Annotated in this window: 52 protein-coding genes and 11 pseudogenes (1 of these 63 cut by a window edge); 25 read left to right on the plus strand and 38 right to left on the minus strand. The window is 63.8% G+C overall.

The annotated features are described in order from the left end of the window. From K309_RS0122765 to K309_RS0122775, 4 genes are all read right to left on the minus strand, one after another. Positions 1-269 (minus strand): transposase (locus K309_RS0122765; protein ID WP_198030843.1); only part of this gene is annotated, 269 nt, incomplete at its 3' end. Positions 270-299: 30 nt separating this feature from the next. Next, positions 300-698, minus strand: coding sequence for a YunG family protein (locus K309_RS44315; RefSeq protein WP_084402499.1), 399 nt, complete (start codon positions 696-698; stop codon positions 300-302). 402 nt (positions 699-1,100) lie between these two features. After that, a complete protein-coding gene (locus tag K309_RS0122770; RefSeq protein WP_232232456.1) occupies positions 1,101-1,940 on the minus strand; it encodes a bestrophin-like domain in 840 nt (279 codons plus the stop codon). Between the two features lie 390 nt (positions 1,941-2,330). Continuing rightward, positions 2,331-2,672, minus strand: coding sequence for a winged helix-turn-helix transcriptional regulator (locus tag K309_RS0122775; protein ID WP_018312229.1), 342 nt, complete (start codon positions 2,670-2,672; stop codon positions 2,331-2,333). A 94-nt stretch (positions 2,673-2,766) separates the two neighbouring features. On the opposite strand from K309_RS0122775, the gene K309_RS0122780 reads away from it, so the two are divergent. Together K309_RS0122780 and K309_RS0122785 are read left to right on the plus strand one after the other, a co-directional pair. After that, entirely contained in the window at positions 2,767-3,093 is a 327-nt protein-coding gene (locus K309_RS0122780) for a nuclear transport factor 2 family protein (protein WP_029048574.1), read from the plus strand. Next, positions 3,093-3,872, plus strand: coding sequence for an SDR family oxidoreductase (locus tag K309_RS0122785; protein WP_029048575.1), 780 nt, complete (start codon positions 3,093-3,095; stop codon positions 3,870-3,872). Before K309_RS0122780 ends, K309_RS0122785 begins: the two co-directional genes overlap by 1 nt. A 1,077-nt stretch (positions 3,873-4,949) precedes the next feature. Here the strand turns inward: K309_RS0122785 and K309_RS41845 are convergent. From K309_RS41845 to K309_RS44035, 3 genes are all read right to left on the minus strand, one after another. Beyond that, the gene (locus K309_RS41845; protein WP_156914425.1) at positions 4,950-5,090 is read right to left on the minus strand and encodes a hypothetical protein; all 141 of its coding nucleotides are present in this window, start codon (positions 5,088-5,090) and stop codon (positions 4,950-4,952) included. 138 nt (positions 5,091-5,228) lie between these two features. Then, positions 5,229-5,642: a type II toxin-antitoxin system VapC family toxin gene (locus K309_RS0122790; protein WP_232232457.1), complete on the minus strand. Its 414-nt coding sequence runs from the start codon at positions 5,640-5,642 to the stop codon at positions 5,229-5,231. 5 nt (positions 5,643-5,647) lie between these two features. Next, entirely contained in the window at positions 5,648-5,920 is a 273-nt protein-coding gene (locus K309_RS44035; RefSeq protein ID WP_084402500.1) for a type II toxin-antitoxin system Phd/YefM family antitoxin, read from the minus strand. 366 nt (positions 5,921-6,286) lie between these two features. Here K309_RS44035 and K309_RS0122795 point away from each other — a divergent pair, with 366 nt between their 5' ends. Then, the gene (locus tag K309_RS0122795) at positions 6,287-6,589 is read left to right on the plus strand and encodes a type II toxin-antitoxin system HigB family toxin (RefSeq protein ID WP_029048577.1); all 303 of its coding nucleotides are present in this window, start codon (positions 6,287-6,289) and stop codon (positions 6,587-6,589) included. Next, positions 6,589-6,939: a helix-turn-helix domain-containing protein gene (locus K309_RS0122800; RefSeq protein ID WP_029048578.1), complete on the plus strand. Its 351-nt coding sequence runs from the start codon at positions 6,589-6,591 to the stop codon at positions 6,937-6,939. The genes K309_RS0122795 and K309_RS0122800 overlap by 1 nt, the downstream gene beginning before the upstream one ends. Before the next feature lie 438 nt (positions 6,940-7,377). On the opposite strand, the gene K309_RS0122810 is transcribed toward K309_RS0122800, so the two are convergent. Together K309_RS0122810 and K309_RS43045 are read right to left on the minus strand one after the other, a co-directional pair. Then, a complete protein-coding gene (locus K309_RS0122810; RefSeq protein ID WP_029048579.1) occupies positions 7,378-7,758 on the minus strand; it encodes a nucleotidyltransferase family protein in 381 nt (126 codons plus the stop codon). Positions 7,759-7,787: 29 nt separating this feature from the next. Next, positions 7,788-8,035, minus strand: a pseudogene (locus K309_RS43045) (sterol desaturase family protein); the annotation flags it as partial. Between the two features lie 3 nt (positions 8,036-8,038). On the opposite strand from K309_RS43045, the pseudogene K309_RS0122815 reads away from it, so the two are divergent. From K309_RS0122815 to K309_RS0122825, 3 genes and pseudogenes are all read left to right on the plus strand, one after another. Next, positions 8,039-8,355: pseudogene (locus tag K309_RS0122815) on the plus strand (sterol desaturase family protein); the annotation flags it as partial. 64 nt (positions 8,356-8,419) lie between these two features. Beyond that, positions 8,420-8,656 (plus strand): hypothetical protein, encoded by a 237-nt coding sequence (locus K309_RS0122820; protein WP_029048581.1) that lies wholly within the window; start codon positions 8,420-8,422, stop codon positions 8,654-8,656. Then, positions 8,653-9,474: an EthD domain-containing protein gene (locus K309_RS0122825; protein ID WP_029048582.1), complete on the plus strand. Its 822-nt coding sequence runs from the start codon at positions 8,653-8,655 to the stop codon at positions 9,472-9,474. The genes K309_RS0122820 and K309_RS0122825 overlap by 4 nt, the downstream gene beginning before the upstream one ends. Here K309_RS0122825 and K309_RS0122830 read toward each other — a convergent pair. From K309_RS0122830 to K309_RS0122845, 4 genes are all read right to left on the minus strand, one after another. Continuing rightward, complete coding sequence (locus K309_RS0122830; protein WP_029048583.1) at positions 9,357-10,364, minus strand: FAD:protein FMN transferase; 1,008 nt, start codon at positions 10,362-10,364, stop codon at positions 9,357-9,359. The genes K309_RS0122825 and K309_RS0122830 overlap by 118 nt on opposite strands. Continuing rightward, complete coding sequence (locus tag K309_RS0122835; protein WP_029048584.1) at positions 10,345-12,552, minus strand: PepSY domain-containing protein; 2,208 nt, start codon at positions 12,550-12,552, stop codon at positions 10,345-10,347. Before K309_RS0122835 ends, K309_RS0122830 begins: the two co-directional genes overlap by 20 nt. Positions 12,553-12,577: 25 nt before the next feature. Continuing rightward, positions 12,578-13,045 carry a DUF2271 domain-containing protein gene (locus K309_RS0122840; RefSeq protein ID WP_029048585.1) on the minus strand — a complete coding sequence of 156 codons (468 nt, stop codon included), beginning with the start codon at positions 13,043-13,045 and terminating at the stop codon, positions 12,578-12,580. A 112-nt stretch (positions 13,046-13,157) separates the two neighbouring features. Next, positions 13,158-13,583: a PepSY domain-containing protein gene (locus tag K309_RS0122845; RefSeq protein ID WP_156914429.1), complete on the minus strand. Its 426-nt coding sequence runs from the start codon at positions 13,581-13,583 to the stop codon at positions 13,158-13,160. Positions 13,584-13,717: 134 nt separating this feature from the next. On the opposite strand from K309_RS0122845, the gene K309_RS0122850 reads away from it, so the two are divergent. After that, positions 13,718-14,377, plus strand: a complete 660-nt coding sequence (locus tag K309_RS0122850; RefSeq protein ID WP_029048587.1) for a response regulator — start codon at positions 13,718-13,720, stop codon at positions 14,375-14,377. Between the two features lie 2 nt (positions 14,378-14,379). Then, positions 14,380-15,750: a sensor histidine kinase gene (locus tag K309_RS0122855; RefSeq protein WP_029048588.1), complete on the plus strand. Its 1,371-nt coding sequence runs from the start codon at positions 14,380-14,382 to the stop codon at positions 15,748-15,750. 132 nt (positions 15,751-15,882) lie between these two features. On the opposite strand, the pseudogene K309_RS40160 reads toward K309_RS0122855, so the two are convergent. Together K309_RS40160 and K309_RS44320 are read right to left on the minus strand one after the other, a co-directional pair. Beyond that, positions 15,883-16,083: pseudogene (locus K309_RS40160) on the minus strand (cation transporter dimerization domain-containing protein); the annotation flags it as partial. 24 nt (positions 16,084-16,107) lie between these two features. Continuing rightward, a pseudogene (locus K309_RS44320) lies at positions 16,108-17,159 on the minus strand (DUF4158 domain-containing protein); the annotation flags it as partial. A gap of 162 nt (positions 17,160-17,321) precedes the next feature. Here K309_RS44320 and K309_RS43815 point away from each other — a divergent pair. After that, positions 17,322-17,450 (plus strand): hypothetical protein, encoded by a 129-nt coding sequence (locus K309_RS43815; protein WP_255360122.1) that lies wholly within the window; start codon positions 17,322-17,324, stop codon positions 17,448-17,450. Between the two features lie 8 nt (positions 17,451-17,458). Further along, a pseudogene (locus K309_RS40170) lies at positions 17,459-18,064 on the plus strand (IS91 family transposase); the annotation flags it as partial. Between the two features lie 457 nt (positions 18,065-18,521). Here the strand turns inward: K309_RS40170 and K309_RS0122885 are convergent. Further along, on the minus strand, positions 18,522-19,391 hold the full coding sequence (locus tag K309_RS0122885) for a LysR family transcriptional regulator (protein WP_029048592.1): 870 nt from the start codon (positions 19,389-19,391) through the stop codon (positions 18,522-18,524). A gap of 127 nt (positions 19,392-19,518) precedes the next feature. On the opposite strand from K309_RS0122885, the gene K309_RS0122890 reads away from it, so the two are divergent. Beyond that, the gene (locus tag K309_RS0122890) at positions 19,519-20,505 is read left to right on the plus strand and encodes a zinc-dependent alcohol dehydrogenase family protein (RefSeq protein WP_029048593.1); all 987 of its coding nucleotides are present in this window, start codon (positions 19,519-19,521) and stop codon (positions 20,503-20,505) included. 87 nt (positions 20,506-20,592) lie between these two features. Here K309_RS0122890 and K309_RS44040 read toward each other — a convergent pair. Next, a pseudogene (locus K309_RS44040) lies at positions 20,593-20,856 on the minus strand (LysR family transcriptional regulator); the annotation flags it as partial. A gap of 149 nt (positions 20,857-21,005) precedes the next feature. Further along, entirely contained in the window at positions 21,006-21,986 is a 981-nt protein-coding gene (locus K309_RS0122900) for a LysR family transcriptional regulator (protein WP_029048594.1), read from the minus strand. A gap of 113 nt (positions 21,987-22,099) precedes the next feature. Between K309_RS0122900 and K309_RS0122905 the strand changes: the two genes are divergently transcribed. From K309_RS0122905 to K309_RS37080, 3 genes and pseudogenes are all read left to right on the plus strand, one after another. Further along, on the plus strand, positions 22,100-22,648 hold the full coding sequence (locus K309_RS0122905; RefSeq protein WP_029048595.1) for a 4-hydroxylaminobenzoate lyase: 549 nt from the start codon (positions 22,100-22,102) through the stop codon (positions 22,646-22,648). Between the two features lie 3 nt (positions 22,649-22,651). Further along, the gene (locus tag K309_RS0122910; protein WP_029048596.1) at positions 22,652-23,362 is read left to right on the plus strand and encodes a nitroreductase; all 711 of its coding nucleotides are present in this window, start codon (positions 22,652-22,654) and stop codon (positions 23,360-23,362) included. Between the two features lie 162 nt (positions 23,363-23,524). Next, positions 23,525-24,443 (plus strand): annotated as a pseudogene (locus K309_RS37080) (oxygenase MpaB family protein). A gap of 14 nt (positions 24,444-24,457) precedes the next feature. Here the strand turns inward: K309_RS37080 and K309_RS0122920 are convergent. From K309_RS0122920 to K309_RS40180, 7 genes are all read right to left on the minus strand, one after another. Continuing rightward, on the minus strand, positions 24,458-25,186 hold the full coding sequence (locus K309_RS0122920; RefSeq protein WP_029048597.1) for a GntR family transcriptional regulator: 729 nt from the start codon (positions 25,184-25,186) through the stop codon (positions 24,458-24,460). Between the two features lie 95 nt (positions 25,187-25,281). After that, positions 25,282-26,526 carry an NAD(P)/FAD-dependent oxidoreductase gene (locus K309_RS37085; protein ID WP_035878164.1) on the minus strand — a complete coding sequence of 415 codons (1,245 nt, stop codon included), beginning with the start codon at positions 26,524-26,526 and terminating at the stop codon, positions 25,282-25,284. Positions 26,527-26,529: 3 nt separating this feature from the next. Beyond that, on the minus strand, positions 26,530-26,853 hold the full coding sequence (locus tag K309_RS0122930) for a 2Fe-2S iron-sulfur cluster-binding protein (protein WP_029048598.1): 324 nt from the start codon (positions 26,851-26,853) through the stop codon (positions 26,530-26,532). A gap of 21 nt (positions 26,854-26,874) precedes the next feature. Beyond that, positions 26,875-28,311, minus strand: a complete 1,437-nt coding sequence (locus K309_RS0122935; protein ID WP_029048599.1) for a glutamine synthetase family protein — start codon at positions 28,309-28,311, stop codon at positions 26,875-26,877. Between the two features lie 79 nt (positions 28,312-28,390). Then, positions 28,391-29,707, minus strand: a complete 1,317-nt coding sequence (locus tag K309_RS0122940; protein WP_029048600.1) for an aromatic ring-hydroxylating dioxygenase subunit alpha — start codon at positions 29,705-29,707, stop codon at positions 28,391-28,393. A gap of 841 nt (positions 29,708-30,548) precedes the next feature. Further along, the gene (locus tag K309_RS0122945) at positions 30,549-31,175 is read right to left on the minus strand and encodes an FMN-dependent NADH-azoreductase (protein WP_029048601.1); all 627 of its coding nucleotides are present in this window, start codon (positions 31,173-31,175) and stop codon (positions 30,549-30,551) included. A 108-nt stretch (positions 31,176-31,283) separates the two neighbouring features. After that, a complete protein-coding gene (locus K309_RS40180; RefSeq protein WP_051320558.1) occupies positions 31,284-32,963 on the minus strand; it encodes a pyridoxamine 5'-phosphate oxidase family protein in 1,680 nt (559 codons plus the stop codon). 302 nt (positions 32,964-33,265) lie between these two features. Here K309_RS40180 and K309_RS0122955 point away from each other — a divergent pair, with 302 nt between their 5' ends. The 4 genes from K309_RS0122955 to pdxR all read left to right on the plus strand — a co-directional run bounded on the left by K309_RS0122955 (position 33,266) and on the right by pdxR (position 37,720). Next, positions 33,266-34,489: a Rieske 2Fe-2S domain-containing protein gene (locus tag K309_RS0122955; protein WP_029048602.1), complete on the plus strand. Its 1,224-nt coding sequence runs from the start codon at positions 33,266-33,268 to the stop codon at positions 34,487-34,489. A gap of 90 nt (positions 34,490-34,579) precedes the next feature. Beyond that, positions 34,580-34,924 carry a non-heme iron oxygenase ferredoxin subunit gene (locus K309_RS0122960; RefSeq protein ID WP_035878166.1) on the plus strand — a complete coding sequence of 115 codons (345 nt, stop codon included), beginning with the start codon at positions 34,580-34,582 and terminating at the stop codon, positions 34,922-34,924. Next, entirely contained in the window at positions 34,921-36,156 is a 1,236-nt protein-coding gene (locus K309_RS0122965; protein ID WP_029048604.1) for an NAD(P)/FAD-dependent oxidoreductase, read from the plus strand. Before K309_RS0122960 ends, K309_RS0122965 begins: the two co-directional genes overlap by 4 nt. Before the next feature lie 31 nt (positions 36,157-36,187). Further along, complete coding sequence (gene pdxR / locus K309_RS37095; protein WP_051320559.1) at positions 36,188-37,720, plus strand: MocR-like pyridoxine biosynthesis transcription factor PdxR; 1,533 nt, start codon at positions 36,188-36,190, stop codon at positions 37,718-37,720. Between the two features lie 3 nt (positions 37,721-37,723). Here pdxR and K309_RS0122975 read toward each other — a convergent pair whose 3' ends face one another. The 7 genes from K309_RS0122975 to K309_RS40185 all read right to left on the minus strand — a co-directional run bounded on the left by K309_RS0122975 (position 37,724) and on the right by K309_RS40185 (position 44,367). Further along, on the minus strand, positions 37,724-38,563 hold the full coding sequence (locus K309_RS0122975) for an SDR family NAD(P)-dependent oxidoreductase (protein WP_029048605.1): 840 nt from the start codon (positions 38,561-38,563) through the stop codon (positions 37,724-37,726). A gap of 78 nt (positions 38,564-38,641) precedes the next feature. Further along, entirely contained in the window at positions 38,642-39,670 is a 1,029-nt protein-coding gene (locus tag K309_RS37100; protein WP_084402504.1) for a branched-chain amino acid ABC transporter permease, read from the minus strand. Between the two features lie 51 nt (positions 39,671-39,721). Then, the gene (locus K309_RS0122985) at positions 39,722-40,588 is read right to left on the minus strand and encodes a branched-chain amino acid ABC transporter permease (RefSeq protein ID WP_029048606.1); all 867 of its coding nucleotides are present in this window, start codon (positions 40,586-40,588) and stop codon (positions 39,722-39,724) included. Then, positions 40,581-41,318 carry an ABC transporter ATP-binding protein gene (locus K309_RS0122990; protein ID WP_029048607.1) on the minus strand — a complete coding sequence of 246 codons (738 nt, stop codon included), beginning with the start codon at positions 41,316-41,318 and terminating at the stop codon, positions 40,581-40,583. The genes K309_RS0122985 and K309_RS0122990 overlap by 8 nt, the downstream gene beginning before the upstream one ends. After that, positions 41,315-42,049 (minus strand): ABC transporter ATP-binding protein, encoded by a 735-nt coding sequence (locus K309_RS0122995; RefSeq protein ID WP_232232460.1) that lies wholly within the window; start codon positions 42,047-42,049, stop codon positions 41,315-41,317. Before K309_RS0122995 ends, K309_RS0122990 begins: the two co-directional genes overlap by 4 nt. 152 nt (positions 42,050-42,201) lie before the next feature. Next, on the minus strand, positions 42,202-43,371 hold the full coding sequence (locus K309_RS0123000) for an ABC transporter substrate-binding protein (RefSeq protein WP_035878170.1): 1,170 nt from the start codon (positions 43,369-43,371) through the stop codon (positions 42,202-42,204). Between the two features lie 150 nt (positions 43,372-43,521). Beyond that, a complete protein-coding gene (locus K309_RS40185) occupies positions 43,522-44,367 on the minus strand; it encodes a MarR family winged helix-turn-helix transcriptional regulator (RefSeq protein ID WP_051320560.1) in 846 nt (281 codons plus the stop codon). A gap of 183 nt (positions 44,368-44,550) precedes the next feature. Between K309_RS40185 and K309_RS0123010 the strand changes: the two genes are divergently transcribed. The 3 genes from K309_RS0123010 (at position 44,551) to K309_RS0123020 (ending at position 48,117) form a co-directional block, all read left to right on the plus strand. Next, positions 44,551-45,618: a porin gene (locus tag K309_RS0123010; protein ID WP_029048611.1), complete on the plus strand. Its 1,068-nt coding sequence runs from the start codon at positions 44,551-44,553 to the stop codon at positions 45,616-45,618. 255 nt (positions 45,619-45,873) lie between these two features. Beyond that, positions 45,874-46,647: a gamma-glutamyl-gamma-aminobutyrate hydrolase family protein gene (locus K309_RS0123015; RefSeq protein ID WP_051320561.1), complete on the plus strand. Its 774-nt coding sequence runs from the start codon at positions 45,874-45,876 to the stop codon at positions 46,645-46,647. Positions 46,648-46,749: 102 nt separating this feature from the next. After that, positions 46,750-48,117, plus strand: coding sequence for an aromatic acid/H+ symport family MFS transporter (locus K309_RS0123020; RefSeq protein ID WP_029048613.1), 1,368 nt, complete (start codon positions 46,750-46,752; stop codon positions 48,115-48,117). Here the strand turns inward: K309_RS0123020 and K309_RS37105 are convergent. Beyond that, a pseudogene (locus K309_RS37105) lies at positions 48,114-49,355 on the minus strand (SulP family inorganic anion transporter); the annotation flags it as partial. The gene K309_RS0123020 and the pseudogene K309_RS37105 sit on opposite strands and share 4 nt — an antisense overlap. 20 nt (positions 49,356-49,375) lie before the next feature. Next, positions 49,376-49,459: pseudogene (locus K309_RS44045) on the minus strand (DUF4118 domain-containing protein); the annotation flags it as partial. Positions 49,460-49,672: 213 nt separating this feature from the next. Here K309_RS44045 and K309_RS37110 point away from each other — a divergent pair. Both K309_RS37110 and K309_RS44325 read left to right on the plus strand, forming a co-directional pair. Beyond that, positions 49,673-50,557 (plus strand): Bug family tripartite tricarboxylate transporter substrate binding protein, encoded by an 885-nt coding sequence (locus tag K309_RS37110; protein WP_051320562.1) that lies wholly within the window; start codon positions 49,673-49,675, stop codon positions 50,555-50,557. Positions 50,558-50,671: 114 nt separating this feature from the next. Then, a complete protein-coding gene (locus K309_RS44325) occupies positions 50,672-50,776 on the plus strand; it encodes a TauD/TfdA family dioxygenase (RefSeq protein WP_156914428.1) in 105 nt (34 codons plus the stop codon). Between the two features lie 148 nt (positions 50,777-50,924). On the opposite strand, the gene K309_RS0123040 is transcribed toward K309_RS44325, so the two are convergent. From K309_RS0123040 to K309_RS43060, 4 genes and pseudogenes are all read right to left on the minus strand, one after another. After that, positions 50,925-51,578 carry an acetyltransferase gene (locus K309_RS0123040; RefSeq protein ID WP_029048615.1) on the minus strand — a complete coding sequence of 218 codons (654 nt, stop codon included), beginning with the start codon at positions 51,576-51,578 and terminating at the stop codon, positions 50,925-50,927. A gap of 689 nt (positions 51,579-52,267) precedes the next feature. Beyond that, a pseudogene (locus K309_RS40190) lies at positions 52,268-53,004 on the minus strand (DNA-binding protein); the annotation flags it as partial. 338 nt (positions 53,005-53,342) lie between these two features. After that, positions 53,343-54,233: an HpcH/HpaI aldolase/citrate lyase family protein gene (locus tag K309_RS0123050; protein ID WP_029048616.1), complete on the minus strand. Its 891-nt coding sequence runs from the start codon at positions 54,231-54,233 to the stop codon at positions 53,343-53,345. A gap of 357 nt (positions 54,234-54,590) precedes the next feature. After that, positions 54,591-54,813 (minus strand): annotated as a pseudogene (locus K309_RS43060) (DNA-binding protein); the annotation flags it as partial. 343 nt (positions 54,814-55,156) lie between these two features. On the opposite strand from K309_RS43060, the gene K309_RS0123060 reads away from it, so the two are divergent. Next, positions 55,157-55,621, plus strand: partial view of an NAD-dependent succinate-semialdehyde dehydrogenase gene (locus K309_RS0123060; protein ID WP_029048618.1) — the 5' portion only. It continues 987 nt past the right edge of the window; 465 of the gene's 1,452 nt are visible here — the first part of the coding sequence; the start codon lies at positions 55,157-55,159; its stop codon lies beyond the right edge, outside the window.

The following is a 55,621-nucleotide window of genomic DNA, read 5'->3' on the forward strand; positions in this document are numbered from 1 at the left end:
CCCTTCCTGCGGCAGTATTCGGACAGCTCCGCTTCACTCAGGGATGCCGTCTCCAGCACCACCCGGAACTTGTCCGCGCTGGACCACTTATCGCTCTGTTTGCCGTTGCCTGGCACAACCCGTCCTTGCTCTCGCGCCTCGTTGCGCCAGGTGCGCAGGCTCACCGTCGTGACACCCGTCTCCCTGGCCAACTCCACAACCGATCGATTGATGGGCGGCATCATCTGCTCAACCACCCACTCCTTGTACTCCGCAGGATAGCGTTTCATTCTCCAATCGCTTCCGCCCTCCATTGTCCTTCATCGAAAGGCGGCGGGGCGACATCTATCCTGACATGGAGGGCCTCTCAGTCGCGACGATAGAAGCTCGTATTTTTTCTGCGAGGTATCCGCCAATGCCTCATCGCGAGTGGATGGAGTGTCGTCATAGGGCACCGGTTCAACGAACTGGCCCACTGTCAGATCCCACTTTTTTCCGTCGATCAGATTGTAGAAGTGCGTGCCACCCGACGTCCGTGTAGTGAGAATTTGACCACCAAAATAATCCTGCACAACGAGCAAGGTGACGCTGCAATGATTCTGAGCTGGATTCGATGGTGACCAGGCGTCCTTGGGACTTGACGTGTCACCAGCCCAGACGCGTGAAATTGCCCTGTACAGGTCGAGGGGTGTTGCAAAGGTTTTTGATACAGAAGTCATCTGAATTAGCTCTCTCTGTGAGCCGACGACTGATGGGACACCCAAACAAAAAGCCCCGTCGTTGCCGGCGGGGCTTCGAAGCGCATGTCGCTGCGAATTTCTAGCGTATGCACGTCCTCAGCAGCAGTCCCGAGTGGGAATGCCAATGATGGTGAGTTGCAGTGGCGAAGGACGTGAAAGCTTGCATAGGTAGAGAGTCTGCCTTCAGTTACTGAACCCGTCAACGAATGTTTTATGCCGCGATTGCTTCCCGCAATGGCCGCTTTCGGGCGCGGCGACTGGCAGGTTAGGGTCAGGTACGGTCCTTCGCCTCCAATGGCCGACAGACCGCTCATTGGCCCCTCCGGCTTCTTGGCACTGCCGGCTTCTTGGCACTGCCGGCTGCATGCTGCACCGGCCGGATCATCGCATTCCATTGCGGACGTCCTGCAACACCTCGTCGAAAGCGTCAACGCGGATTAGGCCCAGCCGCGGAAACTCCAGGTCGACGATGACATAGAGCGTAACCGTCAGCGAGGCCACGAAGAAAAGCGCATGCAACCAGTTTCGCGGACCGCTGCTGGCCATGCCATAGCCCGCGAACAAGGCCCCGATCCAGCAAAGCGCGAAAAGCATGCCGAAGATGACGCTGGGCGGATGTTCCTTCGTTGCGGCGAGCCGGGTCGATGCCGTATCGAACGCGGCATTAAGCGCTGGCAGCAGAAGCATGGTGGCCGCCGTACTGGTGGTTTGCTGGGACTCCGTTACGGATCTTGTCCAGAGGCGTTCACGCAGCCCGTCCGAACGGGCCAGGGCTGCATCGACGCGCTTTCGGTCAGGGACGGCTCGATAGGCGTCAAGCCGGGCATCCAGATACTGCCGGAATATCTCCTGCAGCTCACCACGCGCCGGTTGCGGCAGCAGATCCAGGCGCAGGTAAGCCGTGCCGATGTCGTTGGCTTCCTGGACGATCAGCGTACGCCGCATATCAAAGCGGCTTGCCGCCCCGGAAAAGGTGAAGGCGATCAATAGCCCAAGCAGTGCAAATATCGCGCTTGCAACCGCGCTGACGCCCGTTGTCTCCGGTTCGCGACCGGAGGCAACCTGCCATCGCCACAACAGCCGGCCGAACTCCAGCGCGATCAGGATACTTGTGAATACTCCGATCGCAAACACCAGTCCGCCGCCCCAACCGGCACCATAAAGTAGTGATGCCAAAATCGCCTCCAGTGCTTTGCCTGCGATGCGCGCCTTCCACCTCAAGGACGGTATGAAAAAGCTTCGCCACGGTATGTTCACTTCCGCACAGATGTTCGAAACACTGGCTGCCTTCGAAATGGGCAGACCAGACGGAAGTCTGCCTTGCTGCAGGCCGTTCCCGGCCAATTTCGGTCATTGATCGTGTCGTGTTCCACGACTCTTTTGACTCCATCAACAGACGCTCAAAGCGGTCGAAGGGCCGTTGGCCCGCGCAATAGCTATAGTGCGATAGCTCACGCAGCGCTCTTCCTTAGGCACACGGGTGTAGTTGGGCAGACTCGCATAGTCTGCCGTGTTCGAGAGATGAAGCCATTGTTGCGACCGCGGAGAGTCTGATCCGGCTTGGCTTGCTCGGCCAATCAACGGAGATTACCTAGGGCAATCTACTCGGCATCAGACAGCTTTTAGCAACTCGTTGCGCTGCTCCGCCCATTTGAGAAGAGCGTCCAGAGCGGGACAGAGTGCTTGTCCCCAATCAGTCAACCGGTATTCCACCTTGGGCGGCACCTGGGCATAGAGCTTTCTTGCCACGATCCCGTCCGCCTCCAACTGGCGTAGCTGCTGCGCGAGCATCTTTTGCGAAATACCAGGGATGAGCTTCTCCAGATCAGAGAAACGCTGCACCTTGCCATCGAAAAGGTGGAACAGGATGACCAGCTTCCAGCGCCCTTCCAGCAATTTAAGCACTGCTTCGACACCAACTGCGGCCGTGTCGGGGGTGTATTCCTTTCCCATAGGTAGGTAACTTACTTTTCCGTGCGTTCTTGTTCAATAGTAAGTTTATAGCGAAAATTCCGGTATCGACACTTTGCCATCAGAGGCTCCTTGCATGGACATTTCACTACCCGATGCGGTCTCCACTTTTTTTCAGGTGAGCAATGGTGCCGCGCCTTCATCGCTGCGGCGTGCTTTTTCCGAAAAGGCCGTTGTCCGCGATGAAGGCCAGACGTATCAGGGACACGAAGCAATCGAAACCTGGCTGGCGGAAGCGCAGCGCAAGTATGCCTATAGCGTAGAGCCGTTGACGTTCGTGCAAGACGACGCCCGCGTCACTATCGTGGCTCAATATGCTGGCAACTTCCCCGGAGGTCTCGCCGACCTGAAACATGTATTCCGGCTCACGGACCACAAGATTGAATTTCTAGAGATCCACTGATGACCACGAACCGCGAACTCACGGGCAAGCGTGTGCTGGTCACGGCTGGCACGAAGGGCGTTGGCCGCGCCGTCGTCGAACTGCTCGGCGAACTCGGCGCGCGCATCCTGACGACGGCTCGTGCCAAGCCGGACTTCATTCCCGACGCCATGTTCGTCGAAGCCGACCTCACTGCGCCGGAGGGTTGCGCCACCGTAGCACAGGCCATCGAAAACCGGCTGGGTGGCGTGGACGCCATCATCCATGTCCTGGGCGGATCGTCAGCCCCGGCAGGCGGTTTTGCCGCGCTGGATGAAACCGAATGGCAGAAAGAGCTGAACCTCAATCTGTTTCCGGCCGTACGACTGGATCGGGCGTTGTTGCCGAAGATGATTGAGCAACGTGCAGGCGTCATCATCCACGTCACGTCCATCCAGAATCGTTTGCCCTTGCCGGAATCGACCACGGCTTATGCTGCCGCCAAGGCAGCACTGTCCACGTACAGCAAGAGTCTGTCGAAGGAAATCACGCCTAAGGGCGTGCGCGTCGTGCGCGTGTCGCCGGGCTGGGTGGAAACCGAAGCGGCAGTTGCGCTGGCAGAACGGCTTGCCAGCCAGGCCGGTACGGATTACGAAGGCGGCAAGCAGATCATCATGGATGCGCTGGGTGGCATCCCGCTCGGGCGACCGTGCAAGCCGGCGGAAGTCGCCGACCTGATCGCCTTTTTGATCTCGCCGCGTGCGGCGGCGATCAGCGGGGCAGAGTACGTGATCGACGGTGGAACCATTCCCACCGCGTAAGACTGATCCATCTGGACACCGACACGATTCTGCAGTACTCATCGCCCGGGCACCCTATGCGTCCTGGTGTACCGCCGCTAGGTCGGGGCGTGCGCCCCGCGCCGCGGGAGCCGCTGCCATCCGGCTTTGACCCCTGACGGGCGAGTCGTAAGGCTGTCGGTTTCCATCGCCTTTTAAGGCGGTGATGGCGTCTATAAGAAGCGAATCCGATTGTTGCAAGCGATCGCTGCTGGTTCGTAGTCACGACGGTGCGACGTCGATTGTCTTTGTTCAGCATAGATTAGGCTCGCCTGTTCGGTCTGCCATCCTCAAGTGACCTTGCGAAGGCCATTCAAAAACTTCGGGGCGCATACTCACCGCACAAACCAATGCCGCGGGACGGTCTGTGCCATAGCATCGAGGGTTCACAACGCACTTTCGGGAGAAGGAAGGCTGTCGACAGGCGCCGAAAAATCTCCCTCACGTATCGCTTTCCGTTTTGTAGGCGTTCCAGTTATAGAGTGTCGAGTCAACCGGGATGTTCCAGTGCCTGATATGTGGTCGTCAAGGGACACTGGCAAGCTGGGTGCAATAGGCTGTTTAGGGTCGGCAAGAGACGGACTGCGGCCGAGACGCTTCCCTGCGCTCAGCCCAAAAAACCGAAGCGGCAGAACCACAGAGTCATGGCCTGGCGAGGAGGCGTTGGCGAATCTGCCAGGCCAGCACGTCTACCGACCGAGTCGCTGGGGCAAAACGAAAGCGACCTGGTGCGACCCACTCCCCAAGACGCATCCATCCGTCAGGGAATATGCAGACGTGCAGGTCTTGATTAATGACGACCACACCAGCGAGCCCTGGATGGGTAGTGACCCCGTGGCAAGCAATGCCGAGGCGCTTCAGATGACGTCGCACGGCACTTGCTCGCATGGCGGCTTACCCCGGTTATCTGGCCATTTTGGGGTCGACTCTAGGAACTCGTCAGTTCGCGTGCGCACCGAATGGACGAAGTGCCGGGGTACGAGGCGTCATGAGTTCCTATTGGCTCATTATTCTGCAGATGGCCGGTACCCATGGCTTGCATTTCAAAATACGCCAATCTCATTGCATCCAATTCAATTGCACCGCTCGGTAGTCCATCCCCTCTTTCGCGCGCGGCCGCGTGCTCGCGCCCGGCAAAAAGGCGCTGATCTGGCGTAATGTTAAATCGTTATGCTCTATAACAATGTCGTTGGTTTGCACAATTTTGTTCCTGATACTTCAAGTGGCGGTGCAAACCAGTTTCTGCAAAGCACCATGAAGTAAGCAGGCCGGCCGGTGGCGCTCGATTGCCTGGACGGGTGGAAAAACAAAATTATGCAAACCGACGCGTAGCGGCCCTCAGAGGCCAAACCAGCTCGTCAGCCGCAAACCAGCCAATTCCGCAAAATCCTTGGTATTACGCGTCACCAGGGTCAGCCCGTGCGCGATCGCAACCGATGCAATCTGCCCATCCACGAATGGCAATGTGAATCCAGCCCGCTCGCGCGACTGGCGGAGCTCTGCGTGGATCCGCGCCGCGGCACCGTCATAAGGCAATATGGGCAACGTGCCAACGACATCTTGCACAAAACGACCAACAGCGTCCTTGCGTTGGCCCTCTGGCATGCGCAACCAACCATAGCGGAGCTCATGCCAGACTGGGGCCGGAATGGCTAGCTCACCATCGTAGCGGGCCAAATTCTCCATTACCGCGACCTCAGGTCTCGGCCGCATGGCCTCTGAAATAATGTTGGTGTCCAGCAACCAACTCACGGCGCTCACCATGAGAATTCCCTTCCCCCATCGGGTTGACGTAATTGCTCAAAGGGATCGCCCTCATCTTCCTCTGCCGCATAGCTTTTGCGCCACTCCGCTAAGCGCGCAGAAAAGCCAGATGACGAGCCAACAAGCTGCCGATATTGCGACCAAGACATCAAGACCCCAGCCGCCTGTCCGCGTCTGGAGATCATTAGTGGCTCTTGCGCAACTTCTACGCCCCGGAGCGCATCAGCCAAGTGCGCTCTTGCCTCAGAGAATGGGATCGTTTGCATGGGATGGTGCTCCTTGCCAGAATGTACATTTCAATTGTACATGCAGCGCGAGCAGAAGTCCCTAATCAACGGCCGATCATGCCGGCGTTCCGAAGGGGCGATAGAGCACCGGCGATCCGGCAAGGCATAGAAAACCCAGATCGCATCAGCTTCCGTCTCCCTGACCGCGCTGAGTGCGGCTTCTTTTGCTCAGTTTCGGCAAGCACGCGATAGGGGAGGCGATTGCGTTTGTGTCTCTGCCCCTCCTAGTCATGTCATTTTGTTCCCGCCCTGCGACTCATCCAATCCTTTCAGTAAGCCCATCAGCGGAGATCGCAAACCTCCCAAAATGGGAGTACAATCCTCCCAAAATGGGAGAGCAAAAGGATGCGGATCATTGCGCGGCGGACGCTGCGAGAGTTTTGGGAGAGCGACCCCGCGTATTCAGATGCGATATCGCCCCTCACGGAGTGGTATCGCCACATGGAGAAAGTGACATATGCGACACCTCAGGATGTGAAGGCCGAACTACGGACAGCCAGCATTCTCAAGGGGGGTCGCGTCGTGTTCAATATCGCCGGGAACAAGTATCGCGTGATCCTGGCAATCGACTATGAACGCCAGATCGGGTGGGTCCGTTTTGTTGGCACCCATGCCCAATACGACAAAGTTGACGCGGAGAGCGTGTGATGGATATCAAGCCCATTCGTACCGAACAAGATTACGATTCCGCCATGGAGCGGATCGGCCAGCTATGGGGCGCGCCGTTTGGCTCGCCCGAAGGCGATGAACTGGAAGTCTTGTCGATCCTCGTGGAACGCTACGAGGAAGAGCATTACCCTATTCCGCCGTCCGATCCGGTCGAGGCCATCAAGTTTCGGTTGGATCAGCAGGGCCTCACCGCGCGCGATCTTGAACCGTTCATTGGCTCCAGTGGCCGCGTCTCTGAGGTACTGAACCGCAAGCGCAAACTCAGCCTGAGCATGGTCAAGCGCTTGCATGATGGCCTGCGCATCCCCTACGAAAGCCTGCTGTCGTAGGGGGCGCGAGCGCTAGGCAAACACCAGAGGAAGCTCCCCCCTGGTTGCCGGCTGAAATGAACCAACGCCACTGCCCAGCAGTGTCGTCGGCAATGTAGGCACTGGCGGTCAGCGCCGGCGTGAGGTTGCAGGTGCGCTGCGGCGGTGTACAGACGATCGTTACGCAACCCATTGAGAGCAAGTTTGGTGGGCCGGGTGGGATTCGAACCCACGGTGGGATAGTTCCGGCGGATTATGAGTCCGCTGCCTGCAACCAACACGGCGTCGAAGCGCGAGATCTTACCTTGAAATTCGCACAGTCGCCATTGCCGCTTTTCGATTTGTAGTGATCGATCGGGTCCTCCATCGGGTCTCCTGTCACGTGTGGCCGCAGGCACACCCGCAGATTTCGGCCAGATGAACGATTTTCACTTTCGCATCTGCCAACAACTGCCGAACTCAGAGGCCAAATCCGAGGCCGTCGCCGAGCTTGGCTGCCAGCGTCGACAAGTTCTGGCAGAACTTGCGCTTTTCCTCTGGCACCCCTGGTTGGGCGGCAATCCATCCCTTGAACAAGCAGAACGACTCTGAGGAGATCGTTGTCAGGCGCTCCATGACGCCCGTTTTGGTAATGACGATCGTGCTTACCCGACCGCCACGCAGGAGCTTGGCAATTCCATATGATATGGTTGCCCCGCTGTCATCCGCAATCGTGGTCGACAGCGTCGCTTCCGGCGTATTCCTTTGCACCGCGCCGGTGATATCGACAACGAATCCGACTTCGTTTCGCCCTCGCACGCAGGCCCTCATCTTGGGGGCGAGTATGAAGGTCGGGTCCACTGCCTGATCGCTCCACAGTTTGGCAACTGCTACACGGCAGCTCGACGGTCCAACAAGCGTTGCGCGATACGTCCAAAGGCGTGCCATTGCTGGGCGAGCAGGCCTCGCCCATACTCGCGGCCGGCGCCAACTGATCGCGGATGCCCGTTGGCTCAACGGCGGGATTCCAGGCCACGGTGCGAAACACGACGTCCCACCATGGGAACAGCACGACGAAGTTGCATCCGTCGCGTACGCCTTCATGCCCGTAGCCGACCGCATGGTGGCGGCGATGAAAGGCCTTATAGCCTTCGTCATCTACCTCGTTGTCCTCGACTTCGCGGGCTATTGGTTCCACCGTTGGCAGCATCGATTCGGGGTCTGGTGGGAGCTGCACGCCGTGCACCACAGTCAACAGCAGATGTCGCTCTGGTCCGACGATCGTAACTACTTGCTGGACGATGTGATCAAGGGCGTTTTCTTCGTGGCGTTGTCATCGGTGTGCAGCCGGCACAATTCGTGGTGCTCGTGGCGATCGGCAATTTCCTGCAGAGCCTTCAGCACGTCAATGCCCGGCTAAGGTTTGGTTGGCTGCTCGAGCGGATCATTGTGAGCCCCTGAGGCACTCGAGCAGGAGCTTCGCGGCACCGGCATTGGCGTATCCGTGCTTTGTCCTGGCCCAGTGAAGACCCCCATCGCCCAACGCTCGAGCCATGCCAGCGAATCGTTCAGGGCCACCGTTGCCGCTGGCACGGCGCCGGAGCTGGTGGCCAGCCAGACGCTGGCGGCGATTGAGGCCGGCGAGCTTTACATCTTCACGCCAACGCGCATGCGGCCGCGCCTGGAAGCGCGATTCGCACGGATTCTCGATGCACTGGAACGCGCGCCCGCCATCACAACCGGAGTGCCCCCGACATGATCCATCTTATCTTCCTCAGCGTGCGGCGTCCCGGCGTGGACCGTCAGGCGTACCTGCGCGACTGGCGCGGCGTGCATGCGCCGCTGGTGGCGGGCCTGCCCGGCGTGCGGCGCTACGTCCAGAGCACCGTCCGCGCCATTCCCGGCCAGGTTGGGCGCTTCGATACCGTGGACGAGATCTGGGTCGACGATGCCGCGGCAATGAATGCGCTCCTGCATAGTGCGGACTATGCCCGGTCGGCGCTGGCAGGCGCGGGCAACCTGGTCGACCCCAGGCATTGCGTGCGTCTGCAGACCACGGATCACGTCGTGCATGCCGGCCCATCGATCGCCAGGGACGAATCGCTGCCGAAGCGAATGACCTTCTTCAGGCGCAAGTCGAATCTCAGTCGGGAGGACATGCTGCGCTACTGGCGCGGCACGCATGGGCCGCTGGCCGCGTCGGTGCCGGGACTGCGCCGCTATGTGCAAAGTGCCATGCTGCCGTCCGCCTATGAGCAGGGTGAGCCGCGCTTCGACGGCGCGGCGCAGATCTGGAGCAGTGTGCTCGCCGCTCTTCCGGGAGTCAGTCAAGCCGGACGAAGCAAACTTTATCGATACCGACGCCGCCGTGACGCTGTCGATCGAAGAAGAGCATCGCATAGTGTGGCCGCGGGCGGCGTGAGCAACGCCGTGCTATACGCGCTGCTCCAAGCCCGCTGCTACCAGTTGTTGCCGTGGAACGGGGCGCTGCCCACATTGGCAAAGCAGCCGGTTCCGATCGTGCGCAGCGCATCGCCGTCGCGTACGACGAAGAGTGAGTCGAGGCGACGGCGCTGAGCATAATCTCGCCCCGCCTGCGCGCCGAGAACCAGCAAGGCAGTCGCGTAGGCGTCCGCGTCCACGCATGTCGGTGCAATGACCGTCACCGACGCAACGGAACTGCGCAGTGGTGCGCCGGTTCGGGGATCCATTGTGTGCGAGACACGCGCGCCGTCGATGTCAGCCCAGTGGCGGTAGTCGCCGGACGTCGCGATGGCAGCGTTGCTCAGTTCGATCACGGCCATTGCGGCATGCCGCTCATAATCCGGGGCCTCAAGCGCAATCGCCCACGGCGACCCGTCCGGCTTGCTTCCGCACGCGCGCATCTCCCCGTCGATGCCGACAAGCCATGAACCGATCCCGTGCTCGCTCAACACGCGCGCAAGTTCGTCGACGCCGAATCCCTTTGCAATGCCGCACAGATCCAGCGCAACGGGTCCCCGCCTGCGCACCCGGCACCGTTGCACGTCCACATCAATCAGTTCGCTCACAGACGGGCATGGGCTCGCCTGCGACGTGCCCACGCCTGGACGATGTGCACGCTGCTCGCCCGATGGCCCGAAACCCCACATACCGACAAGGTCGCCAACGCCGATGTTGAAGGCGTTGTGCGTATCGCTGCCAATCTCCAGCGCACGTGCGAGCAAAGCCGCGAGATTCCTGGACACCGGCACCCAGCAGTCCAGCTCGGCACGATTCAGCCGCGACAGGTCGGAGCTCTCCTTCCAGTTCGACATCTGCTCGTCAACCGCGCCAACCGCTGCAGCAAGCCGCGCCGCCAGTTCTTCTTCATCCGTCTTCGGCGACGCATGGAAGGCCGCCGTGTAGCGGGTTCCCATCGTCGCTCCGCTCACGCGCCAAAGCTTGCGTTGCGTGTCCCGCAACGCCTCAATAGACATCTTCGACATAGCGTCCCTGCGCTCTCAGTTGTGCGACGGACAAGCCGGTATCCGTCAAAACGCGTTCCCACGCCTGCGCGACACCCTCCGCCATCCTGCGGCCGCCGCATACCATGATTTGCGCGCCGTGCGTCACCAGGGTGCGCAGGCTCTGTGTATCGGCGACAAGGCGCTCCTGCACATAGCTCCGGCTTCCGGAACGTGAGAAGGCGGTCGTGAGTGCCGTCAGCCGCCGGTCGGCTACCAGGTGCCTGAGTTCGTCGCGGTACAGGAAACCATCGTCAGCATTGCGCGCACCAAAATACAGGTGCATCGGACGGCGGGCCGCGTTGTGCCGGATGAAGCCGATCAGCGGACCAATCCCGGTACCGGCCCCGATCAGGATCACAGGAGCGCTTCCGGCACCCGGCCGAAAGCACGCGTGCTGCCGCATGAATGCCTCAATCGTGTCGTCGGGCTGCAGGCCTGTGAGATACCCGGAGCACACGCCGTTCGGCTGACGCCGCACGCAGATCTCGACCAGGCCGTCCGCCGTCGCGCTCGCGAGCGAGTAGTACCGGGGCGAGGTGGCGCCCGGCGGCACGACGCCGAGCAGATCCCCGGTCTCAAACCGAGGCAGCCGCGGCCGTAGCAGAGTGGCCCAGGATCTTGCCCCCTCGGCAGGCATGAAGCGCAGCACCGAAGTCATGTCTTCTGTATCGGCACCATAGTCGTCACGTGAGACGAGCTTGAGCGGTATCGTGGGCGGCAGCAATGGCGTGTAGCGGATATCGAGCGACACGCCAAGTCTTTCGGCGAGCCCCGAGCACCACTGCCGGAATTCGGGCTCAGATTGCCGGTCAACCGTGGCCGGATCGGCCAGTGCTTCCAGCCCCCTGGCGGCCAGAGCGTCATGAACCGTTCGCGCATAGCCGCAAAAATGAGGAAACTGGCGGTCGCCGAATCCCAGGACCCCGAACGCTACCCCGCCAGGGATCGTCAGGTGCTCGAGCTTCTGCAGGAATCGTACAGCGCTCTCCGGTGCATCGCCGTCGCCGTAGGTCGCAGTCAGGAGCAGCAGATACCGCAGGCTGCGGCCGGCTGCAAGATCGTTCATCGGCGCAACATGCACGCGAAGGCCAGCCCGGGTCAGCGCTGCATGCAGCGCCGAAGCAAAGCCCCACGTGCTATTGCCCTCGGTGCCCACCAGCAACACAGTATCCGCGTCGCGTGCCGGCACGTTGCCGACGAGCTTCGGCATGGCCCGTCGACGACGCAGCCACAGCAGCAGGCCGGTTGCCGCCAGCAACGGGACCGACGCCGACGATGCGCCGAGGATCAGGCCGAGCCACCATAGTCCCTCGCCTGTGTGCAGCATGCCGACAACCCCGTGCACACGTTGCCAGGCGTCGGCCGGCTGAAAGGCAAGCCATCTGCCTGACGATGGATCGACATAGCCGACGCCATCCGTCGTATTCACTTCGATGATGCTGCTCGGGTCGGCCGCGTTGGCAAACGTCAACTGGCGCAGCCTGGAGACATCTATTGCCAGTGCGGGCATCTGGCGCAGTGGCATCGGGGGCGTGGCAATTGCCGAAACGCTGAGGACAGGCTCCTGCGTGCCACCTTCCGGTATCACGCCGAACGTCGTCAACGACATGACGACCCCGGTCATCGCCGACAGTGTGAGGCCGGCAAGCGCGGCTCGTGCAGTTTCGTTATGCAGCCGCTGCAATCCGTCGCCCCGGACCGGGGCCAGGATATGCTTCCACCCGCCCATCCGGCGCGCGAGCAATACAAGCCCGGACAACGCCGCGAACAGCATGGAGGCAGCAGTCGCACCTGTTGCGAGCCGGCCAGCGTCACCGAGAAAGAGCTTGCGGTGCAGGTTCTTCAACCAACGCTCGACAGGCGACGGGCGATAATCGCCAACGGCCTTGCCGGTAGCGGGATCAATGATCGATGCACGCTGTTCGCCGCCGACCTGGTAGTACGCGATGATCGCCGCTGACGGCCGGCGGATGAGTGTTTCGACGTCGGGCACCGCGGCGCTCACCCGGCTGGCGAGCGTTGCGACGCTCAGCGGAGCTTGGCCCGGATGGACGGCACTTGCGTGCTCAAGTGCCGGATTCACCGACAGCGCCGCGCCTGTCAGAGCGACGATCGTCATCAGCAATGCGGCGACGAGACCGGGGATGGAATGGAGCTTGCGTAACATCGGGCACCTCCTCGCCTGCCCCTGGCTACAGTGAATAGCGGAACGACTTCACATAGCCGCTCCCCTTGACCGTCTTGTTCGCGCCCGAGGTAGTCAGCGGCACGACGACTTCGGACGGGTACTCCTTCATGTCCTCGACCGCCGTGTCGATGTGGACCTCATATCCGGCGTCGATCAGCGTGTCGGACAGATCCAGCGTCGCACGCAGCGTCTTGCCGGCGCCGACGCTGGCGCCCGTAATGCCGTCTACTTTTGCGGTGCCGCCCGTTGCGCGATACCAGTCGCGCAGGTGCCGGTAGTACTTGGCTTTGCGCCCTGCGACCCACAGCGTGCCCTGGTACCGTCCGGCGCGATCGGTGACATACATGGCAACGTAAGCGCCATCTCCCCCATAGCTCGACAGTTGCGTTTCGAACGAGACCTGACGCGCGGATGCCAGTGAAGGCGCGGCAAGCGCGCCGGCAAGCACAGCAATCGGGAATGCGTGTTTCATCTGGATTCTCCTGATTTGGGCAAAAGGGGGGCATCGCACCCATCGCATTGGCCTGCCGCTGCTTCAGCAGGGCCAACGCCGATGAGGTACGCGGTGCGTCGGCAATAAGGGGTCAGCGGATCTGGACCTGGGGCTTCGCGCCTGGCTTCAGCAAGCCTTCGGGGGCTGCGTCAGCCGGTGGCTTGCCAGTATTCGCGTCCGGCAGGCGTCCGCGTGCTCCGCCGTGGTCGTCGTCTTCACGCTTCATGCGGACGACGTCAAGGGTAGCGGGATCAAGTTTTGCCTTGAAACGCCGGCCATCGGCATCATGCCCCTTGACCTCGTAGCAACCGTCGTCGATCCTGAGCCTGTCGATCTGCCAGCCCTTTTGCTGCGCCATCGCCCGGACAGCGTCACGCGGCTTCCAGGCGTTCACCGGCGCCTCGCAATCGTCGCTATCGTGCGCCTGTGCGGGATGGTGGATGCCGACAGCACTGACAAGTGCAAACATCGTGAGCACCAGGCTTCTGGCTATTCCCAGGTGTTTCATGACTAACATCTCCCGTTCGCATCCTTGGACTCCACAATGCACCTGAAACCTGAAGCCAAACTTGCGAACACAAAAAATTTTCTTCATGTTCGCGACAGGTTCGCGTGGCAAAGTCACGCGAGACACCTATCAGGAAGATCTTAATGAGAGTCCTTCTCATCGAGGATGAGCCCTGGCTCGGGGAGGCCGTTCGCGACCAGATCGAGAAAGACGGACATCCGACCGACTTCGTGGCCAATCTCGCCGAGGCGCGCCGACACCTTGCGGTCGCCAACTACGACCTGATCCTGCTCGATCTACTCCTTCCCGACGGTCGGGGGCTCGACTTCCTGCGAGAGCTTCGCGCGGGTGGTTCGACCGTGCCCGTCATCATCCTGACAGCGCTCGATCAGGTTTCGAACCGCATCGCCGGCCTGAACGCCGGCGCGGATGACTATCTCGTCAAGCCGTTCGACCTGTCCGAGCTTTCCGCACGGGTGAACGCGGTGTCGCGCCGGTATTCGGGGAATCCGAATCCCCTGGTCAAGCTTGGTGAACTGCGTATCGATACGGCGGGGCGCAGCGTGATGCGCGGTACCGCGCGCATCGACCTGACGGCCAGTGAATGGGCGCTCCTCGAAGCGCTGATCCAGCATCCGGGGATGATCGTATCAAGGAGCCGGCTGGAGGATCGCCTTTATTCCTTCAGCGAAGAAATTGGCAGCAACACCATCGAGGTACATATGAGCCGGCTGCGCAAGAAGCTGGGTGCCGATGTCATCGAGACCTTGCGGGGGCTCGGCTATCGGCTGAAGCAGGACTGATCATGCTGCGCAGCCTGCAAGGTCGACTCGCGGCAGCACTGGTTGCAGGGCTTGCTGTGCTGTCGCTCGCGGCCGTGGCCGCTTCATTCCATGTGCTGCGCCACGAAGTCGATCAGATGTCGGACAGTGCGATGCAGGAGACCGCGCAGCGCCTGTTGCCGCTCGCCATCATGGATATCGTCGGGCGCGATGCGGATGCCGATGACGATGGCAGCCGCCGTATCGCAGCCGTTCGCCCGCACGACGAATTGCTGACCTACGCGGTTCGCGATGACAGGGGCAGACTTCTGCTGCGATCGCACGATGCCGATATGGCCATCTTCCCGCCTGACCTGAAAGCGGGCTTCACTTCGACGGCGTCGCACCGGATTTACGCCGAGCCGGGCTTGCAGGGTACGATCTCCCTGATGATCGCCGAGCCGCTCGCCACGCGCCGGCATGCCGTGACTGAAGCCGCGCTCGCGGTCGCAAGGGTCCTCATCCTGTTTCTGCCGGTGGGCCTGTGTGGCATCTGGCTGATTGTGCGCACCGGGCTACGGCCAATCCGGCGCTTCTGCGGCAGCATCGCTGCACGTGGGCAGAACGACCTGACACCGCTCGAAAAGAAGGAACTGCCGACAGAGGTCGCTCCGATCGCCGATGCGGTCAATGACCTGATGGCTCGCCTGGACCGCGCGCTGGCCGCGGAGCGTAGTTTCACTGCCAATAGCGCGCACGAGTTGCGCACACCGATAGCCGCAGCCCTTGCGCAGACGCAGCGCCTCATGGCCGAAATGCCTTCCGACGCCATGCGGGAACGCGTGCGGAATGTCGAGGGGGCCCTGCACACCCTGTCGCGGGTCAGCGAACGGCTCATGCAACTCGCGAAGGCGGAAAATGGGCGCGTGCTCGGAGACGTGCCGCAGGATCTGCGCCCGGTACTGGAGCTTGTCGTCGAGGATTTTCGGCGCGTTGCCTCCGCGCAGCCGATGCATCTCGACCTGCCCGACCAGCCCGTGCTGTCGTGGATCGATCCCGACGCATTCGCCATAATCGTGCGCAATCTGATCGAAAATGCGCTCAAGCACGGCGCGCCCGGGAAACCGGTGGGAATTGTGCTGTCGGTCACCGGTACGCTCAGTGTGCGGAATCACGGACCGGTGCTGCCGGACGATGAACTCGAGCGCCTGACGAAACCGTTCGAGCGTGGCGCGACCACAGCCAAAGGCAGCGGGCTTGGTCTGGCGATCGTCGAAGCGATTGTCCGCGGCGCGGGTTCGGTCCTTACGCTGCGCTCACCGGTTCCGGGCTGGCTGGACGGCCTGCAGGTGACCATCGATGGTTTGCCACTTGTGTCCGCGAGGCCGATGCGCGAGAAAGCCGGTCCAGCGTAATCAGGTGGGATGGCGTGGCGCGGAACAACCCGGATTCAACTGACCGATACCTGGATCGATGCCGCACGCTGGAAGCTACGCAACGGATTGCTCAGCAAGCACGAGCAGCCAATAATCCGCATTCCAATCACTTCATGCCACATCGACCGGATCGACGTGCGTCATGACGTTGAGAACATCTTTGCGGTTCATTGCACGTCGCCTCGCCTCGAGCGCGATCTCATGCCCCTCCTTGACGCTCGCTGCCGCATTGACGTCAAGATGGACGTCCACCAGGACCATGTCACCCATCTTCCGGGTCCGCGCATCGTGCGCACCTGGGGTCATGCCGGGATAAAGCCGGAAATGACACTTAACGACGAAGCCCTGCGCATCGGGCGCGAGACCGATCCGATCGCAATAGTCCTGGAGCAACGCCTGACATTCCCCCCAAGGCATCAATTGCTGACGAAGGTCGGAGAAATTGCCCGATCCTTCGATGCAGACGTCGCCGCAGCGCAGGTCGCCGGCGAGATGGGAAAACACACATACCTCCAGGTAGCGCCGATTCGTCGGGTTGCCCAAGGTGGGCCGAACGGCGCACCAGCTTTCGCCAGCGCTCGGAGGCGAACGACAGGTCCACCTCGTCGGCGAGCCATTCGGTCTTGCGGTGTTCGTTCTGCAGCACGACGTCCAACGCCTTGAGCAGTCGGCGGTCTTCGGTCACCGCGACAGAGCGCAATTCCTCGCCATCTGGAATATCGCCGCACGCCATGACTTGAAAGGCTTCCACAGCAATGGCAAATGATTCCCGTCGCTCCAGACCCGGATCGCTTCGCAATCGGCCTGCAGCTTGTCCAGATCGCCGTGCGGCGCCAGCAGCTCGCGCACGCGTTTCCCGGTATGGGCGTCGTCCAGGCCTTCGGCCACAATGCCGATGACTAGTTCGAGCGCGGCAACCAGCTCTTCGCTCAATTCGCGCTGGCGCGCCTGGATGAGAGTGAGTTCTTCCATTCGAGCCACTTCAACTGGTCCAGCACCAGGTCGAGGTGTTTGCGCGTCGCCTTTTTTGCGGATCGCTTGATCTGCTGATAGAGCGAGCGCCGCGCCGGCAACTCGGTTTCCAGCAGTTGATCAAGCCATTGGCGCTGGTCGGCGGACAGGCGCTGCTCGATGTGGCGATGGAGCGCGGCTTCGGCCACGGCATGGGCCTGTTCCGCGATCTCATCGAGCGTCCGGAAGGCGGGCAGCTCGTAGCCCAGCCGAACCAGTTCATCTATCGTGATGTTGAGGATGTCCACGCGCGTGTCCACCACGCCGGCGGCTTCCCCGGCAAGTCGGATCGCGACGAGGCGCGTCTGGGCATCGGTGTACGGCTTGATGCCCAGCAAGGTGCGGATCACCTTGTGATGCCGATAGAGCGCGTTGTACTAACCCGCTGACGCGGGAGTGGGAGGTGAGCGAGCGCCCATGGCTGGCGTTCACCGGCAGTGGTGAGCTGACGCAGGATTCCAACGAGGGGACGCAGATACCTCCAGGAGCAGTATGTGGATGCCCGACCGGGCTCCACCACTGCTTCCAGGAGGTTAGTCATGACGCCGCTGCGCCAACGCATGTTGAACGACATGGAGATCCGTAATCTCGCCGAGAACACACAGAAGTCCTATCTGACGCATCCTGAACCCATCCCATCTCCGCCCACTGCGCCCGAGTACTTCTGAAGCCCGCGATGCGCCCGGCGCTCGAGGTGGCGGACATCCTTCGCCGCTGCGGACCGCAGTACCGGCAGACCCATGCCGACGGACTCACCCGTGTCCAGCGGCGTGTGATGAGCGCCATCGAGCTGTGTCGTACCGCCGCGCTCGGCGGACATGTCGAGCAGTGCGATGCGTGTGGCCATCAGCGCATCGCTTACGACTCCTGTCGCAACAGGCATTGCCCAAAGTGCCAGTCGCTCGCCCGCGCGCAATGGCTCGAACGCCGGCATGCGGAGCTCCTCCCCTCGACCGAGTATTTCCATGTCGTCTTCACGCTTCCCGAATCCATCGCCGCGCTCGCGTTCCAGAACAAGAGGACGCTCTACGATCTGCTGTTTCGCGCCAGCGCCGAAACGCTGCGCACGATCGCGGCCGATCCGAAGCACCTGGGCGCCGAGATCGGCTTCCTCACGATCCTGCATACGTGGGGACAGAATCTGCAGCATCACCCTCATGTGCATTGCGTGGTGCCGGGCGGCGGCCTCTCCCCGGACGGCGAGCGCTGGATCGCCTGCCGTCCCGGCTTCTTCCTGCCCGTGCGGGTCCTCTCGCGCCTCTTCCGGCGACTCTTTCTCGAACCGCGTGGCCATCTCCAACAACCGGCTGCTCGCCTTCGACGGACACGCCGTGCAGTTCCGCTGGAAGGACTACCCGCATGAGCCCACCGATCGCTCGAGATCCGGTTGCGGCTGCACGTCTTGGACATCAAAAATAACCGCGGTGGTCATTCAACGCCCATAGCCGTCACCGCCTGCGGAGCGGCTTAGCACAAATGGTTTTTTAGTTACCGATCGCGGGCTGATCGCGATCGGCTCCGTTATGCCGCCGCGGCCGCGATCGCTAACCAAAAAATCCTCTCCTATATTTGAAGCTTAAGATATTTACGAATTGCGGCCAACCCTCGGTTACGCCTCGCAGGCTGCGTTCGGGCGCGTCTTCACCGGACGCTTCGGCGTGGGGCCAGGCGCGTATCGGCGCCAGCAGCGAGCATTGCGAACCACGATGCGCCGTGCCGTCTGACGAAGCGCGGCGCACCTATCGCTCTCCCAGGCACGCCACCGTCAGGTCCACTAACGCCCGCAGGCGTGCCAGCCGGCGCAGGTCACGGTGAAGGCCAAACCAGACATCGCGCCCCGGCGGGGCTTCGCCCAGATCGATGCGCCGCAGGTCTGGCGTGGCATCGCCCAGCGCACACGGCAGCACTGCGAAGCCACCGCCTTCGGCGCACATGCGCGCCTGCACGCCACGGTTGTTACTGCGATAAACGATGCGTGCCCTGGGCAGCATTCGCCCGACCCATGCCACGTCGGGCAGCGTGCCGAAGGCAGTGTCCATGCTGATGAGCGCTACACCCTCGCCATCGCTGGCGCGAGGCGCCACGAGATCCCGGTGCCCGTACAGCGCGTAGTTCATGTGCATCAGCTTGCGCTGGATGATGTCGGGCTCCTCGAACGGCATGATGCGAAATGCCAGGTCGGCTTCGCGGCGCGCCAGACTGTATTGGCGGGAATCCGTCACCAGCTCCAGCGACACATCCGGATGCTGCCTGAGGAAACGGGCAAAGACTGGGGTCAGCACATGCATGCCAAACCAGTCGGACGACGTGACACGCAACGAGCCTGTCAGCGCGTTGCCCTGTCCGGCCAGCGTTCGGGAGAGGCCCAGTGCTTCCTCCTCCATGCGCTCGGCGTAGACCAGGACGGCGCTGCCTTCGTCGGTCAGCACCAAGCCGTCGCTGGTGCGGTGGAACAAGGCCTGCCCGACCGCTTCCTCCAGCGCCCTCAGGCGCCGGCCCATGGTCGGTTGTGTCTGGCCGATCACTCGGGCCGCGCCGCCGAGCGTCCCGGCCCGTGCGATGGCGAGGAAGATGCGCACATCGCTCCATTCGAGTCCAGGGTCATGCATTTATGACTAGCCACCATTCAGGATTATTAATTTCCATGCGATTGCGCATGAACCATCATGAGTCCAACGACACGCGGAATGCAAGATTGCCGGGCGTGACGACCGAAAGGAAACACAGGAGATGACGATGTCCATGCAGGCCCTGGTGCTGAACCACTACAACGGCCCCCTCGAACCAACCACACTGCCCCGGCCCACCCCTGGCCCTGGGCAGGTACTTGTACGCATCGCTGCGAGCGGCCTCAATCCGCTCGACACCAAGATCCGGGCGGGCGCCGCCGCGCATGCGCGGCATCCGCTACCACTCGTGCTTGGCATTGACATGGCCGGCACGGTGGAAGCAGTCGGGGCAGGCGTTACCGCTTTTCACCCTGGCGATGAAGTCTACGGCATGACCGGCGGCGTGGGCGGCCTGCAGGGTTCGCTCGCGCAGTACGCCGCCGTCGACGCCAACCTGCTGGCCCGCAAGCCGTCGAATCTGTCGATGCGCGAGGCCGCTGCCCTGCCGCTGGCTTTCATCACGGCCTATGCCGGTATCGTCGATCGGGCGCATCTGCGGACCGGCCAGACCGTGCTCGTGCAAGGCGGCGCTGGCGGCGTGGGCCATATCGCGGTGCAACTGGCACGCGCGCTGGGCGCCACAGTGTTTGCCACGGCCAGTGAGAAGGATCTTGACCTGGTGGGCGAGCTCGGCGCAACGCCCATTGACTACCGCGCGCAGCCCGTCGAGGCGTACGTCGCCGCGCACACGCAGGGTGAAGGCTTCGAGCTGGTCTTTGACACTGTCGGCGGCCCGACGCTGGATGCCTCGTTCACTGCGGTGAAGCACTTCGGCCACGTGGTGAGCGCGCTCGGCTGGGGAACGCATGCGCTGGCCCCGCTGTCATTCCGCGAAGCCACCTACTCCGGCGTGTTCACACTGTATCCGCTGCTCACCGGCAAGCTGCGCGCCCATCATGGCGAGATGATGAGCGAGGCCACGCGGCTGGTGGAAAGCGGGCTGTTGCGGCCGGTGGTCGATCCGCGCCGCTTCACGCTGGCGCAGGCGGAGCAGGCATACGAACTCGTCACCGCCGGCACCGCGCGCGCCAAGGTGGTCGTCGAGATCGCGTGATGGCTGGGGCAGGACTACGCGGCCGATGACATCCGCAAGGAAGGCCGCGACGCGCCGAATGCGCGGAATGCGGCGCACATACTGATGCGAACCCCGCCACACGTTGCGCCGCACACGCACCTCTGTGGGCAGTATGCGCCGCAGGCCAAACCACTCCGCCCGCGCGAACGCCGGCAGCATGCCGATACCGGCACCCACCGCAGCCGCGAACATCTGCGACAGCATGCTGGTGGAGTGGAACACGATGGTCGGGTTGGCCATGACATCGTCGAGCCAGCGCACCGCATCGAGGCGAATCAGGTCGGGGACATAGCCGACGAAACGATGCGCCGCCAGGACGGCGATGCTCAGGGTTCGCCATGCTCGGCCAGATAGGCGGGACTAGCGTAAAGGTGCAGCGGAAACTGACCGATCTGCTCGGGGCCCTTCTCTTGGTCGCAGGCCTATCTTGGCCGGAGGCGAAGTCGCCCCTCCAGCCACGGGCGCGCATGCCATGACTACTACTCGAGCGCCTCTTCCACGGCTTGAGCGATCTTCGCGATCATCTCGCGCAGCCAGGAGTGACCGGCGTCGTAGTCGTCGCGTTCATGCCAAACCGCACGCATGGTCTCAATTCCTGCTTGGTACGGCGGATGTCGGCAAATCAGGTCGCCACTCTTGGTGAGAGCCACTGCCAGCGAAGCCGGCACAATCGACATCATGTGCGTATCACGAAGCAGCGCTGGAATGGCGAGCGAGTGCGGAACGGTAACCCTCAACCGCGACATCGCCTTCGACTGAAGCAGCGCCTTCTCTAACGCACGCCGGTCGAACATCTCCGACTGCCGCGCGAGGCCGCGCTCAACGATGAACCCCCCTACCGCGCCTTCTTCCTGCCCGCCGACGGATAGGGTGACAAGGGGGTACTTTGCCAGATCTCGGATGGTGAGCTTCCGTCGGGAAGCAGGATGTCGCTTGCACATCAAGATTGACTCTCGCTGGGACATCAGCGCTCGGGAGTTCAGGCGGGGCGGAACCTGGGAAAAGATGCCGATGGCAAGGTCGATGCGTCCCAGGTCGATCTGCTCGGCCAAGTCCAGCCGCGTGGAAGGTCGGATGACGAGGTCGACGCCCGGGGCAGCCTCTTGCAACTCGCGGGACAAAGGCGCAACGATCACTTCCGTGACGTGATCGTTCGCCGCGATGACAAAGCGCCGTTTTGATGTCTGCGGGGAAAACAACTCCACGCCTAGCGCGTCCTCGATGCGACGCAGTGAGTCCAGCAGCGCGGGCGCCATCGCCGTGGCACGGCCGGTCGGCACCATGCCCTTCCCCATGCGCATGAAAAGCTCGTCGCCGACCAGCTCGCGCAGCCTCCGGAGCGCATGGCTAACCGCCGATTGCGTGAGATTGAGGCGCTTGCCCGCCAGTATCAGGTTGCGCTCCTCATAGACGGCCTCGAACACCTTCAACAGGTTCAGGTCTGTGCGGCCGATGCTCATGATGTCGCTCCCTCAATTGAATTACATGCATTATGCAATTGCAAAGACATCAATTCCATTCAACTCATGGTTCGCGCATGATGACATCCAGCCATTTGACAGGAAACGACACCATGACGGCCGAAACCCTAATCCAGGATCGAGAAGCGCTGATCGAGCGCTGCATCCCTTTCCTTGAGGAAGTGAAGGACCTGACTACCAGCACCGCGGTCGAGCGCTGGTTGAACGAGAAGTACGGCCCTGACAGCGAGCTCTACCAGATGCTGGCCCGCCTGGTCAGGAAGGGCGTGGAGGACGGCTGGGCAGCGAACGTCGAGATCGAAGGCCCAGCCTACCGCCGCAGCCGCATCGCCGAGCCCAGCGAACGCACGCTCCACTTCAGCATCACAGCTGTGTATATGGATAGCACCGGCAACAGGCAAGGCCACCCTGACCATCGATTCCGCGGGCAATACCACGGGCATCCCTATGGCGAGTTCAACATGGTCATTCCGCTAAATCCCGGCGCCGCGCTGAACGGACCGAATGGCTGGTGCTTCAGTGGCTGGACCGCCCCGGCGCCTGGTAGTCATCACTATCCGGAAGCGAAGGGTGGCGCCGTGATCGCGCTGTTTTTCCTGCCCGCTGGTCGGATTTCGTACCACGACGTCCCGCAGGAGTAAGCCATGGCAGAAGCGCCAATTGAATGGTCGCAGGAGGCGGTCGCCAGATGCATTGCCGACGTCGTGAGCGCCCGGCGGGCCATCCGTGCCTTCAAGCCTGAGCCGCTGCGCCGGGAAGACGTAGAAGACATTCTGGAAGCAGCCGCGACCGCGCCGAGCGGGGCCAACACCCAGCCGTGGCGGGTATATGTGGTTAGCGGCGCGATCAAGGATGAATTGGCCAATGCCCTGGTCGCTGCCTCCCGCGCCGGAACTGCACCCGCCCCGGCCCATTTCCCTGAGCCATTGCCGGACGTGTTCCGCGCGAGACTGATCGATTTCGGGGCGCGCTACTACGCTTCGCTCGGCATTGATCGCAACGACCACCTGGCGCGCGCGCGGCAGACCGAACAGAACTTCTCATTCTTCGGCGCACCCGTGGGCCTCATCATCAGCATTGACCGGAGATTGAAGCCGCACAGCTGGATCGACATCGGCCTGTTCGCTCAGAACCTGATGATCGCCGCGAAAGCGCGCGGCATCGACACATGCCCGCAGGTTTCCTTCGCGCCGTTCCATGACGTGCTTGCCTCGCATCTGCACATGCCACCGGAGGAAGTAACCGCCTTCGGTATGGCCATGGGATATGGAGACCCGGAAGCCAGGGTCAATAAGACGAGAATGCCACGGGAGCGCGTGCAAGACTTCGCGAGGCTCTTCGGATTTCCGGCTTGAAACTCACGGCAAATGCTCCAGCGGATGTTGCCGGAGCCGGCGCCGGCAAACCCTTTTGCCAGGCGATCACTTCCTTTTCGTGCCGATCGTCTTGTCACGCGGGCCCCGCAATTCCTCATGCGGCGCCCATGGAATCCATGCTTTCTCGCGAGGCACGGGGATATGGAGGCGATTCTGTCGAGACACTGTTCGCCAATCGAGGCGCTGCGGCGCCGCATCGAGGGAAAGATCTGGTCGGTGACGCGCACGTCCACGGGCCACCTCATCGATCTCTCGACACCTCACGGCGATCCCGGCCTGTTCGGCCCGGCCGCCGTCTGCTGGCAGGTGCACGACGACTTTCCGACGATGCTGGTAGGTGGCATCCGTGCGCTGATGCTTCAGGCGTTGCATCCGCTGGCATTGGCCGGTGTGCTGGAACACTCGATCTATCGGCAGGACATGCGCGGCCGCTTGGCGCGCACAGCCCAGTTCGTGGCCGGCACCACGTACGGTAGCGTCCGCGATGCCCACGGATTGATCGTGCATGTGAACGGCATTCACCGGGGGTATTGCCGGCGTCAGTGCCGATGGACATCCCTACACCGCCACGGACCCTGCCCTGCTTCGATGGGTGCATGTGGCCGAAGTTTCGAGCTTTCTCGATGCCCACCTGCGCAACGTGAATCCGCAGCTGGCGCCTGCGGACCAGGATCGATATCTGGCGGAAACGGCCACGGTCGCGCGATTGTTGGGCGCGACAGACGTGCCGGAGACGCGGGCAGGGCTGAAAGCGTGCATCCAGGAACAGCGTGGCGAACTGGTGGCCAGCCACCGCCTGCACGAAGTCATTTTGCAGCTTGCCACGCAAGCCGGTGCCAACTGCGCCGAGCGACTGGCCATGCAGATCTTCGTCGGCGCCGCCATCCGCCTGCTGCCGCAGTGGGCCAGCGCCATGGTGGGCGAAGCATTGACGCGATTCGTTCACGGATGGACTGAGCCGGCCATGCGCGCCGCCTGCGTGGTGCTGCGCTGGTCGATCCGGAACAGCGCGGCGATGCGCGCACGTGCGCGCGTCGCATCACCGCAGACCATTTCATGACACTGAGTTCAGGCTCAGGCAGCGGTCACGAACAGACGCATCGCGGGCATGACCTGCGATGCCTGTTCGGGGCGATCCAGCGCCGTCTCCAGGTTCAGGCGGGCCACGTTCACGTGTTCGGTGGCCAACCCCTGGGCACGGGCGCCCTCCCCGCGTTGCATGGCATCGAACAGGCTGTGATGCTGGCGATGGGCGTAAACCAGCCACTGCTGGCCTTCCTCCACGGCGGATTGCATGGGGAGCATGGCGCTGGCCGCGGCGAACGGCAGCCGGTTATTAAGTTCGATGGCGCGCGCCAGCGCGCTGTTGCCGCTACCCTCGACGATCAACGCGTGGAAGCGGTCGTTCATATTGCTATATGCCACGTAGTCGTCATAGTCGAGCTGCGCCTTCATCAGCACGCGGTCGCCTTCGCGCAGGCAATCCTGCAGATCGAGCGACAGTTGCCGCGACAGCCCGTGCTCGGCCACCAGCCGCGCGGCCATGCCTTCCAGATGCCCGCGCACGGCGATGGCGTCCTGGATCTCGCGCGGCGTGAAGCGCCGCATCATGTAGCCGCTGCTGGGAGAAGGCTCGATCAGCCCTTCCTGCTCGAGCGAGGCCAGCGCCAGCCGGACCGGCGTGCGGGACACGCCGAGCTTCTCCGCCAGCGGAATTTCCGCAAGACGTGCGCCCGGCTCGAACTCGCCCTTCAGAATCAAATCCCGCAGCTGTACCAATACCCGCGTCTGGTGGGATTCCATTTCGCCCCTTCTCAAGTGGATCTCTGGCAGCCCTGCATACCAAACTGGCAAGCATTGCATGCAATGCCTGGTATGGTACACCAGCGAGGGCGCAATCAGGCTGCCGCAAGCGACTTCAGGGGGATCGATTCGTCCTGTAGCGCCATCGGATCCGGCCGTACCCGTGCCGCGATCAGGCGCCGGGCGGCAAGATGGTCGATGGGACGGTTGACCGTGTCGGCGCCGATGAGGGTGCCGTCGCGCAGATAGAGCGCGGTGAACTTGCCACTCTCCATGTCGCCGCGCAGCACGATCTGCTCATGGCCTGTCGAAGCCCCGGCCATCTGGAGCTTGTAGCCGTATTGGTCGGACCAGAACCACGGCACGGCCTCGTACGGCGTGGCACGACCGGCCAGCGTGGCAGCGGCGACCCGGGCCAGGTCATTCGCGCTCTGGATCGACTCCACGCGCATGCAGCGATCGGGCCCCACTCCCTGCCCCACGGCATTGAGCCACGGGTTCGGGTACGCTGCGCAGTCGCCGGCGGCCACGATCCGCGGATCGCTGGTCCGTGCATAGCGATCCACGACGATGCCGTTGTCGACCACCAGGCCGCAGGCTTGGGCCAATTCGACATTCGGCACCACCCCGAGCCCCGCCACGACCATGTCGGCGGCAATCACCTCCCCCGACTCGAGCTCGATCGCCTCCACCGAGCCATGGCCAAGCAAGCGTCGCACGCGCGATGACAGATGGAACCGGACGCCCTGATGCGCATGGGCGCGCATCAGGAACGTCGAGATCAGCGGCGGCACTGCGCGTTGCAGCAGCCGGTCCTGCATCTCGACGACAGCTACCTCGACGCCAAGCGTGCGCAGCGCAGCTGCCACCTCCAGCCCGATGAAGCCCCCGCCGATCACCACTGCGGTCCGGGACCGGCTTGCGGCATCCCGGATCGCGCATGCATCCGCCAGATTGCGCAGATAGTGCACGTTACCGAGGCCGGCGCCTTCGCACGTCAGCGTCCGGCAGCGTGCACCGGTGGTGAAGGCCAGATGCGCGTAGCCGATCTCGCTGCCATCAGACAGTTCGACCTTGCGCCCCTCGCGTTCGATCCGAAGCGCCGTGACGCCGGTCCGCAGCGTGATGCGCTCCTCCGCGAAGCGCTCCGGCGACTGCAAAGGCAGGCTGGATGCGTCCACCTCGTTGCGCAGGAAAGCCTTTGACAGCGGCGGACGCTGATACGGCGGATGCGGCTCGTCGCCAACCATGGTGATGTTGCCCGCAAAGCCGTTGGCGCGCGCGGCCAGCGCAAGCTGGGTGCCCGCGTAGGAAGCGCCGATGATGACGAGATCGGCCATGGACTACCCCTGCTTCTCGGGCACACGCACCACCATGCCGTCCAGCGCGTCGCTGATGACGATCTGGCAGCTGAGCCGGCTGAAGTCCGTGCGCGCGGCGGCAACGCCTTCGAGCAGCTCGTCCTCCATCTCGTCGGGCGTCGGCAGCATGTCCAGCCACGCCTCGTCGATATAGACGTGGCACGTGGCGCACGAGCAGCAGCCGCCGCACTCGGCGTCGATCCCGCGCACGTTGCCTGCGATGGCCACTTCCATCAGCGTCTTCCCAATGGCCGCGGCCACTGTCTTCGTATTGCCGTCCTTCAGGACGTAGGTAATTGTCGGCATGACATCCTCACTGCATGATCATTAGAACGTGTCGAAGTACTCGCGCTGCTCCCAATCGCTCACTTCGAGGTTGAAGCGATCGATCTCGGCCTGCTTGATATGACAGAAGTAGTCGACGAAGCCGCTACCCATGCCCTCGCGCAGCACTTCATCGCGGCGCAGGCAATCCAGCGCCTCGCCAAGCGTCTTCGGCAGGCACGGCGCCGGCGTTTCGTAGGGCGAGTCGGCGGACGGTCCCGGATCCAGTTGGCGCCGGATGCCGTCGAGGCCCGATACGGCCTGGGAGGCCAGGTACAGGTACGGATTGGCCGCCGGCTCGCCCACGCGGTTTTCGATGCGCGTGGCCGGATCGCCGACGCCACCCAGGACGCGCAGCATCGCCCCGCGGTTGTCGCGCGCCCAGATCGCGCGGTCCGGCGCCAGCGAATAGGCACGGAAGCGCTTGTAGCCGTTGATCGTCGGCGTGGAGAACGCGGTGGCACCGCACGCGTGTTGCAGCAGGCCCCCCAGGTAGTGACTCCCCACCGCCGAGAGGTCGTCGCCGTCGCGCTGGGGCACCATCGCATTGGCGCCATCCTGCACGCGCTGAAGCGACTGGTGCAGGTGCCATCCGCTCGACACCACGTTGCTGATCTTCGGCCGGCACATGAACGTGGCGTGGTAACCATGCCGCTTGCAGACCTGCTTGACGGCGCTGCGGAACAGCACCATGGCATCGGCCGTCTCGCATGGCGAGGCCGGCGCGAACGTGAATTCGAACTGGCTCGGTCCGAACTCGATCTCGAGCGAGCGCACCGGCAGCCCGAGCTGTTGCACGTTCTTGCGGATCAGCTCGATCACGGTCTCCGTCGCGTCATAGCGCAGTTCGGTCAGGAACTGGTAGCCGTGCGATAGCAGGCCGACGTCAGGCGGCTCGCCCGGCTGGCCGGCATCGTCGGGCTTCATGTGTTCGCCCAGCAGCCTGAAGACGTGGAACTCCACCTCGAGCCCGGTAACGAGCCGGTAGCCTTCGGCCTCCAGCCGCTGCTCGGCGTTGCGCAGCACGCGGCGCGTGGCGTACGGCACGGCGCGGCCATCCTGGAAGTACGGATCGCAGAGGATCCAGCCGGTATTCGGCGCCCACGGCAGCACCTTGAACGTGACGGGATCGGGAACGAGGGTGACATCCGCGCCGCCCTGCATGCCGGGGATGTTGAAGCCGCCGCCCGAGGCAAACACGGGAAACACCGTGCGATGCGAGGTGTCCTTGGCGAACAGCGTGGTGGTGACGTTCAGGCCGCTGCGCAGGGCCTTCACGGCCTCCGACGCGACGAGGGCCTTGCCGCGCAGCACGCCGTGCTGGTCGGGGAAGGAAAAGCGAACGACCTCGATGTCTCCCGCGCTAATCCGCTGTGCGACTTCGTCTGCCGCGCGCGCCTGCGCATCGGTCCAGAGGCCGAATTTGTCTACAAATGCCATATGGGTTCGGCCATCCGCGCCGCGGCACGCGCGCGGTCAGGCCGCCTCGGTAGTTGATGGGTTGTCTGGTACGATGACGTCAGGCGCGCGACGCCCACTCCGAGTCGGCACGGCGCTTCGCATCGGCACTGCGCCAGTAGGCATCGTGCTCCATGTTGCCGACGCTGACGCCGTCGATCGACGGCGGCCCGGTCAACGCGCTGGCCTGTGCGGCATCCACCATCATCAGCGCCTTCTCGCCACGCTCGTTGGCTTCGATGGCGGCCACCAGTTGCTTGCGGTAGGTGATGATCCCCTTGTCGGTGGTGCCAAGATGCTCGCGGGTGCGGTCCTGGATCGGCCCCTGCGACTCCACCGCCCACTGGTCGTGCACGTTGATGTCGTTGCCCATGCCGGTGTACGTCTTGGTCAACTGCTCGTACGGGTTGAAGCCGTACTGGTTGGCCTTGTTCTGGCGCGGGCGGTAGTCGGGCAGCTCGTACAGCGCCAGCCGCTGGTCGCGCATCTGCTGCTTGTTCACCGGCTCGGTGAAGCTCGTGAAGATGGCGTACCAGTAGCAGCTCGTGTCGTCGATGGGCACGTGCCATTGGGCGATGGTCATCTCGGCGCTCATCGGGATGATGAATGCCTGGGGGAAGACCACGTTGGTCACGCGCACGTGTTGCTGGCCATCCCCGAGATCGCGCAGCGCGGTCAGGCGCATGCCGTAGTCGGTCGGCGCAAGGTTGATTTCCGGGCACTCGAACTCACGCAGCACCTTGGTGATCGGCATGGCCGAGTCCGCCGAGGCGCCGCGGAACTGCTTGCCATAGCTTTCGGAGGTGTCCTCGTCCTCGAAAAAGCGATGGAGGAACGAGGCGTGCGCCGGGTCGATTCCGACCTCGAGCGCCTGGAGCCAGTTGCACTCAAGCAGCCCCTTGAACGCGAACGTGTACTGGTTCGGGGCGACGAAGCAGTCGAAAGCCGGAAAGGCGGGCGGCTCGCCCTCGCCGATAAAGGCAAACAGCATGCCGCTGCGCTCGACCACCGGGTAGGCGCGCTGCTTGATGCGGCTGCACAACTTGCTGCCAGCCGGCTCCGCCGGCGTTTGCAGGCACGTGCCGTTGCGGTCGAACAGCCAACCATGGAACGGGCAGCGCAGCCCGCCATCCTCAAGCCGCCCGAAACTCAGGTCCGCACCCCGATGGGGACAGTCCCGATCGAGCATGCCGTACTGGCCTTGCTCGTCCCGAAACACGACGAAGTCCTGACCCATCAGACGCACGGCCCGCACCGGGCGCTCGCCCTCGAATTCGTCGACCAGCGCAACCGGCTGCCAATACTGGCGCAGCAAGCGGCCGGCCGGCGCATCGGCCCCGACGCGGGTAATGAAGTCGTTCTGTTCCCTGGACATCATGATGGGGGATCTCCTGATCGATGTGGTTTGTGGATGGTTGGCCGACGTCGCATCGGCGCGTTGTATGCAGCAATACTAGCCGCTGCATACAGGTAAAACAAGATGAGGTTTTAGGCGAGCGGTGACTCATCTCGCCCGGCTCTACATTTGACATGAACAAACTTTTATAAATTATTGATATAACTACATTTATGTCACAACTATTTCCGGATCAGACACCCGTCTAGGTGTTTACCCTCCAGACAGGATCATTCCGCATTGCATGCCGTTTTGGATTTTGATGTACGCCTATGTGTGCACATTGCATGCACGCGCCAACGGTCGCGTCTCATGGGCTGGAGTTCAGAAATGGTCAGAATCCTCACCGCCGGGTATCAAAGTCGGGCGGCAAGCACATGGGCCGACACGGAAGTCGAGGTCATCGAATATGGCGAGCTTCAGGACGTGGCGCGCCCGATTGGATCGCCGCGGGTCAGCCTGCGGGCGGCCTTGCGAGAGACGGGCGGGCACATCGAGGCCCGCCACCACCCGTCGCGACCGCTTACCGACGCGTATCGGGGCAGCGATCACCTGAGCCTGATCGAGCGCGGCGGGGAGGCGTATGGCCACACGCCCTTCATTCGCAGCTTCCGGTGCGTGGCGGTGCATTTCTCCGACGCTTTGCTCCGCGATGCGTGCGACGCCGTGGACACCCCGCATGCCGCGGACCACTTGCGTTCCCGCCTGATGCGGTTTTGCCGATCAGGCCCATATGACCACCTGCTTCCGGCGTATCGCCGGCAATACGCCTGCCCGTATGCGGCGCGAGCGCGCCTGAGTGAAGGCGGCTGGCGGCGTGCTGCTACAGCACACCCGCGATGGCGGCAGCGCGCCCGAGCGCCTGTTCACGCGAGGCCGGCATCGCCGGGGCGTCAGGGTGGGTCGGGCCAAAGGTGATGGTCTCGATATCGTCCACGCCAATCATGCGGAGCCAGTCTTCCATATACGGTTTCTGGTGATCGAACGGGGCGAGCGGCGTGCCGGCCGAATAGTCGAAGGAACTCGCATAGATCACCACGGCGCGCCGGCCGAGCACCAGGCCCTCGTAGCCACGCTCGGGCGTCCACTTGAAGGTCAGGCCCGGCTGCGTGATGACGTCAATATAGTGCTTGAGACGGTACGGCAGGCCCCAGTTCCACATCGGCACGCTGAACAGGAATACGTCGTACTCGCGCAGGCGCCCCACTTCGCGCTGCACGGTCTCCCAGGCAGCGGCCTGCGCCGGCGTGTGCTCGCGCCGGGCCAGGATCGCGTACTTGGCGTTAAGCACGTCCTCGCGCATCTCGGGCAGTTCGAGCTGCCAGAGGTCGAGCGTATCGACCTGTGCATTGGCGCGGGTGGCGGTGTAGGTCTCTAGCAGCGCCTGCGCCACCATCCGGGATTGGCTGTTCTCTCGCGGCGAGCCGACGATATGGAGGATCTTGGTCACACTGAATTCCTTTGCATGGTTCGCCGATGGCATACGGGAATCTAGTCCGCGCAGCCATCGGCCGTCTTTCACTGGATTGCCGCGCTTTTCACGCGGCTGCGCTGATGCTCAAAGATCCACGGCCAGCGTCTCGCCCTCCACCCAGCAGACACAGACGCAGGCCAGCCCTTCCTCGCTGCGCTGCGCGTCGGTCAGGAAGCGGTCCCGGTACGACACCTTGCCGTCTCCGAGCAGCTTTGTGGCACACAGGCCGCATTCGCCACGCTTGCAGCTGTGGGGCACCGGAATGCCAATCGACAGGGCGGCGTCGAGGATCGACGTTCCGGGCTCCACGCGCAGTTCCCGCTTGGACCGGGCGAACAACACCGTCACGGGCTTGTCACTGCTCAGCGGCGCCGGCGCCTTGAACAGTTCGTGATGCACGCACGCTGGCGGGAAGCCAACCGCGCTGGCGGCCTCCACCACGGCATCGATCAGTGCCGCCGGCCCGCAGGTGTAACTGTGCGTGCCGGCGTCGCGGCCGGCGAGCACTTCGAGCAGGCGCATCCGTGCGCCCTCGCCTGCCGAGGTGTCGTAGAGGTGCAGTGCGTCGCCACAGATCTCGCGGAGCGTGTCGACGAATGCCGCACCACCCAGGCCGCGCGCGCTGTAGTGGACTTCGAACGAGGTGCCCGCCTGTTGCAGCGCGCGTGCCATGGCCACGATCGGCGTGACGCCGATGCCGCCCGCGATCAGGATGGCGTGGCGTGTGGCGGGGTCGAGCGGGAACTCGTTCACGGGTACCTCGATTTCCAGGGCAGCACCCACCTCCACCTCGTCATGGAGGTAGCGCGAGCCGCCGCGCCCTTCGTCCTCGCGCAGCACGGCGATGTCGCACCAGCGGCCATCAGGCGCCGCCTCCACCACCGTATATTGGCGCGCTTCGCGGGTGCGATCATTCAGCACCGTGCCGATGCGGACATGACTGCCAGCCGGGATCGGCGGCAGCGCCAGTCCCCCTTCGATGGCCAGCCGGAAGCGCTTGATGTCGTGGCCAACCATCTCCGTCTCGCTGACGGTGACCGGATACCGGCCATCATGCGCATTGACCTCGGCCGGCGTCCGGTACCCGGCGCGCTGGGCAAAATCCTTCACGTAATCCGGCGTCGCCACCGACTCATGCAGGCGCTTGGCGGGCCGCCCCGGCAACGCCACCGTGGCCAGCGGAATCTCTCCCGCCCAGCATTGCTGCTTGTACAGCGCCTCTCCGCCGAAGATGGCCAGGCCATCGGCCGGCGGGCCCGACCGGCGCTTGGCCGAGCCCTCCTCGATGCGCATGCGCACCATGATGATGCTGTGCAGCTCGGCCTCGGAGGGCTGCTTCACCTCGTGCCAGCGGCCCGGGAAATAGCGCGACAGGAAGTATTCGAGCTGCTCACGGCGCGCCTTAGGCGCCGCCACGCCTTCCGGGCGCCCGAAGACCATGACCGAGCGATAGTTCAATGTGTGCGCCGACGCCAGCCGTGACAGCACATAGCCATCCAGCAAGGTGAAGTTGACGCAGACATTCACACCCTGGGAGACGTGCTTCAGCATGCGGCTGCCTGCGGACCCATGCCAGTAGATGTAATCGCCATGGCGCCAGACCATGGTCGGCGTGGCGAATGGCTGGTCGTCAATCTGATAGGACACCACGCCGTACAACGCGGCATCGATGATCTCGTGGATGGCCTGCTTCTCATTGGAGCCCCGGCCGCCGAACAGGCGTACCCGTGAGCGGTCGGTAACCGGGTAGCTGGTGTCGTTCATGTTCCTATCCTTATGCGGCCCTGATGCCGCGTTCTACGGGTGACGCCATGCTCCCGCACGATTGGTCCGGGCAAAAGGACCAATCCCGGCGAGACGACCATGCCAATTCCCGCTCCCGCCCAAAACTTCCCCAACGAATTTCTTACCCAACCCACTAGGGATAACCCGGGACAATGCCCCCGGGGAATGGACACCGCAAGGGCTTCCGTCTAACTTACCCATGTACTTATCTTCTACGGAAGATATTAAGCGAGATATACACCGGCGCGCCGGAGAGCCCCACCTTTGAAGGAGAACCCACGATGACTACTGCTGATGAAAACGAATTGCTGACCCGTGTCGAGAACGGCGCGCCGATGGGGCGCATGCTGCGCCAGCTCTACTGGATGCCGGCGGTGCTGTCCTCCCGCCTGGAAGCGGATGGCGCGCCGGTGCGCGTGCGCCTGTTCGGCGAGAACTTCGTGGCCTTCCGCGCCACCGATGGCCACATCGGCTTCCTGGACGAGGCGTGCCCGCACCGGGGCGTGTCACTGGCCCTGGGGCGCAATGAAGACTGCGCCATCCGATGCATCTTCCATGGCTGGAAGATCAGCGTGACCGGGGACGTGCTGGAAGTCCCTAACGAAGCCTCGAACCCGGATTGCTTCCGCGGCACGGTGAAGGTGCGGCATTTCCCGACCGTGGAAGGCGCCGGCATCGTCTGGGTCTGGCTGGGCGAAGGCGAAGCACCGCCGCCGCCGAACTTCGAATGGATGAACCTTCCGCCGAACCAGGCCTATGCCTGTGGCATCGAGCTGAACGCCAACTGGCTGCAAGGCGTGGAAGCGACGATCGACTCCTCGCACATCGCGCTGCTGCACCAGAGCTGGCTGGAGAGCTCGCCCACCGACATGGCGGCCACGCGCGTCAACTCCGCCGTGCGCTACCAGTTCGAGAACACCGACTACGGCATCCGCGCCGCTGCCCTGCGGGAAGCCCCGGATGGCTCCTGCGTGGCCCGCGTGACCGAGTTCGTGATGCCCTACTACGGCCTGATCCCGCCAATTGGCATCGGCGCCGCACAGGATCGCACCGTCATCATCGCCGTGCCCATTGACGACACCCACCTGATCCAGTGGTACATCTACTACAACACAGAGCGGCCGGTCGATTCGATGAAGCGCACGCAACGCGCCAATACCTGGCCGATGGCGGGCGGCATTCCGGGCGGCCCGGAGCAGAACTGGGGCCAGAACCGCAGCCTCATGCAGCACGGCAACCACACGGGCTTCCACGAGATCGTGATCGAGGACTTTGTCACGCAGGTCAGCATGGGTCCGATCGTCGACCGCACCAAGGAGTACCTGTGCTCGGCGGACCAGGCCATCATCCGCGTCCGGCGCCAGTTACTCGACGCGGTGCGCCGCTACAACACGGGGGTGCTACCGGCCAGCGCCACGCCGGAGGGCCGCAACCATGCCGCCATCCGCGCCACGGGCGGCCGGATGGCCTCCGCCGAGCAGGACTGGCGCACGCTCCCGCGTTGAACGCCAGCCATCATCCCGCTTGAAATAGCTGGCGGGCGGCGCCCCGCCGCGCCGCTCGCCAACCGTTCGCCTTATCGGAATACGCAGCAAATGGACCACCAAACGAACCAAGAGGAATGGGTGCGCGCCTGCCAGGTTGCCGACGTGCGCCCCGGCAACCCCAAGGGGCTCAAGCTCCGCAATATCCCGATTGCGCTGTATCGGCTGCCAGAAGGCGTATTTGCCACCCACGACGTCTGCACACACGCCTATGCCCTGCTGTCGGAAGGCTTCATCGACGACCACGTGGTCGAATGCCCGCTGCACGGCGCCAAGTACGATGTGCGCAATGGAAAATGCCTTGCCGTGGCGGATTGCGACGTCAAGACCTACGCGGTCCGGATCGAAGACGATGCCGTCTACGTTGCGGTCCCGACCGAAGTGACATCCGCATGAACCCCGCCAGCCCGCAACGGATCGTCATCATTGGCGGCGGACAGGGTGCCGGTGCGTCGCTCAGGCATCTGCGCGCGCTGGCGTATGGCGGGATCACCTCGGTCGTCTGCGCCGAGGACCAATACCCGTATGAGCGCCCGCCGCTTTCCAAGGACTATCTCAATGGCACGACGACGCTCGACGCGCTGACCCTCTGCAAGCCCGAGAACCCGCGCGAGCAGTTCTATCTTGCCGACACGGCGGAGCGGATCGATCCGGCCGAGAAGGTCGTGGCGCTACGGAGCGGTGTGTCGATTCCTTATGACAAGCTGCTGATCGCCACCGGCGGCGAGGCGCGCAAGCTGGTGATTGCCGGCGCCGATTTCCCCAACGTGCACTATCTGCGCACCGTTCACGACGCCCGGCGGCTGCGCACTGCGCTCGCGGCCTGCCGGGCCGCGCAGACGCTGGTACTGGTGATCGGCGGTGGCTGGATCGGGCTTGAGATTGCCGCCGCCGCGCGCCAGGCCGGCCTGGCGACCACGCTGATCGAAGCGGCCCCACAGCTTTGCGGCCGTTCGCTGCCAGCGCCAGTTGCGGCGGAACTGCTGCGCGCACATCAGGATCGCGGCGTGAACATCCGGCTCGGCTGTGCGATCCATGCGCTCCACGGCGACGATCGCGCCACCGCGGCCACACTGTCCGATGGCAGCACCGTCCCGGTTGGCATGGTAGTCGTCGGTATCGGCCTGATACCCAACACGCAGCTGGCGGCGGACGCCGCGCTGGCCGTGGGTAACGGCATCCGCGTCGATGTCAATGGACGCACCTCCGACCCCCATATTTACGCGGTGGGCGATGTGGCGGAGTTCCCCTGCACCTGGCACGGCTGCGCCGTGCGCATGGAGACCTGGAACAACGCCAATGTTCAGGCGGCGCGCGCCATTTCGGCCATGCTCCAGCACGCGGAATCTCCGCCCGCCGGCGACGCCGTGCCCTGGTTCTGGTCCGATCAGTTCGACCTCAACCTCCAGGTACTGGGCGCGCCACTGGCCGGAGACGGCTCGCTGGTATCGACCGATGCCGAAGGCGGCGCCCTCCATCTCTACATCAAATCGACGCGCCTGATTGGCGCCATCGGTATCAACCGAGCGCGCGACATCCGCATCCTGAAGCGGGCCGTCGAGCGCGACCCGCAACTGCCGTTCGAGCGGGTGGCCAATTGTCTGGCGAACCTGCGCGAACTGCTTTAGCGGCGCCCCCGCCGATGTTCCGGAGCCCACCATGACCTCCATGCTCGACACCACCGCCTGGTGCAGCGAACTCGACCGGACATCCACGACGCCGCTGTACCAGCAGCTTTGCGACAGCATCCGCACGTCGATTCTCGCGGGCCGCATCGAACCAGGGGTGCGCCTGCCGTCCACCCGCGATCTGGCCGACGAGCTGAAGGTGTCGCGCAACACCGTGGTTGTCGCCTACGACCAACTTCAGGCCGAAGGCTTCCTGAGCGCGCTGGTCGGCCACGGCACCGTGGTGTCACGGCAGCTGTTCAACCGCATCCAATCTGTGCCGCCAGCTGGCCAAACTGCCACCTCGGCGCGGCTTTCGGCGCGTGCCGGGCAAATGCTCCAACTGGCGCCGCGCGCTGCCACGCCAGGTGGTACCGCAACGCTTCCCCGGGTCGACACGCCGTTCCGCGTGGGTGTTCCGGCACTCGACGAGTTCCCGATGCGCACCTGGGGTCGCATCGTGTCCCGCCGCTCGCACCGGCTCAGTGCCGAAACCCTCGACTACAAGGGCGCCGCCGGCTACCCGCCGCTACGGCGGGCCATTGCATCGTACCTGGGGGTGTCGCGCGGCATCGTCTGCGATCCGGACGATGTGCTGATCGTTGCTGGCGCGCAAGGCGGGATTTCACTCGCAGCACAGGTGCTGCTGGATCCGGGCGACGTGGCGTGGGTAGAAGATCCCGGCTATCGCAACGCGCTCGGCGCCCTGCTTGGCGCCGGCGCGCGACCCCAGGCGGTACCGGTGGACCACGAGGGCCTCGACGTGGCCACGGGCCTGCGGCTCGCGCCGGGCGCGCGTCTCGCCTGCGTCACGCCCTCGCACCAGTATCCCCTCGGCATCACGATGAGCCTCTCGCGCCGGCTCGATCTGCTCGCCTGGGCGCGCAGCGCCGGTGCATGGATCATCGAGGACGACTACGACAGCGAATTCCACTACGCCGGCCACACGCTGCGTGCACTGCGCGGGCTCGACAGCGGCGCCGCACAGGTGGTCTATGTCGGTAGCTTCAGCAAGATCATGTTCCCGGGGCTGCGGCTCGGCTACCTGGTGGTGCCGGGTGGGCACGCGCCGGCGTTCCGCGCGGCCTTGCGCTTCAACCAACTCCAGGTGCCGCTGCTGGAGCAGGCCGCTACGGCGGACTTCATTCTCGAAGGGCACCTTGCGCGCCATATCGGCCGCATGCGCACCATCTACGCCGCGCGGCAGACCGCGCTGGTCGCCGCGTTGCGCCGCCATGGTGTCGTCGCGGCGGATTTCGTGGTCCCGGAGGGCGGGATGCACCTTGTCCTGCCGCTCGCACGCGATAGCGATGACGTCGTCATCGCGGCACAAGCCGCGCAGCTTGGGCTTGGTGTGCAGGCGTTGAGCCAGCACGCGCACGGTCATGGGGACCGCCGTGGCCTGCTGATCGGCTTTGCCAATACGCGCCCGGAGCAGATGGAGCCAGGCGTGGCACGCCTGGCCACCTTGCTTGACAGCGCAAAGCGCCGCAGCGTGCCGGCAGGCAGCGCTGCGGTGGCCTGACAATCAGACGCGGGAGGGTGCCTCAGGCATCCGGCCGTCGATATCGGTGAATCCGTACTCGACCGCCAGCTCGGCGGCGAGCAGTAGCTTGCCGGACTTTTCCATGACGTTCGGATCAGCCGCCAGCGCCGCCACGGCACGGCCCGCAAACTGCGCCGTCTCGCCATGTTCGAGAATGCGCTTAGTCAGCGCGGGCGGCAGCCGGTCCGGTTGGGCCAGCACCTTCTCGCTCTTGATAAAGCCCGGCCAGATCACGACCGCCGCGACATTGTGGGGCCGCAGGTCGTGGGCCATGTCCTTGGCCATCTTGTCGACACCGGCTTTTTGCACGCCGAACGGGACGTTGAACGTATAACGCACGGCGCCGCCCGACGAGGTATTGACGATCAGGCCCTGCTTGCGCGCCACCATCAGCGGCGCCGCGTGGCGACTCGCGATGTAGTGGGAACGCAGCCCCACGCGCATCAACGTCTCCCAGAGGTCTTCCGGCAGCTCCCAGAATGGCACGTTGGTCGGCATGCGGTCCGGTGCGCCGAAGACGTTGTTGACGAGGATGTCGAGATGGCCCGCCTCATCGGCCACGCGCCGGAACAGCGCCGCGACACTGTCGTCGTCCGCATGATCGCAGGCCACCGGAATCCCTACGCCACCCAGGCGGGTGACTTCGGCGGCGGTCTCTTCCAGACTGCCGGGCCATATCGACCCACCCTGCCGCAACGTGCGCCCGGTGACATATACCGTGGCACCCGCCTCGCCCAGCCCGAGCGCCATGCCCTTGCCGACGCCTCGCGTACCGCCCGTCACCACCGCAATCTTGCCCGCGAGGGGTTTCTTCTGATCCATCATGCCTTCCTTGTTTCACGAGAAATCGTTTGATGTGCGGCGCGCTGCATCCGTGCCGCGTCGCATCGCGTTGTCCAGTCAACGCAAGGTGTCCTTGCTGCGTAGCTTGTCCGTGCACCAGGACAACAGGCCCGCGAGCCCGTTGGGCGCCAGAAACACGCAGCCGAGCATCAGCGCGCCATACACCAGCCCGGTGGCCGCCTTTGACACCTCTTCGGCCACGTTCGGGACGAACACCAGGAACAGCGCGCCAATCAGGGACCCGATGGCGTGCCCAGTGCCGCCAACCACCACGCCGGCCACCAGCCCGAGCGAGAGCAGCACCGTGAAGCCGTCGGGCGAAACGAAATGGGTCAGGAGCGCGTTCATGGCGCCAGCCATGCCAACAATCCCTGCACTGGTGGCGAAGGCGCGTGCACGCCACTGGCGCACCGGCACACCGGCGGCCAGCGCTGCAGCCGGATGGTCGCGCAGTGCGCGCAGCGCGATGCCCGTGGGTCCGCGCAACAAACGGCGCACCATCGCGTAGATCAACAGCGCGCAGGCCGACACCACCAGCAGCATCCATTGGTCGGCATCGAGCGGCAGGCCGTAGGGTGGCGCGGGCGTCTCGATGCTGATGCCTGCCACTCCGCCGGTCACGCCTTCCAGCGCCGGGTGCTTGAGCACCTGCGGCAATGCCAGTGCCAGCGCAAACGTCGCCAGTGCCAGATACGGTCCCGACAATCTGACCGCAGGCATGCCGAACAACCCGCCGGCGACAAATCCGACCACGCCAGCGGCGGGAATCGTCAGCCAGTAAGGTGCCCAGCCACGATCGATCAACATGGCCGCCGTATAGGCGCCGATCGCAAAGAATGCGCCGTGGCCCAGTGAAATCTGGCCGCTGCTGCCGATCAGGAACTGCACACCCATCAGCGCCACCGCATATGCGACGACAAGCGCGAACTGGAACGCCACGTAGCCGCGCACGTAATAGACCACTACCCAGGCCATGCCCAGTAGCAGCAGCGCCAGCAGGATGCCGCGCCATGGCAGACGGGTAGGTTCAGCGAGGCCGCCCGGTGATGCCCGGCGGCGTGAGACTTGCGAGAGGAAGTCAGACATGTTTCCGATGTAAGCGAGTAACGGGGTCGCGACGATGCGGGGACGGGCGAGCTAGAGCCGTTGCGCCGAGCGGCTGCCGAAGAGCCCCTGCGGCTTGACGATCAACACCGCGATCATCGCCACCAGCGCGAGCGTCAGTTTCAGTTCGGTGCCAACCAGATAGGCACCCGCGAGGTTCTCGAAGACGCCGAGCAGGATGCCGCCCACCACGGCGCCCACGGGGCTGTCGATGCCGCCCACGATCGCCGCCGCGAAGGCGTAGATCATGATCCCGCTCATCATGTGTGGATCGAGGAAGACGATTGGCGCGGCCAGCATGCCGGCAATCGCGCCAACTGCCCCCGCGATGCCCCAGCTCAGCATCAGCAAGCGGCTGACGCGGATGCCGACAAGCTGGCTCGACAAGGGTTGCACGGCCACCGCACGCATCGCCAGGCCCAGCCGGGTAAAGCGGAAGAACGCCGTCATCGCGGCAAGCACGCCCACCGTGGTCAGCAGGATGCCGACCTCATGGCCGGCGAGGATGCCGCCAGTGCCCAAGGCGTCGAATGGCGACGGGAAACTGCGGGTTTCATAGCCGAAGACCAGGCCAGCCGCACTCTGCACGATCACGTAGAGCGCCACGAACACGGTCACCACGGACAGGACCGGCGCGTGGTGCAGCGGCCGCATGACAACACGCTCTACCAGCGCGCCTGAGACGAACGCGAACAGCACGCACGCCAGGAACGCCACGGCATACGGCACGCTCGCGCCAATCAGGATGGCGGCGATATAGGTGCTGAACATCGCCATCTCGCCCTGGGCGAAGTTCACGTGATGGGTCGATCGGTAGACCACTACAAGCGCCAGCGCCAGCATCGCGTAGATGCAGCCGTTGACCATGCCGGTCGAGATCTGGTGCAACAGTTCATGCATGAGCGGTCTCCTCCGGATGACCCAGATAGGCGCGGCGCACGCGCTCGTCGCCGCGCAGCACGTTCGCCGGGCCGCTGATCGTCACGCGGCCCGACTCCAGTACATAGGCATTGGTCGCCAGTTCCAGCGCAAGGCTGGCGTTCTGCTCCACCAGCAGGATGCTCAGCTGGCGCTCGGTGTTGATCTGCCGCAGGATGTCGAAGATCTGCCGGACGATCATTGGCGCAAGGCCGAAGGATGGCTCGTCGAGCATCAGCATCCTCGGCGACAGCATCAGCGCACGCGCGATAGCCAGCATCTGCTGCTCGCCACCGCTCATCAGGCCGGCCGGCTTGCGGCGGTACGCATGCAGGCGCGGAAAGTAGTCATACATGCGGACCATGTCCTGCTGCCACGCGGCCTTGTCGCGGCGCGAGATCGCACCCAGGCAAAGGTTCTCCTCAACCGTCAGTTCGGTAAAGGTGCCACGGCCGTCGGGCACATGGGCAATGCCGGCCCGCGCAATGGCGTCGCAAGGCTGGCCGTCGATACGCCTGCCATCGAACGTGATTTCGCCGGTGGCACGCACCATGACCTGGCTGATGGCCCGCAGCAGCGTGGTCTTGCCGGCGCCGTTGGCACCAAGCAGCGCGGTCATGCCGCCTTGCGGCACATCGATAGACACGTCGCTGAGCACTGCCAGCGAGCGATAGGAGGCGTACAGGTTCCGCACCGTGAGTATGGACGTCATGCGTGATCCCCGAGATAGGCCCGAATGACTTCGGGGTGATTGGCCACCTCGTTCGGCGTGCCGTCGGCCATCACCCGGCCGAATTCCAGGCCGATTACCTGGTCGGAGACGCGCATCACAAGGTTCATATGGTGTTCGATCAGCAGGACCGCGACGCCAAGCCCGTGGCAGATATGGCGAATCCATGCCTCCAGTTCGCCTACCTCCTCGAAATTGAGGCCAGCGGCGGGCTCGTCCAGCAGCAGCAGGCGCGGCTCCATCGCAAGCGCGCGGGCGAGTTCCACGCGCTTGCGCGTGCCGAATGGCAGGTCGGCCACGAGGGTGTTGGCGATGTCAGCGAGCCGCGTCATGTCCAGCAGCGCGTCCACGTGCTCGCTGACCCGGCGCATCGCTTCGCCCGCCCGGCCCATGCCGAACAGGTGCGAGAGCGTGCGGCCATGCAGCTTCCGGTAGCAGCCGGCCTCCACATTGGCGCGCACGGTCTGCCGGTCGAACAGCGCGACGTTCTGGAAGGTGCGGGCGATGCCCGCCGAGGCTACGCCCTCTGGCGCCAGGGCGGTAATGTCCTGACCGGCGAAGGAAATCGTGCCGGAGTCCGGGTTGCACAGCCGGCTCAGGCAGTTGAACAGCGTGGTCTTGCCGGCCCCGTTCGGGCCAATGATGCCGCACACGGTGCGCGGTTTCATCGCAAAACTCACGGCATCCAGCGCGCGCGTGCCGCCGAACTGCACCGACAGAGCGTCCACGCGCAAGAGCGCTTCCGATTCGCCTGTCGCCGGAATGCGGCCCGGGGTCGCCGTCTTCTGACCTGCGCTGCCATGTTTGTGGGGAATCAACATGCTTATCTGTGTAATGTCGTTTCGAGGGGGCGGGTTCGATCCGCTCAGGCCATGCGAACCCAGCGTGTGCCGTCGAAACGTTGCAGCCGCAGTTGCCGGATGATCCGGTAGTCCTCGGGCGACGTGCTGACCGTGATGCCGGGAATCAGGCCCGGCAGCGTGACATCGCGCAGCGTGGTGGCCTGGCGCAGCACGCGCGCCGGCGTGAGGTCGTCGCCGCAGTCGCGCAGCACCTTCTCCATCAGCACGGCAATGTTGTAGCCGCTCAGGTTCAACTGTTCGGTGATATCGCCCTCTGGGTAGTACCGCTTCATGAAGGTCAGCCAGTCACGATAGCCGGCGTCGTTTGCCCACTCTGGGTCGCCGGCGGACTTGGTCGGCGTGGCCGAGATCAGCCCTACGCACTTCTCGAGCCCAGCCGCGCGCAGCACGGTGGCGACGAAGTTGCTCGTGATCGGCACGATTTGCAGCGGCTTCCAGCCCAGGTCATAAGCCTTGCGGATCGCCTGCGTGGTGAACTTGGGGGAAGTGATATTGAGGAAGACATCGGCCTGCGACGCCGCCAGCGAGATCACCTGCGAATCGACCGTGGGGGCAGTGACCTCATAGGTCAGTGCCGTCGATACGGTCATCGTGCTGCGCATCTCCTGCAGGCGCTGGCGGAAGGCGGCAAGGTACTCCTTGCCGAAGTCGTCGTTCTGGTAAAGCACGGCGACCTTGGCCCCTGGCTTCACGCGGTTGAGGTACTCCGCATAGGTGGCGGCCTCGGTCGGGAACGTCGTAAGGCCAGGCACCGTCCACGGATATTGCTTCGGATCGGCAAAGCGCTCGCTGCCCGCATACACGAACAGTTGTGGCACCTTGCGCGTGTTCAGGTATTTCTGCACGGCGGCGTTCTGCGCCGTACCCATGCTGCCGAACATCGCCAGCACGCGCTCCTGCTCCACCAGGCGCCGGGTCTGCTCCACCGCCTTGGCCGGGTTGTATCCGTCGTCGAGCGACAGCAGCACCACCTCCCGCCCGTTGATGCCGCCGCGCTCGTTGACCATGCGGAAGTAGCGTGACTGCACCTTCCCTATCGCGCTCAGCGCCGAGGCCGGGCCGCTGTAGGGCATGGTCTGCCCGAGCTTGATCTGCCCGCGAAAGGCGGCCGTTTGTTGTGCCGCCGCGTCGATCACCGGTGACGCCAGCAGCGCGCCACCGATACGAAGCATGTCCCGTCGATTGAACAAGGTGCCACTCCCCATCGTCTTCCCCATAAGTATCTTCCTAGTAAGATTTAATGCTAGCCGCTATCGCACGCGGCCGCATCAGGGAAAACGCCGAGACGGGTCAGATGAGCGCGGCGGATACGCCGCGTTCACCTACATGCTGGCAACGAGCTTGCGGAAGCAGGCATCGACAGTGGCAAGCTCTGCGGCGGTAATGCCACTCGCGGCCACGATCGCGGAAAGGTTCTTGTTGATGCGCGAAATCGCGCCGTCGGCAATGGCTGCACCACGACGCGTCAGCCGCACGAGTTCGGAGCGCCGGTCGTCGGGGTCAGCCACGCGTTCCACCAGTGCTTGCTGCACCAGACGGTCGATGCGCTTGGTGATGGCGCCGGAGGTCACCAGCAAGGTCCGGAACAGGTCGGTGGGCCGCAACGCATAGCTGGGGCCGCTGCGGCGCAGGGCCAGCAGTACGTGGAGATCGCCAATATTCACGCCCTTGGCGCGGGAAATTGCGGACAGGCGCTGTTCGTGCAGATAATGCGCGTGCTCGATGCGCAGGAAGAACCCGGCCAGACGGAAATCGATATCAGGCCGCTCCCGGGCCCACGCATCGGAGATGGCGTCGAGCCGATCGGAATGAAGGCGCTCGAGCGGCCCGTCGATCTCGGCCTTCGCCACCGCAACCTGCCGCGCCCGGGGACGCTGTGGCGCGGGACCGCCGAACCACGTATCGGCGGCGGCAAGCGCCTCCAGATAGGTCAGCGCGCCCGCCACCGGCGCCGCGCTCGCGTCGTTGCACGGCCCCAGACGCATCTCTTCATAGCGCCCTTCCCCAACAAACTTCCGCGCATGCCAGGTGGCCGATCGCGCCCCCCGGTAATAGCCGATATGCCGGCCCGGCGCCACGATCTCCCAATAAGGCTTTCTGCGCGGCGCCAGCCGGGTGCGGCTCTCCGGAGTCTGCAAGTCGAAGTCGTCGTTGCCGGAAGAAGGCATGTTGCACTGTCCTTGGTCATTATCCCCAACTATTTTACCCAACTCCAGCACCAACACAAGGCATGTCCCGATTGGCATGGTGAGCCCGCATGGATTGGATCTTCTGGGCGTCATTCCACTTCGCATAGCGTGTCGCCCAGGGGCAATACCGGAAACCAGAAGCCCCTCTGATACGGAGATGACATGAAAAGGTGGATGGCTGGGCTATGCGGGGCGGTGCTGGGGGGAACAGTGCAGGCCCAAACGAGTGTGATCCTCTACGGGGTTGCCGACGCGAACATTGAATACACGACACACAACGCCACCAGCACGGGTGGCAGCGGATCCAGGGTAGCCATGCAATCGGGTGGCCTGGCCGGCTCCCGCTTCGGCTTCCGAGGTACGGAAGACCTCGGCGGCGGCATGCAGACGCTGTTCGCCCTGGAGAGCGCGATTGCCATCGACAACGGTACGCTGCAACAAGGCGGCCGACTGTGGGGCCGCCAGGCATTCGTGGGGCTCTCCGCCCCCTACGGCAAGCTCACGTTCGGGCGGCAGTACACATCGCTGTTCGACCTGAACGCGAGCTACTCGCCAACCGCCTACGCCACACAGTTCGAACCGGTGGTCTTCATGCTCGGCACCTCGCTGCGCGAGGACAACATGGTCAAGTACACAGGCAACTTCGGGCCTGTGACGCTGGAAACCCACTGGGCCTTCGGCGAGCAGGCCGGCAGCGCCACCAGTGGATCGGGCTGGGGTGGCGGCGCCAGCTATCGCGCCAATGGTCTCGGCGTACAGGTGTCATATGACCAGGTTGACGGTACCCGCACGGCGGGCAGTACGCCCAAGACCCAGAAGGTGGCCGTGGCGGGCCGCTACGAGTGGGGCCCGGCGTCCCTCTTCGCCGGTTACCGCTTCGGCAAGAGTGACTCCACGGCGGCACGCACGGTCGCCCTCGATAACTTCTGGTGGCTGGGCGGCATCTACCGAACCGGCGCGCTGTCGCTGACGCTCGTCTACTACTACGACGACCTGCGCACCTACCGCCCGACCGCCACGACCACATCGAGCCAGGCCAATCCGCGCCAGTGGCTGTTCGTGGTCGACTACGACCTGTCCAAGCGTACCGATGTCTACCTTTCGGCCGCCTATTCGCGCTATTCGGCCCTGAATTTCGATACCTACAACGGCCCGGCGGCGTCTTATGTCATGGCCAACGGCAGCAGTTCCCAACTCGGCGCCGCCATCGGCATGCGGCACCGCTTCTAAACATCGGAACCGGGGCAGCCGAGCGACCGCCTTGGTCCAGTTCCGGATGCTCCCTTTTTGTGCCGCCATTCACCTCCGGGCGGCTTTTTTTGTCTTTAGCATCTTGTTATGCACGTACATGCATACATAGTGACGCATTAAGCCGCTCACAAATGCCTTATAAGTACTTTATTAGATAGTTCTTGCATGCATTGCATGCAGTCGCCTATTATCGGCATGCAATCTACTTAGCAGCAGAGATCAAGAGACTGTTCCATGTCGTCATTTGCCACCTCACCCCGCTCGGCCGACCGCCCGTTGGTTGGTGTCGTCTGTGACCGGTTCTTCGTGGGAGACCACGACCTCCACAGCGCCAAGGAGAGCTACCGCCGCGCATTGAGCCAGGTCGCCGCCGTCACGCCGGTCTTGATTCCCGCCGCCGAGGATATCGAGGGCGTGGCGCCCTACCTCGACGCGGTGTCGGGCCTGCTGCTTCCGGGGGGCGCCTCCAACATGGCGCCGGGTCTCTACGGCGGTACCGAGCCCGCTGCGTTCCTCGTCGATCCTGCCCGCGACAGCGTCGCCATGTCGTTGATTCAGGGCGCCATCGCACGCGGCATGCCAATCCTGGCCATTTGCCGGGGATTCCAGGAGATGAACGTCGCGCTCGGTGGCACGCTGCACCCCGACATCTACGATGCCGGCCATGCCACCGACCATCGCGAAGACCCCACCGAATCGATGGTCGAGCGTTATCGCTACAAGCACATAGTCACGCTGGCGCCGGACGGCTTGCTCAGGGACTGGATCCGTTCGGGCAGCGCAGTCGTCAACTCGCTGCATACCCAAGGCATCCGCACGCTTGGGCAAGGCCTTTCCGTCGAGGCCAGCCATGGCGATGGGCTGGTCGAAGCGATTCGCGTCAAGGATGCGCCCTTCGCCATCGGCGTGCAGTGGCATCCGGAAGTCACGGCGGCCGTCGATCCCCTGTCGCAGGCGCTGTTTTCCCGATTCGGCGATGCCTGCCGCTACTACGCCGGGCAGGCCTGACCCGCACCGCCCAGCAACCCGAACACCCAGAACCGACGCTCCCGCCGCCCCGCAAGGCGCGGCAGGGGAACTCTTTTATCCAATCTGCCCACGGAGAGAGACATGCAGCCATCCAGCCCCCCCGCGCTCGGCGCGGTCGACGTACAGGCCCTGATCGACTACCGGCCGTTTTCCGCCTATCAATGGGCGATCCTGATCCTCTGCTTCCTGATCGTCGCGATCGACGGTTTCGATACAGCCGCCATGGGCTATGTCGCGCCCGCCCTGGTCCAGGACTGGAGTATCGACAAATCGACGCTCGGCCCCGTGATGAGCGCCGCACTGTTCGGGCTGGCTTTCGGCGCGATCTTCGCCGGCCCGATGGCCGACCGCGTCGGACGCAAGAAGGTACTGGTGCTATCCGTGTTCTTCTTTGGCGCCTGCAGCCTGGCCACCGCCTTCGCGCCCACGCTCTGGTCGTTGACGGTGCTGCGCTTCCTCACCGGGCTCGGCCTCGGCGCTGCCATGCCCAATGCGGTTACGCTGATGTCGGAGTTCGCACCCACCAAGCGCCGCGCGGTGCTGGTCAACACCATGTTCTGCGGCTTTCCGTTGGGTGCGGCGGCGGGCGGCTTCTTTGCCGCAGTGGTCATCCCGCACTTCGGCTGGCAGAGCGTGCTGCTGTTCGGCGGCGTGGTGCCGCTGGTACTGGCGGTGGTGCTGGTCTTCGCGCTGCCCGAATCGATCCGCTTCATGGTGGTGCACCGCTACCCGACCGCGCGCATTGCCGAGGTGCTCACGCGCGTAACCAGCGCCGACGTTGCCGGCGTGGAGCGTTTCACCATTCACGAAGCCGCTCCTGCCACGCACTCGGCAATCGGCACGGTGCTGGCGCCGCGCTACCGGCTGGGCTCGGTCATGCTGTGGCTGACGTACTTCATGGGGCTGGTCATCTTCTATCTGCTGACCAGCTGGCTGCCCACGCTGATGAAGGATGCGGGATTCTCGATCCAGCGCGCCTCGCTGCTGACCGCGCTATTCCCCTTGGGAGGAGGCATCGGCACCATCACCGCGGGCTGGCTGATGGACCGCATGAATCCTAACAAGGTGGTCGCCGCCATGTACGCGCTGGCCGGCGTGCTGATCTACGCCGTGGGCCATGGCACGGCAGACCAGGTCCTGCTGGGCGTGCTGATCTTCCTGGCCGGCACCGTGATGAACGGCGCGCAGGCTTCCATGCCGACGCTGGCCGCTGGCTTCTACCCCACGCAGGGCCGCGCCACGGGCGTGGCCTGGATGCTCGGCATCGGTCGCTTCGGCGGCATTACCGGCGCGTTGCTCGGCGGTGAGCTGCTGCGCATGCACCTGGGCTTCGACACCATCTTCACCTTGCTGGCGGTGCCGGCCTTTATCGCGACGGGGGCGCTGGTCGTGAAATTCCTGAGCGCGCGTGATGTGGCGCCTGCGACGGAGGTGGTGGCGTCACACTAACCGGCCCGATCGCCCAGATAGTCATCCACCGCGCTGCCGAGGGTAGGATGAAAGCGATCATTGCTGAAGACCTCGGTCAACTCGAAGCGCTCGGGCTTGTCGCGGAAGGGGTCCTTCATCTCGGCGAAATGCAGCGCGATGCCGTCCGCCAGGGCCAGGCCCAATTCGCGCGGCATGTCCGCCGAGGTGACATCGACGCTGGTGACCGGCTCGGCGGCCACCACCACACGGCGCACCGGGGTGGGCGAGTCCGCCACTGCCTCGGTGAGCCGTTGCTGGAACGGTTCGGCATTGGCGAAGAACAGCGGCGCGTCCCAGCGGAACAGCACCAGTCCGTCGATCCGTGCGGCGTTCGGATAGCGCTTCATGTCGTGATAGCCGCGCAGCCCGGGCACCCGGCCCAGCACCGCGAAGTGCGGCCGCCAGCCGTCCCACAGGAACTCGATCACGGCGACCACCACGGCGAGACAGATGCCGGGAATCGCCCCAAACACGGCCACGCCCGCGAAGCACAGCATCGACAGCCAGAACTCCCATTGCTGGATGCGAAAAATGCGCTGCAAGTCCCTGAATTCAAACAGGCCGATGGCCGCGGCGATAACCACAGCGGCCAGGGCGCTGGTGGGCAGGTAGCGCAGCAGGTTGGGAGCGAACATCAGCAGCGCTGCTAAGGCGATGGCGCCGACCACGCCGGTCAGTTGCGTGCGCGCCCCGGCCGCCTCCGCCACGGGGGTGCGTGAGGCGCTGCCGCTGATCGGGAAGCCCTGGAAGAAGCCCGCCGCCAGATTGGCGGCGCCGAGCGCCACCATCTCCTGGTTCGGATCCACGCGCATGTGCGAGCGCGCCGCGAAGGTGCGCGACAGCACGCTGGTATCGGCAAACGCGATCAGCGCCACGGCGCCGCCGCCGAGCGCGATCTTGAGCAGATCAGCCTCGCTGAGCCATGGCACCGCGAACGCCGGCAGGCCCTGCGGAATCTCGCCCAGGATCTTCACGCCGAGCGAATCCAGATGGAACACGCTGACCGCCAGCGTCGCCAGGATCACGGCATCAGGATGCCGGGCACCCGTTCGAAACGCTTGAGCACCAGAATCACCCCAGGCTGGCCGCCCCACCGCCAGGCTGTAGCCGTTGGTCTGGCCATCGGCAATCGCCCGGCCCAGGCCCCACAACTCGCGCAACGGACCGGCATCCTCGAGCTGGATGGAGAACAGCTTGGGCAGTTGGCTGACCAGTACGGCTTGGTCTCGATCCCCGTCAGCCCCACCGTCAGCAGCACCACGAACGTCAGCAGGTTCTGCACGTCACTGACGGCGAACGAGAGCCGCGGCGGCACGAAGAAGGCGGGGGCAGTGCCACCCGAGCGATTGAGGCCCCTGACCAAGATACGGTCTTATGCGCTGCAGCGCATAAGACCGTATCTTGGTCGCAGGCCTATGCCGCGCGATGCGGCCCTCGGGTTGATGCATGCCTTCTGCCGCCTATTCCACGACGATGACCTGGCAGACAGGCTCGGCGTGCAGCGTGGCTGGTGGCAGGCGTCATCACCCGACGCATGGCAGCGCTGCTGCTCGGCCTGACCTCCGGCGCCACACTGGCCCAGGCCCCGTACCCTTCCAAGCCTGTCACCATCGTCGTGCCCTTCTCCGCGGGCGGCGGCGTCGACGCCATGGCGCGCGTGCTGGCCGAGAAGCTGCGCACCGTCCTGGGACAGCCCGTGGTGGTAGAAAACAAGGGCGGCGGCAGCGGCATGATCGGCGCGCAGGCCGTGGTCAAGGCACCTGCCGACGGCTATACGCTGCTGATGGGATCGGCCGGCGAGACCGCGATCAATCCGTTCGTCTACAAGAGCCGCATGCAATATGCGCCGCAGGCTGACTTGCTCCCGGTAAGCCTGATCGTCAAGGTGCCCAACGTGGTGGTGGTCAACCCGAAGCTGCCGTACAAGACCATCGACGAGCTAATTGCCTATGCCCGCGCCAACCCAGGCAAGGTTCGCTACGGCACCAGTGGCGTCGGCAATCCGCAGCACTTGTCCGGCGAGCTGATGGCCAGGCAGGCCGGCGTGCAATTGACCCATGTTCCTTACCGTGGCGCCTCCAACCAGTTGCTCGATGTGATCGCAGGCAATATAGAGATGACCTTCGTCAGTCTGGCTGGCGCACGCCAGTTCATCAAGGACGGAAAGGTTCGGGCGCTTGGCATTACTTCACAAGGAAAAAGCCCACTTGCACCAGAGATTCCGGCTATCTCCGACTCGACGAGCCTGAAGGGCTACACGCTGGAAAACTGGTTCGGCCTGTTTGCACCCAAGGGTACGCCAGCGCCGGTAGTAACTCGGCTGAACGCCGCGGTGGCGAAAGCACTGAAGGATCCGAAACTCGATACCAGACTGCGGGAACTAGCAGTACGGCGGCCGCGCGCCCCTGCTTGGTCTTAGCGTGCAATATTTTCCGTTTTCTGAAGTGACCCCACCACGCGATGTTCGAATTGGACAGCCGGAACGTTTTCTACGCACCGTGGCTTTGTGAAGACATGCCATGCGCTGCGAAGGATGATTGAGCAGATGATAGAAAGCAGAAAGTATCAGCGGACCATTCACCTCCAGGTTGGAGAGGCGTTGCTCGTTGATAATCGACGAATGTTGCACTGCCGATGACGGCATCGATTCTGATAGTTCGCGCTGGCTGACGCGCTTTTGGATAAAGTGAGTCGCGCTTTCCGGGCGGCCACCGTTACATTCCGCAAGATTCGAACCATTACCCCGGATCAGGCAGCCTTCTTTCCATCACCGGCGAGTGGCCTGATCACAAATACCGCTCCCCTTGCTCGCGCAATCGGACGACTTTGGCCGGTACCCCATAGGCAACAGCTAAACTTTCTATGTCATTGATGACCAGAGTTCCCGCCCCGATGACCGCGTGATCCCCGATCGTGATGCCATGGATGAGATTGGCACCCAACCCAACGGCGGCATAAGCGCCGATAGTGCACTCTCCTCCAGTGATGACTCCGGGCGCCAGGCTGACGAAGTCATGAACTTTGCAGTCGTGATCAATGCACGCACCGGTGTTGATGATGCAATGACGGTCAATGGCCGAGCATGCATTGATCACCGCGCCTGCCATGACCACGGTGCCCGCACCGATCGTTGCGTCTCGCCCAATGCAGGCGGTCGGGTGAATGGCTACAGTGAACTGAATCCCGGGGCACAGCGACTCAATTCGTTCCGCCACTTGCGCGCGCACGCTGTTGTCACCGATCGCGATCAGCGCTCCATCGACCCGATATTCCTTGATCAGCGCCTGGAGGCTGGCTTCATCGCCAATCACCCGATAGCCCATAACTTCCCGGGAAGTAGTATCTATTAATCCGACGATGCGGTGCTTGCGCTCCCTCTCAACCACATCAATGATGGACTTGGCGTGCCCGCCCGATCCGATGATGACGATGCGTTTCATGTTGCATTGGGCGTTGGCGTGTGCGGATATCTACACCCCGCCCTTGTCCTTCATGAAAGGTTCTGGAAACAGCACAAACTGGCCTGGCATATCGGACTTGGGTGGGGCCTATCCCACCACCGGTAGCAATCTTCCCAAGGCCGTTCTTGCGGCCCGTGCGGCGAAAAGAGGGACCGACGCCGGGGATGTCGGTTCCGAACCAGGGTAGACTAGCAAGTCCGCGAGATCACCCGTCACCCAGAATTAAACAGGATTAAGATCTCATCTAAAACGCGTTAAATGTAACGCCTTACGGCCGCGAAGTTATGTGGTCAAGGTCATAATCTGTTCGACACCCAACAGATGTTGGGCTGCACCTGCAATCGAAATCACCATCACCCCCTACCGCTTAGTCAGTCCCCGTTGGTTTGGCGCGGTGCTGATTGACACAGCTTCCCGTGCCACGTCTTCCGTTGAAGCGTCCGGGGCGGCGTAAGACCGCCGGCGCCGATATGACACGGTCGCCGTAGGGCCGCTATCCGGGCTTGTCGACCAGAAGTCCAAGCGTCGGGCCTGAGACTCAACGTTGCCACTACCGACGCCTGCATCACTGGCTTCACCCATGACGGGATCCGCGTCGCGCATCGCCTCAGCGATGGGAAGCTCCATCTGCCCCAATCCGTCCGTCGCCTTTCTCGCGACAAGGGGTTTAACCACTTGCTCAGCGCCGCGGCCTGTGCTTCCAGCTTCGCGCGGCCCTCCGCCTGCGCCACCGCGGCATCACGCGCCTCGCTGCGTACCGCGGCCAGTTCGCCGCGCAGGTCTTCGGCCGTGCGCTCGCTCTTCTGGCGCGCGGTGCGCTCCTGTTCCAGTTCGCGCAGGCTGCGCCGCTCGCTGGCTTCGGCGCGTTCCTGCGCGAGCGTCACCGCCTCGCGCGCCCGCTCCAGCTCCGTCGAGAATTGGGTACGCAGTTCCGCCAACTGGCGCCCTGCCGCCTCCAGCTCCCCCCGCCCCGCTTCCCAGCGCGCCCGTGTCGCGGCATGCGCCTGGCGTTCGGCCGCCAGTTCGGCCTGCACGGCGTCGTGCGCCTGGCGCGCCTCGCCCAACTGCGCAGAGAGCGCCAGCGCATCCGCGCGCGCGGCGGCGGTCTCGGCACGCGCCGCATCGCGCTCGGCCTCGGCCGCATTCGCCGCGTCGCGGGCTTCCGCCCGCAGCGCCGCCAGTTCGGCGCTGGCCGCTTCGTTGGCGGCCTGCCAGATCGTCTGGATGGCCCGGCGGCGATGTCCTTGAGCGCCTCGGGCAGGTCCGGGTGGTCGATGGTGACGCGGGTGCGCCCGCGCAGCTCCTGCCAGAACTGCTGCAGCACTTCGGCGGGCGTGCCCATGCTGCCCTTGCGCACCAGACTGTAGAGCTTGTTGGCGGTGGGTGTCACGCCATAGCGGAAGAAGGGGTGATCGTCCCTTTCGTGTTGATAGATACGGTCAGGCTCCAAGAGTCTTTGCGATTCAAGGGGTTGCGGTTGGGGCCGATATCTCGATTGCTGCGAAATCGGAAACCCTTGCTGGAGGCGGCTTTCCGGACCGTCACCGTTACGCACGATTCGGACGATCACCCCAGCTAGGGCCGTTGGCCTACTCACCCGTGCCCACACTCAAGCGTCGCTTCAAACTGGACAACGGACATTTGAGTTTCGAGTGCACTTGCCAATTCATCGGCCACCTGAATCGCGATCAGATAAACCGCACTCAGCGTGAGAAATCTGTCATCTCCATTGCGGCACCGCGGTCAATCTTCGTCGAGGTGGCACAGGATCCGGTGTGCCAGGCGCAGGTGGGGCCGGTCAATCATCGCATTTCCGAGTCTGGCCACGCCGGTCGCGCCGACCCGCGAGAAGGCATCGACCACCTCCCGGGCCCAGCGGATTTCTTCTTCCTGCGGCATGAACGCTTTGTTGATGGCGTCGATATGCGAGGGATGCGCAGCCGCCTTGGCCACAAAGCCGTCCCGCTTTGCTTGCGCGGCCTCCTCCTGGATCCGCGCCGGATCTGTAAGGCTCGTGCTGACCGCATCGATCGCGTCGATTCCGGCTTGGGCCGCGGCCATCAGACACATGGTGCGCGCCACGGAAAACGGCGCGGTGAGATCCTTGCCGATATGCGAGGAGAAAGCGCCAAGATCGGCCGCGAGGTCTTCCACGCCCCACATCAGCGCGCGCAGACGCATCGGCGCATTCCGGTAGGACGACAGTCCGAACACGCCTTCTGAGGACTCAGTCGCCATGGCAATGACGGACACCTCCCAGCTATCGTCCAGCAGCGCGCACTCGAACGCCGCCAGAAAATCGCACAGGCGATGGACATCATCGACGTTGCGGCACTTGGGCAGCACGATCGCGTTGGGTCGGTGCGGGATCACGGCGGCTAGGTCGCGCAAGATGTGGCCGGAGGCCAGCCCGTTGACACGCACCAGCACTGCCGACTCCATTTCGGTGCGGTTCCGCTCGAGGAAGCCAACCAGTTTTGCCCGCGCGTCTTCCTTGCCCTGCTCGGGCACGGCGTCCTCAAGGTCGAACACCAGCCCGTCCGCGGCGGACTTCAGCGAGGCCGCAAGCTTTCGGTCACTGTCGGCGGGAACAAAGAGAAGGGAACGCAAACGCTGGGGCAAGTTGTTATGCATGGTTGCAAATTCCGAAATGTTCAGACGTCAGGTGTGTGGTCGGGCCGCAGCGCGCAATGTTAGTAACAATGCCAGCGAACATATAACCTGGCAACCCGCGTTTTCCGAAACCACGTTTCGTTGGCGGCGAATGGCATAGCACCGCCCCTGCGGCGACGTCTCCGACGCGGAAGGGCTAGATGGCCCGCGGGCCCAGCAGGCAGTTCCGGCTTGACGGCGCGGGGGCACGTCCGGGCACCTTCGACTTGGCTGCCTTGCAGGCGCTTCCGGCGGTGACCCGTACGGTTGGTGCGAACACCTAGACCGGCGTGAGCCTGTGGGATCTGATCAATGCTGCCGGCACCCAGACCAACGCCGCTCGGTCGAGAATTGGGTACGCAGCTCCTGCAGCTGCCGGCCTGCCGCCTCTAGTTCTACCCGCCCCGCTTCCAACCTGGCTTGGGTGGCGGCGTGCGCCTGCCGCTCGGCGACGAGCGCTTCCTGGTTTTCCGCGAGCGATTCATCCAGCTGGGCCGAGAACGCCGCGGCGGCGGCGTCGTGCGGCCGCAGTCTCGGCGCGCATCGCGTCGCGCTCGGCCTCACGATCGGGATCGCGGACAGATTGTTACGCCCTCCCCTCATTCGCACCGGCGACAGGTGTGAGATTGCCGGAAGGCCTTGCCAACAAAGGCTTCCGGGGAAGCCGACAGATTTTGGTCTCGGCGTCGCACCGATCTTCGCTGTGAAGATTGAGGTACGAATCCGTAGAAACCCTGGGGTCGTGATTTCTTCTTTGCAAAGAAACTATATAGGACTATAGTTTATCCAACGAGAGACGTTCCCCTTTTGCAGAACGAGGCCCCAATGAAGACGATTCCTACCCAGACGAGACACCGCGCCGTGCAGTCCAGTCGCGCACGCGCCGCCCAGTTGCGGGAGGCCGCATGAGCGCCGCCGCGTATCCGCAACAACTCGGGCTGCTGATCGACGGTGCATGGCATTTCGCCGGCGGCCGCCAGACTCAGCCGGTCGTGAATCCCGCTACGGAAGAGATCCTGGCCCAGCTGCCACTGGCAACCGAGGAGGACCTGGATGCCGCGCTTGCCGCGGCACAGCGGGGCTTTGCCGCCTGGAGCGCGGTGTCGCCCTGGGAACGCGCCAGGATCATGCTCAAGGCTGCAGACCTGATCACCGCGCGCAAGCCCGACATCGCCCGCATGCTGACGCTGGAGAACGGCAAGCCGTTGGCCGATGCTCTGGGCGAGCTGGACCGCGTCATCGAAACCATCGTGTGGTGTGCGGAGGAAGGCAAGCGCGTCTATGGCCGCGTGATGGCGCCGCGCAGCCCCGGTGTAAGCGAAAGCACAATCAAGCGTCCGGCGGGCCCGGTGGCGGCCTTCGCGCCGTGG

Origin of the sequence: Cupriavidus phytohabitans, from assembly GCF_000426345.1 — a bacterium.
GTDB lineage: Bacteria > Pseudomonadota > Gammaproteobacteria > Burkholderiales > Burkholderiaceae > Cupriavidus.

Excerpts from the sequence above, each read along its gene's own strand:
- K309_RS44315 (WP_084402499.1), bottom strand. The coding sequence starts at position 698 with ATGACTTCTGTATCAAAAACCTTTGCAACACCCCTCGACCTGTACAGG.
- K309_RS0122775 (WP_018312229.1), bottom strand. The coding sequence starts at position 2,672 with ATGGGAAAGGAATACACCCCCGACACGGCCGCAGTTGGTGTCGAAGCA.
- K309_RS0122780 (WP_029048574.1), top strand. The coding sequence starts at position 2,767 with ATGGACATTTCACTACCCGATGCGGTCTCCACTTTTTTTCAGGTGAGC.
- K309_RS0122785 (WP_029048575.1), top strand. The coding sequence starts at position 3,093 with ATGACCACGAACCGCGAACTCACGGGCAAGCGTGTGCTGGTCACGGCT.
- K309_RS44035 (WP_084402500.1), bottom strand. The coding sequence starts at position 5,920 with ATGCAAACGATCCCATTCTCTGAGGCAAGAGCGCACTTGGCTGATGCG.
- K309_RS0122795 (WP_029048577.1), top strand. The coding sequence starts at position 6,287 with ATGCGGATCATTGCGCGGCGGACGCTGCGAGAGTTTTGGGAGAGCGAC.
- K309_RS0122800 (WP_029048578.1), top strand. The coding sequence starts at position 6,589 with ATGGATATCAAGCCCATTCGTACCGAACAAGATTACGATTCCGCCATG.
- K309_RS0122825 (WP_029048582.1), top strand. The coding sequence starts at position 8,653 with ATGATCCATCTTATCTTCCTCAGCGTGCGGCGTCCCGGCGTGGACCGT.
- K309_RS0122830 (WP_029048583.1), bottom strand. The coding sequence starts at position 10,364 with ATGTCGAAGATGTCTATTGAGGCGTTGCGGGACACGCAACGCAAGCTT.
- K309_RS0122835 (WP_029048584.1), bottom strand. The coding sequence starts at position 12,552 with ATGTTACGCAAGCTCCATTCCATCCCCGGTCTCGTCGCCGCATTGCTG.
- K309_RS0122840 (WP_029048585.1), bottom strand. The coding sequence starts at position 13,045 with ATGAAACACGCATTCCCGATTGCTGTGCTTGCCGGCGCGCTTGCCGCG.
- K309_RS0122845 (WP_156914429.1), bottom strand. The coding sequence starts at position 13,583 with ATGTTAGTCATGAAACACCTGGGAATAGCCAGAAGCCTGGTGCTCACG.
- K309_RS0122850 (WP_029048587.1), top strand. The coding sequence starts at position 13,718 with ATGAGAGTCCTTCTCATCGAGGATGAGCCCTGGCTCGGGGAGGCCGTT.
- K309_RS0122855 (WP_029048588.1), top strand. The coding sequence starts at position 14,380 with ATGCTGCGCAGCCTGCAAGGTCGACTCGCGGCAGCACTGGTTGCAGGG.
- K309_RS43815 (WP_255360122.1), top strand. The coding sequence starts at position 17,322 with ATGACGCCGCTGCGCCAACGCATGTTGAACGACATGGAGATCCGTAAT.
- K309_RS0122885 (WP_029048592.1), bottom strand. The coding sequence starts at position 19,391 with ATGCATGACCCTGGACTCGAATGGAGCGATGTGCGCATCTTCCTCGCC.
- K309_RS0122890 (WP_029048593.1), top strand. The coding sequence starts at position 19,519 with ATGTCCATGCAGGCCCTGGTGCTGAACCACTACAACGGCCCCCTCGAA.
- K309_RS0122900 (WP_029048594.1), bottom strand. The coding sequence starts at position 21,986 with ATGAGCATCGGCCGCACAGACCTGAACCTGTTGAAGGTGTTCGAGGCC.
- K309_RS0122905 (WP_029048595.1), top strand. The coding sequence starts at position 22,100 with ATGACGGCCGAAACCCTAATCCAGGATCGAGAAGCGCTGATCGAGCGC.
- K309_RS0122910 (WP_029048596.1), top strand. The coding sequence starts at position 22,652 with ATGGCAGAAGCGCCAATTGAATGGTCGCAGGAGGCGGTCGCCAGATGC.
- K309_RS0122920 (WP_029048597.1), bottom strand. The coding sequence starts at position 25,186 with ATGGAATCCCACCAGACGCGGGTATTGGTACAGCTGCGGGATTTGATT.
- K309_RS37085 (WP_035878164.1), bottom strand. The coding sequence starts at position 26,526 with ATGGCCGATCTCGTCATCATCGGCGCTTCCTACGCGGGCACCCAGCTT.
- K309_RS0122930 (WP_029048598.1), bottom strand. The coding sequence starts at position 26,853 with ATGCCGACAATTACCTACGTCCTGAAGGACGGCAATACGAAGACAGTG.
- K309_RS0122935 (WP_029048599.1), bottom strand. The coding sequence starts at position 28,311 with ATGGCATTTGTAGACAAATTCGGCCTCTGGACCGATGCGCAGGCGCGC.
- K309_RS0122940 (WP_029048600.1), bottom strand. The coding sequence starts at position 29,707 with ATGATGTCCAGGGAACAGAACGACTTCATTACCCGCGTCGGGGCCGAT.
- K309_RS40180 (WP_051320558.1), bottom strand. The coding sequence starts at position 32,963 with ATGAACGACACCAGCTACCCGGTTACCGACCGCTCACGGGTACGCCTG.
- K309_RS0122955 (WP_029048602.1), top strand. The coding sequence starts at position 33,266 with ATGACTACTGCTGATGAAAACGAATTGCTGACCCGTGTCGAGAACGGC.
- K309_RS0122960 (WP_035878166.1), top strand. The coding sequence starts at position 34,580 with ATGGACCACCAAACGAACCAAGAGGAATGGGTGCGCGCCTGCCAGGTT.
- K309_RS0122965 (WP_029048604.1), top strand. The coding sequence starts at position 34,921 with ATGAACCCCGCCAGCCCGCAACGGATCGTCATCATTGGCGGCGGACAG.
- pdxR (WP_051320559.1), top strand. The coding sequence starts at position 36,188 with ATGACCTCCATGCTCGACACCACCGCCTGGTGCAGCGAACTCGACCGG.
- K309_RS0122975 (WP_029048605.1), bottom strand. The coding sequence starts at position 38,563 with ATGGATCAGAAGAAACCCCTCGCGGGCAAGATTGCGGTGGTGACGGGC.
- K309_RS37100 (WP_084402504.1), bottom strand. The coding sequence starts at position 39,670 with ATGTCTGACTTCCTCTCGCAAGTCTCACGCCGCCGGGCATCACCGGGC.
- K309_RS0122985 (WP_029048606.1), bottom strand. The coding sequence starts at position 40,588 with ATGCATGAACTGTTGCACCAGATCTCGACCGGCATGGTCAACGGCTGC.
- K309_RS0122990 (WP_029048607.1), bottom strand. The coding sequence starts at position 41,318 with ATGACGTCCATACTCACGGTGCGGAACCTGTACGCCTCCTATCGCTCG.
- K309_RS0123000 (WP_035878170.1), bottom strand. The coding sequence starts at position 43,371 with ATGCTTCGTATCGGTGGCGCGCTGCTGGCGTCACCGGTGATCGACGCG.
- K309_RS40185 (WP_051320560.1), bottom strand. The coding sequence starts at position 44,367 with ATGCCTTCTTCCGGCAACGACGACTTCGACTTGCAGACTCCGGAGAGC.
- K309_RS0123010 (WP_029048611.1), top strand. The coding sequence starts at position 44,551 with ATGAAAAGGTGGATGGCTGGGCTATGCGGGGCGGTGCTGGGGGGAACA.
- K309_RS0123015 (WP_051320561.1), top strand. The coding sequence starts at position 45,874 with ATGTCGTCATTTGCCACCTCACCCCGCTCGGCCGACCGCCCGTTGGTT.
- K309_RS0123020 (WP_029048613.1), top strand. The coding sequence starts at position 46,750 with ATGCAGCCATCCAGCCCCCCCGCGCTCGGCGCGGTCGACGTACAGGCC.
- K309_RS37110 (WP_051320562.1), top strand. The coding sequence starts at position 49,673 with ATGGCAGCGCTGCTGCTCGGCCTGACCTCCGGCGCCACACTGGCCCAG.
- K309_RS44325 (WP_156914428.1), top strand. The coding sequence starts at position 50,672 with ATGATTGAGCAGATGATAGAAAGCAGAAAGTATCAGCGGACCATTCAC.
- K309_RS0123040 (WP_029048615.1), bottom strand. The coding sequence starts at position 51,578 with ATGAAACGCATCGTCATCATCGGATCGGGCGGGCACGCCAAGTCCATC.
- K309_RS0123050 (WP_029048616.1), bottom strand. The coding sequence starts at position 54,233 with ATGCATAACAACTTGCCCCAGCGTTTGCGTTCCCTTCTCTTTGTTCCC.